At 67.7% G+C, this 57,671-nt stretch carries 46 protein-coding genes, 1 other RNA gene and 1 pseudogene (1 of these 48 running past the window's edge); 26 read left to right on the top strand and 22 right to left on the bottom strand.

Annotation, left to right across the window (positions count from 1 at the left end):
* Positions 1–173, bottom strand: partial view of a glutaredoxin 3 gene (gene grxC / locus BM249_RS13295; protein ID WP_091972541.1) — the 5' portion only. It extends 88 nt beyond the left edge of the window; the window shows 173 of its 261 coding nt (coding positions 1–173); its start codon is at positions 171–173; its stop codon lies beyond the left edge, outside the window.
* A 96-nt stretch (positions 174–269) separates the two neighbouring features.
* Positions 270–626, bottom strand: coding sequence for a cell cycle two-component system response regulator CpdR (gene cpdR / locus BM249_RS13290; RefSeq protein ID WP_003603128.1), 357 nt, complete (start codon positions 624–626; stop codon positions 270–272).
* Between the two features lie 221 nt (positions 627–847).
* Here cpdR and BM249_RS13285 point away from each other — a divergent pair, with 221 nt between their 5' ends.
* From BM249_RS13285 to BM249_RS13275, 3 genes are all read left to right on the top strand, one after another.
* A complete protein-coding gene (locus tag BM249_RS13285) occupies positions 848–1,756 on the top strand; it encodes an N-formylglutamate amidohydrolase (protein ID WP_091972539.1) in 909 nt (302 codons plus the stop codon).
* 164 nt (positions 1,757–1,920) lie between these two features.
* Positions 1,921–4,083 carry a methylmalonyl-CoA mutase gene (scpA, locus tag BM249_RS13280; protein WP_091972538.1) on the top strand — a complete coding sequence of 721 codons (2,163 nt, stop codon included), beginning with the start codon at positions 1,921–1,923 and terminating at the stop codon, positions 4,081–4,083.
* A 56-nt stretch (positions 4,084–4,139) separates the two neighbouring features.
* The gene (locus BM249_RS13275; RefSeq protein ID WP_091972537.1) at positions 4,140–5,573 is read left to right on the top strand and encodes a mannose-1-phosphate guanylyltransferase/mannose-6-phosphate isomerase; all 1,434 of its coding nucleotides are present in this window, start codon (positions 4,140–4,142) and stop codon (positions 5,571–5,573) included.
* On the opposite strand, the gene BM249_RS13270 is transcribed toward BM249_RS13275, so the two are convergent.
* Entirely contained in the window at positions 5,542–6,525 is a 984-nt protein-coding gene (locus BM249_RS13270; RefSeq protein ID WP_143103760.1) for an acyl-CoA desaturase, read from the bottom strand. The genes BM249_RS13275 and BM249_RS13270 overlap by 32 nt on opposite strands.
* A gap of 86 nt (positions 6,526–6,611) precedes the next feature.
* Here BM249_RS13270 and BM249_RS13265 point away from each other — a divergent pair, with 86 nt between their 5' ends.
* Positions 6,612–6,929 (top strand): metalloregulator ArsR/SmtB family transcription factor, encoded by a 318-nt coding sequence (locus BM249_RS13265; RefSeq protein WP_091972536.1) that lies wholly within the window; start codon positions 6,612–6,614, stop codon positions 6,927–6,929.
* A gap of 13 nt (positions 6,930–6,942) precedes the next feature.
* Here the strand turns inward: BM249_RS13265 and BM249_RS13260 are convergent, their stop codons facing one another.
* Complete coding sequence (locus BM249_RS13260) at positions 6,943–8,478, bottom strand: YifB family Mg chelatase-like AAA ATPase (RefSeq protein ID WP_091972535.1); 1,536 nt, start codon at positions 8,476–8,478, stop codon at positions 6,943–6,945.
* A 152-nt stretch (positions 8,479–8,630) separates the two neighbouring features.
* Between BM249_RS13260 and BM249_RS13255 the strand changes: the two genes are divergently transcribed.
* Positions 8,631–8,894: a PepSY domain-containing protein gene (locus tag BM249_RS13255; RefSeq protein WP_091972534.1), complete on the top strand. Its 264-nt coding sequence runs from the start codon at positions 8,631–8,633 to the stop codon at positions 8,892–8,894.
* A gap of 16 nt (positions 8,895–8,910) precedes the next feature.
* Here BM249_RS13255 and BM249_RS13250 read toward each other — a convergent pair whose 3' ends face one another.
* Complete coding sequence (locus BM249_RS13250; RefSeq protein WP_091972533.1) at positions 8,911–9,369, bottom strand: DUF5991 domain-containing protein; 459 nt, start codon at positions 9,367–9,369, stop codon at positions 8,911–8,913.
* 72 nt (positions 9,370–9,441) lie between these two features.
* Between BM249_RS13250 and ffs the strand changes: the two genes are divergently transcribed.
* The 3 genes from ffs to BM249_RS13235 all read left to right on the top strand — a co-directional run bounded on the left by ffs (position 9,442) and on the right by BM249_RS13235 (position 11,869).
* An RNA gene (gene ffs, locus BM249_RS13245) (signal recognition particle sRNA small type) lies at positions 9,442–9,538 on the top strand.
* A 72-nt stretch (positions 9,539–9,610) separates the two neighbouring features.
* Entirely contained in the window at positions 9,611–11,488 is a 1,878-nt protein-coding gene (locus BM249_RS13240) for a DNA polymerase III subunit gamma/tau (protein WP_091972528.1), read from the top strand.
* A 60-nt stretch (positions 11,489–11,548) separates the two neighbouring features.
* A complete protein-coding gene (locus tag BM249_RS13235) occupies positions 11,549–11,869 on the top strand; it encodes a YbaB/EbfC family nucleoid-associated protein (protein ID WP_091972527.1) in 321 nt (106 codons plus the stop codon).
* Positions 11,870–11,908: 39 nt separating this feature from the next.
* Here BM249_RS13235 and BM249_RS13230 read toward each other — a convergent pair whose 3' ends face one another.
* Positions 11,909–13,528, bottom strand: a complete 1,620-nt coding sequence (locus BM249_RS13230) for a phosphoenolpyruvate carboxykinase (protein WP_091972526.1) — start codon at positions 13,526–13,528, stop codon at positions 11,909–11,911.
* 328 nt (positions 13,529–13,856) lie between these two features.
* Here BM249_RS13230 and recR point away from each other — a divergent pair, with 328 nt between their 5' ends.
* The 5 genes from recR to BM249_RS13205 all read left to right on the top strand — a co-directional run bounded on the left by recR (position 13,857) and on the right by BM249_RS13205 (position 18,383).
* Positions 13,857–14,462 carry a recombination mediator RecR gene (recR, locus tag BM249_RS13225; protein WP_091972525.1) on the top strand — a complete coding sequence of 202 codons (606 nt, stop codon included), beginning with the start codon at positions 13,857–13,859 and terminating at the stop codon, positions 14,460–14,462.
* Between the two features lie 110 nt (positions 14,463–14,572).
* Positions 14,573–15,088 carry a peptide deformylase gene (gene def / locus BM249_RS13220; protein WP_091972524.1) on the top strand — a complete coding sequence of 172 codons (516 nt, stop codon included), beginning with the start codon at positions 14,573–14,575 and terminating at the stop codon, positions 15,086–15,088.
* Positions 15,089–15,110: 22 nt separating this feature from the next.
* The gene (gene fmt / locus BM249_RS13215) at positions 15,111–16,043 is read left to right on the top strand and encodes a methionyl-tRNA formyltransferase (RefSeq protein WP_091972523.1); all 933 of its coding nucleotides are present in this window, start codon (positions 15,111–15,113) and stop codon (positions 16,041–16,043) included.
* On the top strand, positions 16,043–16,819 hold the full coding sequence (gene truA, locus BM249_RS13210; RefSeq protein ID WP_091972522.1) for a tRNA pseudouridine(38-40) synthase TruA: 777 nt from the start codon (positions 16,043–16,045) through the stop codon (positions 16,817–16,819). The genes fmt and truA overlap by 1 nt, the downstream gene beginning before the upstream one ends.
* 79 nt (positions 16,820–16,898) lie before the next feature.
* A complete protein-coding gene (locus BM249_RS13205) occupies positions 16,899–18,383 on the top strand; it encodes a hypothetical protein (RefSeq protein ID WP_091972521.1) in 1,485 nt (494 codons plus the stop codon).
* Here BM249_RS13205 and dapE read toward each other — a convergent pair.
* Positions 18,344–19,540, bottom strand: coding sequence for a succinyl-diaminopimelate desuccinylase (dapE, locus tag BM249_RS13200; protein ID WP_091972520.1), 1,197 nt, complete (start codon positions 19,538–19,540; stop codon positions 18,344–18,346). The two genes, BM249_RS13205 and dapE, sit on opposite strands and share 40 nt — an antisense overlap.
* 116 nt (positions 19,541–19,656) lie before the next feature.
* Between dapE and BM249_RS13195 the strand changes: the two genes are divergently transcribed.
* The 6 genes from BM249_RS13195 to BM249_RS13170 all read left to right on the top strand — a co-directional run bounded on the left by BM249_RS13195 (position 19,657) and on the right by BM249_RS13170 (position 27,881).
* On the top strand, positions 19,657–20,457 hold the full coding sequence (locus BM249_RS13195) for a HesA/MoeB/ThiF family protein (RefSeq protein WP_091972519.1): 801 nt from the start codon (positions 19,657–19,659) through the stop codon (positions 20,455–20,457).
* Positions 20,458–20,807: 350 nt separating this feature from the next.
* On the top strand, positions 20,808–22,124 hold the full coding sequence (locus BM249_RS13190; protein WP_091972518.1) for a quaternary amine ABC transporter ATP-binding protein: 1,317 nt from the start codon (positions 20,808–20,810) through the stop codon (positions 22,122–22,124).
* Positions 22,040–22,885, top strand: a complete 846-nt coding sequence (locus tag BM249_RS13185; RefSeq protein WP_091972517.1) for an ABC transporter permease — start codon at positions 22,040–22,042, stop codon at positions 22,883–22,885. Before BM249_RS13190 ends, BM249_RS13185 begins: the two co-directional genes overlap by 85 nt.
* 159 nt (positions 22,886–23,044) lie before the next feature.
* Entirely contained in the window at positions 23,045–23,881 is an 837-nt protein-coding gene (locus BM249_RS13180) for a glycine betaine ABC transporter substrate-binding protein (protein ID WP_091972516.1), read from the top strand.
* Between the two features lie 277 nt (positions 23,882–24,158).
* Positions 24,159–25,478, top strand: a complete 1,320-nt coding sequence (locus tag BM249_RS13175; RefSeq protein ID WP_091972515.1) for a hypothetical protein — start codon at positions 24,159–24,161, stop codon at positions 25,476–25,478.
* Positions 25,479–25,838: 360 nt separating this feature from the next.
* The gene (locus BM249_RS13170; protein WP_091972514.1) at positions 25,839–27,881 is read left to right on the top strand and encodes a methyl-accepting chemotaxis protein; all 2,043 of its coding nucleotides are present in this window, start codon (positions 25,839–25,841) and stop codon (positions 27,879–27,881) included.
* A 13-nt stretch (positions 27,882–27,894) separates the two neighbouring features.
* Here the strand turns inward: BM249_RS13170 and BM249_RS13165 are convergent, their stop codons facing one another.
* Positions 27,895–28,968: a GlxA family transcriptional regulator gene (locus BM249_RS13165; RefSeq protein ID WP_425284830.1), complete on the bottom strand. Its 1,074-nt coding sequence runs from the start codon at positions 28,966–28,968 to the stop codon at positions 27,895–27,897.
* A gap of 240 nt (positions 28,969–29,208) precedes the next feature.
* On the opposite strand from BM249_RS13165, the gene BM249_RS13155 reads away from it, so the two are divergent.
* The 6 genes from BM249_RS13155 (at position 29,209) to BM249_RS21720 (ending at position 36,772) form a co-directional block, all read left to right on the top strand.
* Entirely contained in the window at positions 29,209–30,462 is a 1,254-nt protein-coding gene (locus tag BM249_RS13155; RefSeq protein WP_091972512.1) for a sarcosine oxidase subunit beta family protein, read from the top strand.
* Between the two features lie 110 nt (positions 30,463–30,572).
* Positions 30,573–30,905, top strand: coding sequence for a sarcosine oxidase subunit delta (locus BM249_RS13150; protein WP_091972511.1), 333 nt, complete (start codon positions 30,573–30,575; stop codon positions 30,903–30,905).
* Complete coding sequence (locus BM249_RS13145) at positions 30,905–33,892, top strand: sarcosine oxidase subunit alpha family protein (RefSeq protein WP_091972510.1); 2,988 nt, start codon at positions 30,905–30,907, stop codon at positions 33,890–33,892. Before BM249_RS13150 ends, BM249_RS13145 begins: the two co-directional genes overlap by 1 nt.
* Positions 33,885–34,472 (top strand): sarcosine oxidase subunit gamma, encoded by a 588-nt coding sequence (locus tag BM249_RS13140; RefSeq protein ID WP_091972509.1) that lies wholly within the window; start codon positions 33,885–33,887, stop codon positions 34,470–34,472. Before BM249_RS13145 ends, BM249_RS13140 begins: the two co-directional genes overlap by 8 nt.
* The gene (locus tag BM249_RS13135) at positions 34,472–35,824 is read left to right on the top strand and encodes an L-serine ammonia-lyase (RefSeq protein WP_091972508.1); all 1,353 of its coding nucleotides are present in this window, start codon (positions 34,472–34,474) and stop codon (positions 35,822–35,824) included. The genes BM249_RS13140 and BM249_RS13135 overlap by 1 nt, the downstream gene beginning before the upstream one ends.
* 723 nt (positions 35,825–36,547) lie before the next feature.
* Positions 36,548–36,772, top strand: coding sequence for a YjiS-like domain-containing protein (locus BM249_RS21720; protein WP_177232410.1), 225 nt, complete (start codon positions 36,548–36,550; stop codon positions 36,770–36,772).
* 99 nt (positions 36,773–36,871) lie between these two features.
* Here BM249_RS21720 and BM249_RS13125 read toward each other — a convergent pair whose 3' ends face one another.
* The 7 genes from BM249_RS13125 to BM249_RS13095 all read right to left on the bottom strand — a co-directional run bounded on the left by BM249_RS13125 (position 36,872) and on the right by BM249_RS13095 (position 45,885).
* Entirely contained in the window at positions 36,872–37,381 is a 510-nt protein-coding gene (locus tag BM249_RS13125) for a prolyl-tRNA synthetase associated domain-containing protein (RefSeq protein ID WP_091972506.1), read from the bottom strand.
* A gap of 9 nt (positions 37,382–37,390) precedes the next feature.
* Positions 37,391–38,182: an adenine nucleotide alpha hydrolase family protein gene (locus BM249_RS13120; RefSeq protein ID WP_091972505.1), complete on the bottom strand. Its 792-nt coding sequence runs from the start codon at positions 38,180–38,182 to the stop codon at positions 37,391–37,393.
* Positions 38,179–39,411, bottom strand: a complete 1,233-nt coding sequence (locus BM249_RS13115) for an electron transfer flavoprotein subunit alpha/FixB family protein (protein ID WP_091972504.1) — start codon at positions 39,409–39,411, stop codon at positions 38,179–38,181. The genes BM249_RS13120 and BM249_RS13115 overlap by 4 nt, the downstream gene beginning before the upstream one ends.
* Positions 39,408–41,309 carry a DUF3483 domain-containing protein gene (locus tag BM249_RS13110; protein WP_091972503.1) on the bottom strand — a complete coding sequence of 634 codons (1,902 nt, stop codon included), beginning with the start codon at positions 41,307–41,309 and terminating at the stop codon, positions 39,408–39,410. Before BM249_RS13110 ends, BM249_RS13115 begins: the two co-directional genes overlap by 4 nt.
* Positions 41,310–41,369: 60 nt before the next feature.
* Entirely contained in the window at positions 41,370–43,412 is a 2,043-nt protein-coding gene (locus BM249_RS13105; protein WP_091972502.1) for an NADH:flavin oxidoreductase, read from the bottom strand.
* Between the two features lie 77 nt (positions 43,413–43,489).
* Positions 43,490–44,629, bottom strand: coding sequence for an FAD-binding oxidoreductase (locus BM249_RS13100; RefSeq protein WP_091972500.1), 1,140 nt, complete (start codon positions 44,627–44,629; stop codon positions 43,490–43,492).
* On the bottom strand, positions 44,626–45,885 hold the full coding sequence (locus BM249_RS13095) for an aromatic ring-hydroxylating oxygenase subunit alpha (RefSeq protein WP_091972499.1): 1,260 nt from the start codon (positions 45,883–45,885) through the stop codon (positions 44,626–44,628). The genes BM249_RS13100 and BM249_RS13095 overlap by 4 nt, the downstream gene beginning before the upstream one ends.
* A gap of 527 nt (positions 45,886–46,412) precedes the next feature.
* Here BM249_RS13095 and BM249_RS13090 point away from each other — a divergent pair.
* Complete coding sequence (locus BM249_RS13090; RefSeq protein ID WP_244528745.1) at positions 46,413–49,343, top strand: PAS domain S-box protein; 2,931 nt, start codon at positions 46,413–46,415, stop codon at positions 49,341–49,343.
* Between the two features lie 253 nt (positions 49,344–49,596).
* Here BM249_RS13090 and BM249_RS13085 read toward each other — a convergent pair whose 3' ends face one another.
* From BM249_RS13085 to BM249_RS13055, 7 genes and pseudogenes are all read right to left on the bottom strand, one after another.
* The gene (locus tag BM249_RS13085) at positions 49,597–49,896 is read right to left on the bottom strand and encodes a GCG_CRPN prefix-to-repeats domain-containing protein (protein WP_091972497.1); all 300 of its coding nucleotides are present in this window, start codon (positions 49,894–49,896) and stop codon (positions 49,597–49,599) included.
* A gap of 137 nt (positions 49,897–50,033) precedes the next feature.
* Positions 50,034–51,137 carry a protein-glutamate methylesterase/protein-glutamine glutaminase gene (locus BM249_RS13080; RefSeq protein WP_091972496.1) on the bottom strand — a complete coding sequence of 368 codons (1,104 nt, stop codon included), beginning with the start codon at positions 51,135–51,137 and terminating at the stop codon, positions 50,034–50,036.
* Positions 51,138–51,150: 13 nt separating this feature from the next.
* Positions 51,151–51,990 carry a CheR family methyltransferase gene (locus BM249_RS13075; protein WP_091972494.1) on the bottom strand — a complete coding sequence of 280 codons (840 nt, stop codon included), beginning with the start codon at positions 51,988–51,990 and terminating at the stop codon, positions 51,151–51,153.
* Positions 51,991–51,996: 6 nt separating this feature from the next.
* Positions 51,997–52,470: a chemotaxis protein CheW gene (locus BM249_RS13070; RefSeq protein WP_091972490.1), complete on the bottom strand. Its 474-nt coding sequence runs from the start codon at positions 52,468–52,470 to the stop codon at positions 51,997–51,999.
* 237 nt (positions 52,471–52,707) lie between these two features.
* Positions 52,708–54,492 (bottom strand): methyl-accepting chemotaxis protein, encoded by a 1,785-nt coding sequence (locus BM249_RS13065; protein WP_244528738.1) that lies wholly within the window; start codon positions 54,490–54,492, stop codon positions 52,708–52,710.
* A 477-nt stretch (positions 54,493–54,969) separates the two neighbouring features.
* A complete protein-coding gene (locus BM249_RS13060) occupies positions 54,970–57,159 on the bottom strand; it encodes a HAMP domain-containing methyl-accepting chemotaxis protein (protein WP_091972487.1) in 2,190 nt (729 codons plus the stop codon).
* 119 nt (positions 57,160–57,278) lie between these two features.
* A pseudogene (locus BM249_RS13055) lies at positions 57,279–57,671 on the bottom strand (methyl-accepting chemotaxis protein); the annotation flags it as partial.

Below are 57,671 nucleotides of genomic sequence, written 5' to 3'. Positions count from 1 at the left end.
AAGATCTGCGGCACGCTGGTTCGCCCCCCGGCCCGCTGCACCATGGCGGCGCGCGACCCGGCCGTCCTCTCCACGTCGATTTCCGTGAAGGCGATGCCCTTCTCGCGAAGCAGGCTCTTGGCCGCCGAGCAATAAGGGCACCAGGCTGTGGTGTAGATCGTGACCGGCTTCATGTCGCAGGGTCCCAAGGCGTGTCACACCGCTTATAGGCGAGCCGCGTGGCTCTTCCTACTGCGGCGTTCCGCGGAGGGCGCGCCGGCCGCCGGCCCTCAGGCGGCGAGGAGTTTCTCGACCTCGTTGACGAGATCGCGCAGGTGGAACGGCTTCGACAGGACCTTGGCGTCCTTCGGGGCCTTCGAATCCGGGTTGAGGGCCACGGCGGCGAAACCCGTGATGAACATCACCTTGATGTCCGGATCGAGTTCCGTGGCGCGGCGCGCCAGTTCGATGCCGTCCATCTCGGGCATCACGATATCGGTGAGCAGGAGCTCGAACGGCTCCTCGCGCAGACGGTTATAGGCCGAGAGCCCGTTGTCGAACGAGAGCACGTCGTAGCCGGCATTCTGCAACGCCTTGGCCAGGAACCGGCGCATGTCGTTGTCGTCTTCCGCGAGGAGGATCTTCATCGAACGTTAGCCTTGTGCCCTTGAGTCGCTTCGTTTTTTCCACAAAGCATCAGCTTGGTAAACAGACCGTTGCCGAGGCCTTGGCCGCGCGGAGACACTGACCGTGCGCGACGGCACCCTTACGCCCTCCGGAGGGCGCGTGTCACGGTAGACAGAGGCCCCATCGCCACGCACAGTGAACGGATGCGTTTTCCCGCCCGGACCGAGGCGCCCGCGCCGCGATGACAGACTCCTCCGCTTCTCCGGGCTCCCCGGAACAGCCGTGGTTCGATCCGCCCTTCCGCGTGGACGAACCCGACGATCACATCCTCCCGTTCGTATTCAACGCACCGCATTCGGGAGCGGTGTATCCGCGCGCCTTCGTCGAAGCCTCGCGCCTCGACGCCCTGGCCTTGCGCCGCTCGGAAGACGCCCATGTCGACCGCCTGTTCGCGCCGGTGGTGGATCTCGGCGCGCCCCTGATGTGCGCGCACTTCCCCCGCGCCTATCTCGACGTGAACCGCGAGCCCTACGAACTCGATCCGCGCATGTTCGACGGGCGCCTGCCGGCCTTCGCCAACACCCGGTCCATGCGTGTGGCTGGAGGGCTCGGCACCGTGCCGCGCATCGTCGCCGACGGGCAGGAAATCTATCGCGGGCGGTTGCCCGTGGAAGAAGCGGTGCTGCGCATCGAAACCCTGTACAAACCGTATCACCGCACCCTGCGCGGCCTCATCCAGCGCACGGCCCGCGATTTCGGGCAGGCCATCCTCATCGATTGTCACTCGATGCCGTCCTCCAGCCTCGGACGCGACGAGGCTGCACGGGCCGACTTCGTCCTCGGCGACCGCTTCGGCACCGCCTGCGCCCCCGAACTCATCGCCGGATTCGAGGAACACCTGAAAGCGCGCGGCTTTCGCGTCCACCGCAACAAGCCGTATGCGGGCGGCTTCATCACCGAGCATTACGGCGAACCCAATCTCGGCCGCCACGCCCTTCAGATCGAGATCAACCGCGCCCTCTACATGAACGAGGCGACCCTCGCCCTCGGCGCGGGATTCTCGGAGCTGGTCTGGCACCTGCGCACGGTGGTGGCCCACGTCGCGGCCGAGGTCGAAGCCTGGGCACCACGCCGGATGGCGGCGGAATGACGGGGTCGGACGCCGCTTGAAGGGGTCAAAAAAATTTTTTGAGGGCGAGGCGCGATCGGACAGTTTTTCGTGAGGTGGAGCCACCCCGCTGGTGGTTAGGAGTAGCCCGCCCCGTCCGCATACCTATAATGCGCCCCAACAGGCCGTCGCACGAGCACGCATCCATGCCCTCCCGCATTCCCGATTTCACCACCGTCGCCTACGCCCCGGTCGCCGCCGCTCCGGTGCCGCCGCAGGGCGAGCCCTGGATGACGCCCGAGGGCATTCCGGTGAAGGGCGTCTACGGCCCCGAGGATCGCGACGGGATCGAGTTTCTCAACACCTATCCGGGGGTGGCGCCGTTCCTGCGCGGACCGTACCCGACCATGTACGTCACCCAGCCCTGGACCATCCGGCAATACGCGGGCTTCTCCACGGCCGAGGATTCGAACGCCTTCTACCGGCGAAACCTCGCCGCCGGCCAGAAGGGCCTCTCCGTGGCCTTCGACCTCGCGACCCACCGGGGCTACGATTCGGACCATCCCCGCGTCTCGGGCGATGTCGGCATGGCCGGGGTCGCCATCGATTCCATCTACGACATGCGGACGCTGTTCTCAGGCATTCCGCTGGACGAGATGACCGTGTCGATGACCATGAACGGCGCCGTGCTGCCGATCCTGGCCCTCTACATCGTGGCGGCCGAGGAGCAAGGCGTGCCGCCGGAAAAGCTCGCCGGCACGATCCAGAACGACATCCTCAAGGAGTTCATGGTCCGCAACACCTACATCTATCCGCCGAGCGGATCGATGCGGATCATCGGCGACATCTTCGCCTATACCTCCAAGAACATGCCGAAGTTCAACTCGATCTCGATTTCCGGCTACCACATGCAGGAAGCCGGGGCGACGAACGACCTCGAACTCGCCTACACGCTGGCCGACGGCGTCGAGTACATCAAGGCCGGTCTGGCGGCGGGGCTGACCATCGATCAGTTCGCCCCGCGCCTGTCGTTCTTCTGGGCGATCTCGACGAACTTCTTCATGGAGATCGCCAAGATGCGGGCCGCGCGCCTGATCTGGGCCAAGCTCGTCAAGGAGTTCGAGCCCAAAAGCGACAAGTCCCTGCCCCTGCGCACCCACAGCCAGACCTCCGGCTGGTCGCTGACGGCGCAGGACGTGTTCAACAACGTCACCCGCACCTGCATCGAGGCCATGGCGGCGACGCAGGGCGGCACCCAGTCGCTACACACCAACGCCCTCGACGAGGCCCTGGCACTCCCAACCGACTTCTCGGCCCGCATCGCCCGCAACACCCAGCTGTTCCTGCAGCAGGAGAGCGGCACCACCCGCACCGTCGATCCGTGGGGCGGCTCCTACTACGTCGAGAAGCTGACGCAGGACATGGTCGACCGCGCCTGGGAGCACCTGCGAGAAGTGGAAGAGCTCGGCGGCATGGCGAAAGCCATCGAGGCCGGCATCCCGAAATTGCGCATCGAGGAAGCGGCGGCCCGCGCCCAGGCGCGGATCGATTCCGGCCGTCAGACCATCGTGGGCGTCAACAAGTTCAAGCCCGAGGACGACCGCGCCATCGAGCTCATGCGGGTGGACAACGGCAACGTCCGCACCCTGCAGATCGACAAGCTCAAGCGCCTGCGCGCCGAGCGCAATCAGGCCGATGTCGATGCGGCCCTGGCGGCTCTCACGGCGGCGGCGCAGGGGACCGGCAACCTCCTCGAACTCGCCGTGAACGCGGCACGGGCCAAGGCGACGGTGGGCGAGATTTCCGATGCCCTGGAGAAGGCGTGGGGCCGGCACCGGGCCGAGATCCGCTCGATTTCGGGCGTCTACAAGCGAGAGGTGGGTGGCATGTCGCCGGCAGTCGAGACGGTTCGTCAGCTCGTGGACACGTTCGAGGAGAACGACGGGCGGCGCCCGCGCATCCTCGTCGCCAAGATGGGGCAGGACGGTCACGATCGCGGCCAGAAGGTCATCGCCTCGGCCTTCGCGGATCTCGGCTTCGACGTGGATATCGGACCGCTCTTCGCCACCCCCGACGAGGCCGCCCGGCAGGCGGTTGAGAACGACGTTCACATCGTCGGCGTCTCGTCGCTCGCCGCCGGCCACCTCACCCTGGTACCCGAACTCAAGGCGGCACTCACGGCGCAGGGCCGCGAGGACGTGATGATCGTCATCGGCGGCGTCATTCCGCCGGGCGACTATCCCGCCCTCTACGCGGCGGGCGCCTCGGCGATCTTCCCGCCCGGCACGGTGATCGCCGAAGCCGCCGTCAAACTCATTCACGAGTTGAACGAACGTCTGGGCTACGCTGCGCGCCAGGCAGCCGAATAGTCGGAGCGGTCCCGTCCTTGCAGGGCGAGGGGCGTTTCGCACGTGAGTGAACGATCATGGCACAGGCACATCCCGAGCTGATCCACCCCGTGATCCTGTGCGGCGGTTCGGGGACGCGCCTGTGGCCGGCCTCGCGCGAGAGCATGCCGAAGCAGTTCACCCCCCTGGTGAACGCCGATGCTTCGACGTTCCAGGAGACGGCCCGGCGGGTGGTCGATCCGACCGTGTTCGGCCGACCCACGATCATCAGCAACGGCGATGCCCGTTTCATCGTGGCCGAGCAGCTGCTTCAGGCCCGGATCGCGGCCGACATCGTCCTCGAACCGTCGCGCCGGGATTCGGCCGCCGCCGTCGCGGTGGCCACCCTGCACGCGGCCCGGCGCGATCCCCAGGCCGTGGTGCTGATCCTCGCGGCCGACCACGTCATCGGCGACACGGCCGCCTTCGTGACGGCCGCGAAAGCCGCCGCCGTCGGCGCCCGCGCCGGCCGGATCATGACCCTCGGCATCGAACCGACGGGGCCGGCGACGGCCTACGGCTACATCCGACGGGGATCGTCTCTGGATGGCGTGCCGGGCGCCTTCGCCGTCGAGCGGTTCGTGGAGAAGCCGGATCGGGACGGCGCCGAGCGACTCATCGCCGAGGGCGCCTTGTGGAATTCGGGCTACTTCCTGTTCCGGGCCGACGTGATGCTGGCCGAACTCGAGGCCCAGGTGCCCGAGATCCTGTCGGCGACCCGGGCCGCCCTCGACGCCGCCAAAACCGACCTCGATTTCCTCCGCCTCGACGACGCCGCCTTTGCGCGGGCGCCGAAAACCTCCATCGATTACGCCGTGATGGAGCGGACCACCCGCGCCGGCGTGCTCCCCGTCTCGTTTCCGTGGTCGGATGTCGGCACCTGGGACGCCGTATGGGAGGTCCTGCCCCGCGACGCGGCCGGCAACGCCGTGCGCGGCCGGGTCGAGACCATCGACACCACGGGAAGCCTGATCCACAGCGAGGGCGAACTCCTCACCACCGTGGTCGGCCTCGACGACGTGGTGGTTGTGGCGACCCCGGACGCCGTGCTGGTGACCTCGAAGGCCCGCTCGGGCCAGGTGAAGGACCTCGTCACGCAGCTGCGCGAGAAGGCCCATCCGGAGGCCGACGCCCATCGCCGGATGTATCGCCCCTGGGGCTGGTATCAGCGCATCGACATCGGCGAGCGCTTTCAGGTGAAGCGCATCATGGTGACGCCGGGCGGCCGCCTCTCCCTGCAGAAGCACTACCACCGGGCCGAGCACTGGGTGGTGGTCAAGGGCACGGCCGAGGTCACCGTCGACGACAAGGTGGTGCTCGTCCACGAGAACGAGGCGGTCTATCTGCCCATCGGCTCGATGCACCGCCTCACCAATCCGGGCAAGATCGCCCTGGAACTCATCGAGGTTCAGGTCGGCAGCTACACGGGCGAGGACGACATCATTCGCGTCGAGGACATCTACGGGCGCTGAGAGCAGCGCCGCAAACGACGGCCTCGACTCCCGGCACGATGCCCTGAGACCGTCGGTCCAACCGGCGAACGCCCGGTCGCGGCGCAAGATCGGCCGGCTGATTCAGATCCCAGACCCAACCCAGCCGGGCGAGGCCGCAGAGCAATCGCCATCCCAGATCGGCCTGCCCCGGCTCCGTGCCGAGGCGGGCCGATTGCGGCCAGGCGTGATGGGTCGCGTGCCAAGCCTCACCGAAGGTAAGCCATGCGAAGGCCGGACGGTCGTGGCCCTGCACGGCTTCGCCGTCGACCACCCATCCCTGGGGACCATCCCGATGGGTGAGATGCACGACCAGCCAATGCCCCGTGAGTGATACCGCGATGCGGACCGGGATCCCCCAGACGAGCCACGGCAGCCCACCGACAAGGAGGAACAGGATCGCCCACGGGACCTGCTGCGCCATCCAGGTAGCTTCGAGGAAGCGATAGAAGCGGTTCCGGGCCAAGGCGGCTTCGGGCACGAAACGCGGCGGATGCGCCAGGACGAGCCGGTTGTGCATCTGCATCCAAGCGTCCCGAAGCATCGGCAAACGATTGGCATGGAGGTCGTGGCACTGGTCCTGCCTTTGGGCCCAATCCCGGATATCGTGCAGACGGACCATCCCGATTGGCCCCGCCATACCCACGAGGGTCCCGAGATAGACCAGAAGGTATTCGAGCCAGGGCTTAGCCGAGAAACTACGATGCACGAGGAGCCGGTGCATTCCGACGGAGTGTCCGGCGCATAAGGTCACCGCCGTTGTCAAGCAGAACAGGGCGACGGCGCCGGGCGTGACGAAGATCGGCGCCAGGGCGAGGCTCGACAGCCCCATCGTCCCGACCCAAAGCGATTTGGCGGGGTCCCATTCGACGACACCCTCGACACCCGACGTTTCCGCATCGGCCTTCATCCGCTCCGTCGATGTCCAGACCATCGCCCTCACTCAATTCGTTGATTAGGAAATTTCATAAATAACATGCTGTCATTGTCAAGCCTTAGGAAATTTCCTAAATCCCTTCAATGCAGCGTGTCTTCGAAGCCCTGGCCTCCGCCCCGAGGCGCAAAATTCTCGCGCTTCTGGCCCATGGCGAACTGAGCGCGGGCGACATCGCCGCCCGTTTCGAGATGACGAAACCGTCGATCTCGCAGCATCTTTCCGTACTGGAAGCCGCCGGATTGGTGACGGGTGAGAAGCGTGGGCAGTTCGTGTTCTATCGGCAGGTTCGCGACAACCTGATCAACACCCTCAACGGGTTCGTACAGGAAGCCTGTCCCGTCACTCGTCCCCTCAAGCGGGAAAGTGCGGAGCGGCAGCACGCCAGTGACGAGACCGCCTGAGGCCGTTCGACTTCTACGCCGCCACCGGCCGTTCGGCCCGCCCGCGATAGGACAGGGCCTCGGCGAGGTGGACGCGCCGCACCGTCGCCTCGCCGTCGAGGTCGGCCAGCGTCCGGGCCACCCGGAGGGTGCGGTGGAAGCCACGGGCAGACAGGCGCATGGATTCGGCCGCATGGCGGATCAGGGCGGCGCCGTCGGCATCGGGAGCCGCCACGGCCTCGATCACCGTCGCCGGGCAGGTGGCGTTGGTGGTGCCGGGGCGTAGATCGTGGGCGGCGTAGCGGGCCGTCTGCAAGGCGCGGGCGGCCGCGACCCGCGCCGCCATCTCGGCCGAGCCCTCCACGGGCGGCGGCAGAATGAGATCGGCGGCCGTCACCGCGCCGACCTCGATGCGCAGATCGATCCGGTCGAGGAGCGGGCCGGAAATGCGGGCGCCGTACTGGGCGATGCAGCGTTCGTTCGGCCCCTTGCGGCAGGCATAGCCCGGCTCCAGGGCCTGCCCGCAGCGGCAGGGGTTCATGGCCGCCACGAGCTGGAACCGGGCCGGATACGTCACCCGGTGATTCGCGCGGGCGATCATGATCTCCCCGGTCTCCATGGGCTGGCGCAGGGAATCGAGCACCTGGGGGGTGAATTCGGGGAGTTCGTCCAGGAACAGCACGCCACCATGGGCGAGGGACGCCTCCCCCGGTCGGGCGTTGAGGCCACCGCCGACCAGGGCCGCCATGGAGGCGGAATGGTGCGGCTGGCGGAAGGGACGGCGGTTCGACAGCGCCCCATCCTTCAACACGCCGGCGACCGACTGGATCATCGAGACTTCGAGGAGTTCGCGCGGCGAAAGTGGCGGCAGGATCGAGGGCAGGCGCGCGGCCAGCATCGACTTGCCGGCGCCGGGCGGCCCGTTGAAGACGACGTTGTGGGCGCCCGCCGCCGCGATTTCGAGGGCGCGCTTGGCCCCCTCCTGTCCCTTGATGTCGCGCAAGTCCGGCAGGGGGCCGCCGGAAGCCGCGATGGCGGGATCGGGTCGCGCCATCACCTGCGTGCCCTTGAAGTGGTTGGCAAGTTGGATCAGGGATCGGGGCGCCAGCACGTCCATGTCACCCGCCGCCCAGGCTGCCTCCGGGCCCGTGGCCGCCGGGCAGATGAGGCCGAGGCCCCGGGCGTTGGCCGCCATGGCGGCGGGCAGCACGCCGGACACCGCCGTGATCGTGCCGTCGAGGGCGAGTTCCCCGAGGACGCAATAGCCCGCCAGGGCGTCGGCCGGGAGTGCCCCGATGGCCGCCATCACGGCCAGCGCGATGGGCAGGTCGTAATGCGACCCCTCCTTGGGCAGGTCGGCCGGCGCGAGGTTCACGGTGATGCGCTTGGCCGGCAGGGCCAACCCCGAGGCGATGAGGGCCGAGCGCACCCGCTCGCGCGATTCCGCCACGGCCTTGTCGGCGAGACCCACCACCGTGAAGGCGACGAGGCCGGGCGCGATCTGCACCTGCACGTCGACGGCCCGCGCCTCGATCCCCTCGAAGGCAACGGTGGCGACGCGGGTGACCATGGTTCACTGCCCTGCGGGATCGATCGGGTGGCGCAAGCCTAGGCGGCAGCACGCGCGGAAACAACCGACGCGCGCGCGTTCACAGGGACCGGGAACAGAATCGGGCGATCCGTCGTTCGGTCCGCGTCTCAACATTCACACAAGGACACCGCATGTCGTTCAAGACCGCCGGCCTCGCCGCCCTCGCCCTCGGGATCGCCTTCACCGGCTCGGCCTATGCCGACCGCGCCCCCACCCCCGCCGAACTCACCAAGATCGAGGGTGTGCTGAAGGAAGCGGGCTTCACCAAGTGGAAGAAGATCGAGGTCGAGGACGACGAGATCGAGGTGGACGACGCCATCGACGCCAACGGCAAGCAGTTCGACCTCGAACTCGATCCGAAGACCTTCGCCATCGTCAAGCGCAAGGCCGAATAAGTCCTCTTCGGCGGCGTCACCGCCGCCGCTCGAACGCGGGCACCTGCGTATCCGTGCTCACGCCCTCGGGCGTGAGCGCCTTCCAACGCGTCATGAGGGAGGCAGCGGACCGGCCCAGGCCGAACAGTGGCGCCCCGACATCGTAGACCCGGGTTCCGTAGACGTTGACGGTCCGTCCGTCCCCGTAGGTGTGGAAGCTGACCGTGATCGCGGCCGCGTCGCCGTCGATCTTGCACACGATGGTCTCGTTGGTCTGGAAGCCCTCGATTCGGAGCAGGCAATCGCGGTTTCCCCGTCCCGGCGCGACGGTGAGGCGATAGGCGACGACGATGCCCGAGCCGCCCACCGTCCGACCGGCGCTGTGTTCGTAGGTATAGGTTCCGGCCCAGGATCGCGCGCGATCCGGAACCGCGAGGGCGTTCGAGGCCGCAAGGATCAGAACGATACCGATTTGTCCCGCACGCCACGACATCATGGAACGCTCCCTCACGCCTTTGCTCCGATTCGTCCGCTTGCATCCGCCGCCGACCCCGGCCATATAGCGCACGGGAGGTTGGCGAGGGACGTTTCACTCGCCAACCGGGTCAGGTCCGGAAGGAAGCAGCCCTAACGAGACCGAGCGGGTCTTCGTCCAGCCTCCCACCTTTCGTTTCTCGTCAAGTAGCCCGCGTGGCGGCACCCTCCGACCAGGGCGGTGCCAAACCACGCAAGGCGGCATGGACGCGACCTCCGGCGATTTGAGCGACGCCCCCGGCCTGCCGGGCTTCCCCGAGCCGGCGCCCGCCGCGACGCCCTACCGGGTGCTCGCCCGCAAGTATCGCCCCCAGAATTTCGACGATCTCATCGGACAGGGCGCCATGGTGCGGACCTTGGCCAACGCCTTCGCGGCCAACCGCATCCCTCAGGCGTGGATGCTGACCGGCGTGCGCGGCGTCGGCAAGACCACCACGGCCCGGATCCTGGCGCGTGGCCTGAACTACGTCCGCGACGGTCATCCCGATACAGGCCCCACCATCGCCATGCCGGAACTCGGCCGGCATTGCCGGGCGATCATGGAATCCCGGCACATGGACGTGCTGGAGATGGATGCCGCCTCGCACACCGGCATCGACGATGTCCGCGGGATCATCGACGGCATCCGGTATTCACCCACGGAGGCCCGCTACAAGGTTTACATCGTCGACGAGGTCCACATGCTCTCCGAGAAGGCGTTCAACGCCTTCCTGAAGACCCTGGAGGAGCCGCCGCCCCACGCGAAATTCGTGTTCGCCACCACGGAGATCCGCAAGGTCCCGGTGACGATCCTGTCGCGGTGCCAGCGCTTCGACCTGCGCCGCGTCGAGGCCGACACCCTCGTGGCCCATCTCGCGAAAATCTGCGCCGCCGAATCCGTCGAGGCCGATTCAGAGGCGCTCGCGGCCATCACCCGGGCGGCCGAAGGCTCCGTGCGCGACGCCCTCTCGCTCCTCGATCAGGCCATCGCGCACGGCGCCGGCCTCGTCACCGCGCAGGGCGTGCGCGACATGCTCGGCCTCGCCGACCGGGGCCGCATCGTCGACCTGTTCGAGGCGGTGATGCGGGGCGACATTCCGACGAGCTTCGCCGAAGTGCGTGGGCAATACGAGGCCGGAGCCGATCCGGCCGTGATCCTCTCCGATCTCGCGAGCTTCACCCACCTCGTCACCCGCCTGAAGCTCGTGCCGGAGGAGGCGGCCGCCGACCCGACCCTGAGCGAGGCCGAGCGCGCGCGGGGTGGAGATTTCGCCCGCAAGCTGTCCGTCCGGGTGCTGTCGCGGGCTTGGCAGATCCTGCTGAAGGCGATTCCCGAGGTACAGACGGCGACGCGTCCCCTCGCCGCCGCCGAGATGGCCCTGGTGCGCCTCGCCTACGCCGCCGACCTGCCGACCCCGGACGAAGCCCTGCGACAGGCTCGGGGCGAGGCCCTGGCCGCCCCGAGCCGATCCGCGTCGGACCCCGCCTCGGGCGGCGCTCCGATCATGGCCCAGGGCCGCCCGCCCCTGCCGCCGATTCCGACCTTCTCCTCCGAAGCACCGCCGCGCGCGCCCGTCGCCATGGCGGCGGGCGGCGGCCGCCCGGCCCTCACCATGGTGGCCCCCTCTCCGACGCCATCCATCGCCCCGGTGGCGGCGCCGGAACCCGAGGGGCCGCGCCTCACCCGGTTCACCGACGTGGTGGCGCTCGCCGACACCAAACGCGACATCGGCCTGAAGATGGCCCTGGAGCGTGAAGTCCATCTCGTGCGCTTCGAGGAAGGCCGCATCGAGTTTCGTCTCACCGAGGGTGGACGCCAGACGCTCGCCAACGACCTCGCCCGGGCCCTCGACCTGTGGACGGGCCGGCGCTGGATCGTCGCCCTGTCGAAGGAAGCGGGCGAACCGACCCTCGACGCCACGGCGCGGGCCGCCACGGAGACCCGGCACCAGAACGCCGCCGCCCATCCCCTGGTGCGGGCCGTGATGGCTGGTTTTCCGGGCGCCCAGATCGTCGATGTCCGCGACCGTGCCCCCGACATCGCGGCCGAAGCCCCGCCAACGGGCGAGGCGGAGACCGAGGAACCGGACGGCGAGGCATAGCGCCGGCCACGCGCCGTCCCCACCTCCATCACGACCCCAAGATTCGAAGGACCTCCGACGATGCGCGACCTCATGGGCATGATGAAGCAGGCTCAGGCCATGCAGGAGAAGATGGCCGCCCTCCAGGGCGAACTCGACACCGTCGAGGTGCAAGGCGTCTCCGGCGGCGGCGCCGTGCGGGTGACCATGACGGCCAAGGGGCAGGTGAAGGGCGTGCAGCTCGATCCGGCGCTGATGAACCCCGACGAGCGCGAGATCCTGGAAGATCTCATCGTCGCCGCCATGAACGATGCCCGGGTCAAGGCCGAGGGCGTCGCCGCCGAGCGGATGAGCGAACTCACCAAGGGCCTGCCCCTCCCCCCCGGCCTGAAGCTGTTTTAGGATAAACCGGAGGTGGCCCAAGGCCGCCCCCCTTTCGGCTCAGGCGGCGATGGCCTGGGCCGACGGTTCCGCCGCTCGCACGTCGGCATCGACGTGGTCGGCGAAGCGCTTGAAGTTCTCCTGAAACATGGCGACGAGGCGCGTCGCCGTCTCGGTGAAGGCCGCCTTGTTGGTCCAGGTCTCCACGGGCGAGAGCACCAGATCCTCGACGCCCGCCACCGCGACCGGCACCTCGAAGCCGAAATACGGATCGCGCCGGAACTCGCCCTGCGACAGGGAGCCGTCGAGGGCCGCCGCGAGCAGGCGACGGGTGACGCGGATCGGCATGCGCCGGCCGGTGCCGACGCCGCCCCCGGTCCAGCCGGTGTTGACGAGCCAGCAATCGACCTCGTGCTTGGCGATGAGATCGCGCAGGAGGTTGCCGTAGACGCTCGGATGGCGCGGCATGAACGGTGCCCCGAAGCAGGTCGAGAACGTCGCCTCGGGCGCGGTCAGGCCGCGCTCGGTGCCGGCCACCTTGGCGGTGTAGCCGGATAGGAAGTGGTACATCGCCTCCGCGCCCGTGAGCCGGGCGATGGGCGGCATCACCCCGAACGCGTCGCAGGTGAGCATGACGATGTTCTTCGGGTGCGCGGCCCGCCCGGTGGCGCTGGCATTGGCGATGAAATCGAGGGGATAGGCGCAGCGGGTGTTCTCCGTGCGGGAGGCATCGTCGAAATCCGGCGCCCGCGTCACGGGATCGATGACCACGTTCTCCATCACCGTGCCGAACCGCTCGGTGGTGGCGTAGATCTCCGGCTCGGCGTTGCGCGACAGGCGGATGGTCTTGGCGTAGCAGCCGCCCTCGAAGTTGAAGATTCCGTCCGGGCTCCAGCCGTGCTCGTCGTCGCCGAGCAGCATCCGCGAGGACTCGTTGGAGAGGGTGGTCTTGCCGGTGCCCGACAGGCCGAAGAACAGGGCCGAGTCGCCGGCCTCGTCGAGGGCGGCATTGGCCGAGCAATGCATCGGCATCACCCCGACCTTGGGCAGGCGGTAGTTCAGATAGGTGAAGACCGACTTCTTCATCTCGCCCGCATAGGCGGTGCCGCCGATGAGCACGAGGCGGCGCGAGAAATCGATGGCGATCACCGTCTTCGACCGGCAGCCGTGGCGATGCGGCTGCGCCTCGAAGCTCGGCAGATCGATGATCGTGAGTTCGGGCACGAAGGTATCGAGGGTTTCACGCTCGGGGCGGATGAGCAGGTTGCGGATGAACAGGGAGTGCCAAGCGAATTCCGTGAATACCCGGACGGTGACCCGGTGACACGGATCGGCGCCGCCGTAGAGATCCTGGGCGAACAGGTCCCGGCCTTCGGCATGGGCGAGAAAATCCTGGTACAGGGTCTCGAACTGCTCCGGCGTGATCGCGCCGTTGTTCTCCCACCACACCTGATCTTCCGTGTCGGCATCGCGGACCACGAACTTGTCCTTGGGCGAGCGCCCGGTATGGGCGCCCGTTGTGGCGACGAGCGCCCCACCGCGCGCGAGTTCGGCCTCGTCACGGCGCAGGGCCTCTTCGTAGAGCCGGGGCGCTTCGAGGTTCCAGTGCACGGCTTTCAGGCGGCGCAGACCGATGGCCTCGGCGCCGTGGCCCGCATTGAATGATCCGACATTGGTCATGGGCATGTCTCCTCGGGCCCCTGATCGCTCCACCGGGCCGGACTCGTTCGATGGAGCGTCCGCGCGGTCGTTCAGGTCCGCCGCGCGCAGGTTCGCCGCCCCACGAGTCACCGTTTTTGCCCAGGTGCTCAAGTCTTGCCGAGAAATCACACTTGCGACAACGCAAAAATAATTTGCGGTCGCGGGCTTTCGGCCGCGCTTCGCCCATGGGGGCGAAACCGCGGAGACATCGGCCTATATGTGTCTTGCCCCGTTGCGGGCGCCCCGCCCTCCCCCGCGAACCCCGCCGTGGCCTCGGCCCGGCCACGCGAGCCCCAACGGACCGTTCATGCCCAAAGCCGTCGCCGGTCCCGAGATCGAGCGCCTGATCCAGCTTCTCGCGCGGATGCCCGGCCTCGGCCCCCGCTCGGCCCGGCGCGCGGCGCTCCAGCTCATCAAGAAGCGCGAGACCATGCTGGCGCCCCTGGCCGAGGCCATGCGGGTGGCGTGCGAGCGCATCATGGTCTGCAGCACCTGTGGCAACGTCGACACCACCGAACCCTGTACCATCTGCCGCGATCCGACCCGCGATCCCTCGACCCTGGTGGTGGTTGAGGACGTCTCGGATCTCTGGGCCCTCGAACGCTCGGGCGCCGTGACCGCGCGCTATCACGTGCTGGGCGGCGTGCTCTCGGCCCTGGACGGCGTGCGGCCCGAGGATCTCAACCTCGACAGCCTCGTGTCCCGCGCCGCCGATCCCGCCATGCGGGAAATCATCCTGGCGCTCAACGCCACCGTCGATGGACAGACCACGGCGCATTACGTGACCGAATCGCTGAAAGGGCACGGCCTGAAGGTGACCCGCCTCGCCCACGGCGTCCCCGTGGGCGGCGAACTCGATTACCTCGACGAGGGCACGCTGACGGCCGCGATCCGCAGCCGTACGCCGTTCTGATCGCGCGGCGCCGGGCCGGGCATTTGACCCCACATCGGCGCGACCGTATCTGCTGAGGACCGGGGCGCCGCTGCCTCCCCATGCCAAGCCCCAGTCCGAAGCTCGAAGCCATGACCATCCGTCCCCTCGTCATCCTGCCCGATCCGATCCTGCGCAAGGTCTCGGAGCCCGTCGGCCCCGTGACGGACGAGATCCGGACCCTCGTCGCCGACATGTTCGAGACGATGTACGACGCCCCCGGCGTCGGCCTCGCGGCGATCCAGATCGGGGTGGCCAAGCGCGTCGTCACCATCGACACCTCGAAGGACGAGGATGCCCGCCGGCCCCAGATCTTCCTCGATCCCGAGATCGTCTGGGGCTCGGAAGAGAAGCGCTGCTACGACGAGGGGTGTCTGTCGATCCCCGAATATTACGGCGAGGTCGAGCGACCCGACCGGGTTCGGGTGCGGTTTCGCGATCTCGACGGGGCGACGCAGGAAATCGAGGCCGATGGCCTCCTGTCCACCTGTATCCAGCATGAGATCGACCACCTCAACGGCGTGCTGTTCATCGATCACCTGTCGAAGCTGAAGCGCGACCGGGTGATGAAGAAGTTCACCAAGGCGGCCAAGCGCGACGCCGCCTGACGCTCAGCCTGAGGATCGACCGATGCGCGTCGTGTTCATGGGCACGCCGGATTTCGCCGTACCGACGCTGGCGCGTCTCCACGCCGACGGCCACACCATCGCGGCCGTCTACACCCGCGCGCCGGCCAAGGCCGGGCGCGGTATGGCCCTGAAGCCCTCCCCCGTGCAGGTGATGGCCGAGGGACTCGGGGCTCCGGTGCTGACGCCCGCGACCCTGAAGACACCGGAGGCCGTCGAGACCTTCCGGAAGCACGCGGCCGATGTCGCCGTGGTGGTCGCCTACGGAATGCTGCTGCCCCAGGCCATCCTCGACCTGCCGCACCACGGCTGCCTCAACCTCCATGGCTCGCTGCTGCCGCGCTGGCGTGGCGCCGCCCCGATCCAGCGCGCCGTGATGGCGGGCGACGCCGAGAGCGGCGTCGGAGTCATGCGGATGGAGGCGGGGCTCGATACCGGGCCGGTGGCCCTCGAGGCCCGCCTGCCCATCACCCCCGGCATGAGCGCCGGTGCCCTGCACGATGCCCTGATGCCCCTCGGCGCCGACCTCATGGCTCGCGCCCTCGCGTGCCTGGAGGGCGACGGCCTCACCTTCGTGCCGCAGCCGCCCGAGGGCGTCGTCTACGCCCACAAGATCACCAACGACGAGGCGCGCATCGACTGGTCGCGCCCGGCGGCGGCGGTCGCCAACCACATCAACGGGTTGAGCCCGTTCCCGGGCGCCTTCGTGGAGGCCGATCTCGGCAAGGGCAATGAGCGCGTGAAGGTTCTGGGCGCCGTCGTGGCCGACGGTGAGGGCACACCCGGCACGATCCTGGACGAAGCCTGCACGCTCGCCTGCGGCACTGGCGCCGTCCGCCTCACGGGTTTGCGCCGGGCCGGCAAGGGCGGGGCGGCCACGGGATCCGACTTCCTCCGCGGGGCGCGCCTCGCCCCCGGCGCGCGCCTCGGCGCCTGATGCCGCGCTACAAGCTCGTCATCGAGTACGACGGAACGCCGTTCTACGGCTGGCAGCGCCAAGCGACGCACGCCTCCGTGCAGGGCGCCATCGAGGCGGCGGTGACGCGGTTCTCGGGCGAGACCGCCGGCCTCACCTGCGCCGGCCGCACCGATACGGGCGTGCACGCCACGCATCAGGTTGCGCATCTCGACCTCGACAAGACGTGGCGGACGGATGTGGTGCGCGACGCCCTCAACGCCCATCTGCGCCCGCAGCCGGTCTCCATCCTGTCGGCCGAGATCGTCGATTCCTCGTTCAACGCCCGTCATTCGGCGATCCGCCGGCATTACCGGTACCGCATCCTCAACCGGCGCAGTCCGGCGGCCCTCGACCGGGGCCGGGTCTGGCACGTTCCCTGGCCCCTCGACCTCGCCCTGATGCAGGCCGCCGCTCTGCCCCTCCTCGGCCGCCACGATTTCAGCGCCTTCCGGGCCGCCGAATGCCAAGCGAAAAGCCCCATCCGGACGCTGGAGCAACTCGACGTCGCCCGCCTGCCCATGGGGTTCACGGAGGAAATCGTGGTGGCGGCCTCGGCCCGCTCGTTCCTGCATCATCAGGTCCGGGGCCTCGTCGGAACCCTGGTCCTCGCCGGCTCCGGGCGGCTCACGCCGGGGGATGTCGCCGACATCCTGGCGAGCCGCGACCGCAGCCGCTGCGGGCCGCTGGCACCGTCCAGTGGGTTGACGCTGGTGGGGGTGGATTACCCGGACGCGGATTCCACCCTATCAAGTTAATATCAGGTTGATTTTCTCCAATTCATCGCCGCAATCTGCAACCTAGACGAAATTGTCTCGGACTGCCGGAGCGGCCACGATGGAAACACCCTTTCGAATCGTCATTCTCGTCGCCACATCGTTCGCCGCCCTGTCACCGTTCATTTTCATCGCCATCCGGGAGGCGATCAAACGACAGCGGCAGGAGACCATCAAGGATCTGGCCCTCGTCTTCGAGATCGCCGACGCATCGGGTCCGCTGCTGATCCCCTCTTTCGAATTCGTGAAATACAAGTATTTCATCGGCCCGAAGCGTCGTTCCGTCGCGTTGGCGAGCCCCGTCACCGCCAACACCAAGCTGCCGGACAATTCCCGTTGGAAGGAGGATTACGCGACCCTGTCGTGGATTCTCGGAAGCATCCCGTTCAGCGTCCTGTCCGGGTTCGCCGTCTTCTATATTCTGTCGCTTCTGCTGTCTCTGCTGGCGCCTGCGGCGGTCGATCCCGCCCCCTTCCGCTGGCCGGGGGTGAGCTACCCGACCCTGGAACACCCCGGTATCGTCTGGCTGCTCGGCCTATGCGCGGCGATTGCCGGCAGCTATCTCATGGCGCTTCGGAGTTTCTATCGGGCGGTCAAGAATTTCGACTTCAGTCCCAGCACCCTCGTGGGTGAAACGATCCGGATGCTCCTGAGCGCGGTCCTGGCCCCGATCCTCGCCGTGGGATTGCTCTGGATCGGGACCGGAGCGGCGAATGCCCTCCTCAGCACCGACGTCCCGATCACGGCACCGCTCGTCATCGCCGCCGTGGTGGCCGCCAGTTTCTTCGCGGGCGTCATGCCGGAAGTCGTTCTCCGCGGCATCGTTCAAGGAGACAAGCTTCGGAAGTTCAAGCGTGAAGAGGGAGATGTCTTCAACGCGTTCAAGATCACGCCGGTGGAGATCATCGATGGAATCGACAGCGACATTCGTGTGCGCCTCGAAGACCACCATATCCACTCGACGCAAAATCTCGCCGCCGCCAATCCGTTGATGCTGTTCGTCGAAACACCCTACGGGGTCTACCAGATCATGGACTGGGTCGCCCAGGCCCAGCTCTGCAGCTCCGTCGGGCGCGACAAGATCATCAATCTCTGGCCCCTCGGGATTCGAACCCTGTTCGATCTCGAGCGCTTGGCCGCCTGCCACGATTCCGCCCACGAAGCGCTCCTCCTCGAAGTCGGGCGCGTCATCCTCGGAGAAAGTCTGGTTCCCAAGATCCTCCCGGATCCGACGGCCACGGCAGCCCTGGTGCGGGCCAGCATCGAGTTGCGCCTCGACGATCCACACGTGCAGCGCCTGCGTCAGATCTACATGGCCGTGGGCGAGCGCCTCGGCCAGAACAGCCGCCGCTTTCGATCGAACCGCGCCCATCTCCACGCCTGTCCGGGGCGCCGTTGGTTCTGCCGCACCTGGACGAAAAAGCGCCGACCGACCCCCAATGCGGCGGCGTCGAACACACATCAGGGGTCATCGACCGGCACCATGTCGGGAGCCGCGCCGGGCCATCAACCGCCCGGTGCGGACCGCGCCGAAGCCGCGAAGTAAGCCGCGATCACCCGCGTGTAGATTGCCGTGAGCCGGTTCAGATCGGCAACGGCGACGCATTCGTCGGTCTGGTGCATGGTCTCGCCCACGAGGCCGAACTCGATGACCGGGCAGGCGTCCTTGATGAAGCGGGCATCCGAGGTGCCGCCCGTGGTCGAGAGCTGCGGCACCTGGCCCGTCTCGGTCTCGATGGCCGCCATCACCAGGTCGGTGAAGGCGTCCGGCTCCGTGAGGAAGGCGGGGGAGTTCGAGGGCAGGAGATCGAGGCCGTAGCGCACGGTGTCGCCGGCGGCACGATCGAGGCGCGCCCGGATCTCCGCCCCCAGGGTCTCGGCGGTCCAGAGGTCATTGAAGCGGATGTTGAACGTCGCCCGCGCCTCCGCCGGGATGACGTTGGTGGCGGGATTGCCGACGTCGAGGGTGGTGAATTCGAGGTTCGAGGCGTCGAAATGCGAGGTGCCGCCGTCGAGGGGCTCGGCCAGCAGCGCCCCCGCGAGGCGCAGCATCCCAGGGATCGGATTCTCGGCCCTGTGCGGATAGGCGACGTGCCCCTGGCGGCCCTGCACGGTGAGCTTGCCCGTGAGGGAGCCGCGCCGGCCGATCTTGATCATGTCGCCGAGGCGTTCGGGGTTCGTCGGCTCCCCGAGCAGGCAATGGTCGAAGCGCTCGCCCCGCGCCTGCGCCCATTCGAGGAGCTTGACGGTGCCGTTGACGGCCGGCCCCTCCTCGTCCCCGGTGATGAGGAAGCCGAGGGAGCCGGTGAAGGCGGGTCCGGCGGCCTCGAGATAGTCGAGGGCGGCGGCGAGCATGCAGGCGATGCCGCCCTTCATGTCGACGGCGCCGCGTCCGTACAGCACCCCGTCCGCCACCGTGCCGGCGAACGGCGCGTGGCGCCAGGCGGCGACGTCTCCCGTCGGCACCACGTCGGTATGGCCGGCGAACAGCAGGTAGGGCGCCCCGGTGCCGATGCGGGCGTAGAGGTTGTCGATATCGGGCGTGCCGGCCTCAGAGAAGCGCGGGCGATGCACCGTGAAGCCGGCCGTCTCCAGCACGCCGCCGAGCCAGGCGAGGGCGCCGCCCTCCTCCGGCGTGACGGACGGGCAGCGGATCAGGGCCTGGGCGAGGCCGAGCGGCGAACGATCGAAGGATGCTGGCACGTCCAGGGTCTCGGCGGATCAGGGTCTCGGCAGATCTTGCACACGGCCATAGGCGCCGCCTCCGGCGCATGCAATCGGGGCTTTCGGTGGCCCGGCCGCGAGGTTATCTCCCGGTCATGGCCCTGTCCTCCGAAGAAATCGAACGCTACGCCCGCCACATCGTCCTGCGCGAGGTCGGGGGACCGGGGCAGGCCCGCCTCAAGGCGGCGCGGGTCCTCGTGGTCGGGGCCGGCGGCCTCGGCGCGCCCCTGATCCAGTACCTCGCGGCGGCCGGGATCGGCACCCTCGGGGTCGCGGACGACGACACCGTGTCCCTGTCGAACCTTCAGCGGCAGGTGATCCACGGCACGCCGGATCTCGGCCGCCCGAAGGTCGAGAGCGCGGCCGATGCCGTCGCCCGGCTCAACCCGCACGTGACCTTCGTGGCCCATCCCTTCCGTCTGACGCCGGACAACGCGGCGGACCTGATCGCGGAATACGACCTCGTCGCCGACGGCTCGGACAACTTCGCCACCCGCTATGCCGTCTCGGATGCCTGCTTTCACGCACGGCGCCCCCTGGTGACGGCGGCTCTGGGCCAGTTCGACGGCTCCCTCACCACCATCCGGGCGCACGAAACCGGGGCGGACGGGCGACCCAACCCGACCTATCGCTGCCTGTTCCCGAACCCGCCGCCCCCCGGTTCCGTGCCGGCCTGCGCCGAGGCCGGAGTTCTCGGGGCGCTGGCCGGTCTCATGGGCTCGCTCATGGCCCTGGAGGTGATCCGCGCGGTGACGGGCTTCGGCGAGCCCCTGGTGGGGCGCCTGCTCATGGTCGATGCCCGCTCCCTGCGCTTCGAAACCCTGCGTTATAGCTGGGACGATGCGAATCCCTTGAACGGAGAGACATCAGGAGACGACACCAGCACGGGCGGATAGTCGAGGGGATTGGAGAACCCCAAGGGCTACACTTCGAGCGCATCGCAGCATCCGGCTCCGACGGCAAGATGGTAGCTTGCGTTGAAAATCGTATTTTGTGCTCAAGGGATAGTCATGACCTGCACAATACGCCCTCAATCCGATGGAAATTAAGGGCGATCTTGCAGTGCAGCAAGAGATTCTGACGGTAAACTTCCACCCGTGTCGCCCTTCCGCCAAAAAGCGTCGCCATTCGACAAGCCCACCCCTCTTGCCTCGCTAGATTTTCATCAGTCTCGATACAGCTGAACACCGCCAAGGGTGTCATCGACGATTGTCATCTGGCGATATCGCGTAGAGGTTATAAGCACATGGGCCGTATAACCCTGGAGGGAGTCAGCAAGATCTTCGGTGCAAAGCATGCCGAGGCCGTCGCGTTGATATCTCAGGGCAAGCGAAAGGCCGAGATCGCCGAAGCTTGCGGTGCCGTCGTCGGATTGCGCGATATCTCGTTCGAGGTTCACGAAGGTGAGATCCTCATCTTGATGGGCCTCTCGGGTTCGGGAAAATCAACGCTTCTGCGGTGTATGAATAGGCTCGTGGAGCCGACCTGCGGACGAATTCTGGTCGATGACGTCGACGTGACCAAGCTCGGCCGCAAGGAGCTTCTCGCGTTTCGCCAGAAGACCTTCGGCATGGTGTTCCAGCATTTCGCCCTGCTTCCCAATCGGACGATCCTGGGGAATGTCGGCTTCGGCCTCGAAATCAAGAAGGTGCCCCTCGCGCAGCGCACCGAGCGTGCCATGCAGGCGATCGAGCTCGTCGGGCTGAAAGGCTGGGACGCCAAGTACCCCCACGAGCTCTCGGGCGGCATGCAGCAGCGCGCCGGCCTCGCCCGGGCCTTGGCCGCCGACGCCGATATCCTGCTCATGGACGAGGCGTTCAGCGCCCTCGATCCGCTGATCCGCCGCGATATGCAGGCGGAACTGCGCGAGCTGCAGCAGAAGCTCAAGAAGACCATCGTGTTCGTCTCCCACGATCTCGACGAGGCCGTCGCCCTCGGGGGCCGCATCGTGCTCATGAAGGACGGCGAAGTCGTCCAGATCGGACAGCCCGAGGAGATCGTCGCCCGGCCCGCAACCGACTATGTCGAGCGGTTCGTCGAGCATATCGATCTCGTTTCGGTCATGCGGGTGGAACAGGTCGTGGACCGGGCTTCGCCCGTTCTGGCGCCGACGCAGACCGTGGCGGAGGCCCGCGCGCGGATCGGGGACGCCGGGGGCGACGCCTGGCTCGCCGCCGATGGCGATGGCCGCTTCGTCGGGCGTGTGCGGGCCACCCGGCTCGCGGCCGCCGCGCCGATGGAAACCGTTGCCGGCCTCCTCGACCTCGATCCGAAGGTCGTACCCGCCGGCACCCGCCTCGATGCGATCCTCGAACAGGTCGCGGCCGAAGGGGTCCTGGCCGTCGTGCATCCGGACGGGCGCCTGATCGGCGGCCTCACCAGCCGCGACGTGGTGCGGGCTCTGGCGACCCGCCCCGGCGGGCATGGCCAGACTTCCAGCGAACTCTCGACACTCTCCAAGCCGACAGGAGCGGAGCGATGGACTGGACCGTCCCCAAATTTCCCCTCGACACGCTCAGCGACGAAGGCCTCGACTGGCTCACCGACCATGGCGCATGGCTGACCCGCGCCGTCAGTCGCACCGTTTCGGACTGGATCGAAACGGTGACCACGGCCCTGGTTTCGATTCCGCCCTGGGCCCTCATCGCCGTGCTGGCGCTCGGCACCTATAAGATCGGCGGACGCAGGGTTGGGCTGCTGACGCTGTTCGGGTTGCTGTTCCTGTGGAATCTGCGCCTGTGGCAGGCGACGGTCGAGACCCTCGTGCTCGTCATCCTGGCCACATGCGTCGCCCTGCTGATCGGCATTCCCCTCGGCATCTGGTTCGCCCTCAGCCGGCGGGCTTGGCGGACATTCTCGCCGGTGCTCGACATGATGCAGACGCTGCCGAGCTTCGTCTATCTCATCCCGGCCCTGCCCTTCTTCGGACTCGGCGCGGTCTCGGCCTGCTTTGCCACCGTGGTGTTCTCGGTGCCGCCGGTGATTCGCCTGACGGCCCTCGGCATCCGCAACGTGCCCACCGAGCTCGTCGAGGCTTCCGACGCCTTCGGCAGCTCGGCGACCCAGAAGCTGTTCAAGGTGCAGTTGCCCCTCGCGCTCCCGACCATCATGGCCGGCGTGAACCAGACCATGATGCTCGCCCTCTCCATGGTGGTCATCGCGGCGATGATCGGGGCCGGCGGCCTCGGCCGCGCGGTCTGGCAATCGATCCAGCGCCTCGAAGCCGGCGCCGGGTTCGAGGCCGGCATCGGCATCGTGATCCTGGCGGTCATCCTCGACCGGGCGACCCAGGCGCTGGCCGCCAGAGCCCGCCCGCACGCCTGAGGCGCGGGGCCGGGATCTCGATCCCAATCCCCCCGCCGCGGTCACCGTGGCGGAGGGACCTCCCAGCCTGAGCAAGGCTCGCGCGACGCCCGGACGGTTCGGGCGTCCCTCTCCCACCGTGTCCGCTTCACGCTCTCGTTCCGAAGTAAGGATCAACCGATGCTCGCACGAACCCTCGGTATCGCCCTGTGCGTTGCCCTCGCCCAGACTCCGGCGGAAGCCGCCGGCAAGCAGGTGCGTCTCGCCTATGTCGAGTGGGCCGACGCCGTCGTGGCGACCAACATCCTCAAGCAGGTGTTGGAGGAGAAGGGGTTCCAGGTGAAGACGATCCCCCTCGCCGCCGCGGCCATGTGGCAGGCGGTGGCGACGGGCGACGCCGATGCGAGCGTCGCGGCCTGGCTGCCGGTGACGCAGGGCGCCTATTACGAGAAGCTCAAAGATCGCCTCGAAGTGGTCGGCCCCAACGTCACGGGCGCCCGCATCGGCTGGGCCGTGCCCACCTATTCGCCCCTGAACTCCATCGAAGACCTGAAGACCAAGTCCGCCGCGGTCGGTGGCCAGGTGATCGGCATCGATCCCGGCGCCGGCGTGATGAAGAGCTCGGAGGCCGCGATCAAGGCCTACGGTCTCCCGGTCAAGCTCGTCGACGGTAGCGACGCCACGATGACGAGCGCCCTCAAGGACGCCGTGCGGCAGAAGAAGGACATCGTCGTCACCGCCTGGACGCCGCACTGGATGTTCGCCCGCTACGACCTCAAGTATCTCGCCGACCCGAAGAAGAGCTTCGGCAACGACGAGACGGTCAATACGCTCGCGCGCAAGGGTCTCAAGGAGGATATGCCCGAGGCTTACGCGATCCTCAAAAAGTTCAAGCTGACCACCAAGGACGAAGAAGCCGTGATGGCCCAGAACGAGGAGAGGGGTGCCAAGCCATCCGAGACGGCCGCAAAATGGATCGCGAACAATCGCGCGACCGTGGATGGCTGGCTGAAATAAGATTTCCAACCGTTATCTTCATAGACTACGATGGATCGAAAGATCGGGCCATCAGAAGCCTGCGATCCATCGTAAAATGCCTCCCAAACTCGGCGCAACGGTCGTTTCCATCGACAAGCGACGCGGAGCAGACGTTTGGCGAGGCATTTTTAGCGATACATTAAGCATAACACTGTTCATGCGAAACGCATGTCCGTGCAGGGTTGGTCGCGCCGAGCAGGGTCCGGGTTCACACCGTGTGGACCTGGAGGAATCGAAATCAAAGCGGGGGCTTTTCATGACAATCAAAGGATTTGGCGCCACCCTTGTACTCGGTACGACCGGCATGATGCTGTACGCATCGGCGGTCGCTGCGCAGACGCAGCGGACTCAGGAACTCGATGCGGAACCGAGCCGGGTGAACCGCGAGCAACCCATCGCGGTGCCGGATCCGACACCACAGCCCCAGGCCGCGCCGGGATCACCCGGCAAGTTCACCTTCGGCGGCGCCATCCGTGCCCGTTACGACTGGCGCTTCAACGACGTCGGCCTCGGCGGCCAGCCCAAGGCTTCGGAGCATTTCGATTTCGACACCCTGTCGCTGAAGGCGGCCTACGATTCCGACACCATCTTCGGCGCGGCGCAATACCGCTTCTACGGCGGCAGCTCCATCTACGGACCCCGGAACGGCTATCGCGGCTTCCCCGGTGAGGTCAGCTTCCCGATGTGGGCGTATCTCGGCTACAAGTTGACCCCCGAGGACAGCATCACCGTTGGCCTCAACCAAACCCCGTTCGGTCTGACGCCATATTTCGGCACCAGCTTCATCGAGACCCTCGGATTCACGATGGGGATCGAGGAAGTCTACAACCTCGGCGTCAAGTACTCTCACGTGGAGCCGGACCTGAACTATCAGGTCGGCTTCTATCCGGGCGCCAACCCGAACGCCATCGGCCTCAGCCTCGACAGCGCCCGCTACTCGACGAACATCGTCAAGGCCGATTCCTACGTGCCGTTCGCCACCCGCAACGCCGAACAGAACATGTTCATCGGCCGGGCCGAATACTTCGTCGTCAAGAACGATCTCGCATCCTTGGCCTTCGGCGCCTCGATCTGGCACTCGGACCTCTACAATTCCGATACCCGCCAGACCGGCACCAAGCAGCTCGAAGGCGTGCACATGCTCGCCACTTACGGCGCCTGGGGCTTCAAGGGCATTTATGTCCGTCAGGACATCGACCCGCGCAACCCGGTCCGGAACGATCTCATCGGCATCGGCGGCTTCGACTTCTCGTACAACATGGCGACGCGCGGCAACTTCGTCTCGGCGGAAGTCACCTACAAGATCGCCGATCCCATCGGACCGTTCACGGCCGTGCCGTATGCGGGTTACAGCGCCTTCTACAAGGACAAGGCCTCGTTCCAGACAAGCGAGCGCTTCATCCTCGGTGCCGCCTGGACCTTCACCGCCGATCCGAACCTCGTGATCTACACGGAAGGCGTGTTCGGCCGGAACGATCCCTATGTCGGCGCCGGACAATTCGTCAACGGCCTCGCCCAAGGCGGCGACAACCGCTGGAAGACCCGCTTCATCATGAACATCGGCTACTACTTCTAGCGTGATCCTTCTCGATGGGCCGGAGCCTCGACAGCTCCGCTCCATCGGCATGACCCGTTCGGCCTCGGGAGGATGTCGATCGAAGGCCCCGTCCTCTCGGGGAAGGCGGGGCCTTCGCTCCTCTTCCACAATCACAAATCAGGTCCTGGCGGCGTTTCGAAAAGCAATGCCGTGGTCGAGAAATTTATTCGTTAGCCGACTCAGCCCTCGACACGTCTTGTACCAACCGATTCACCCGCAAGGGGTGACCAAGCATACGTTCGTCACAACGTATTCTCTCGAAAAGACAGAGATTTAGACCTTCCTTAACCAGTTTACACTCAGTCTTCCCGGACAGAAAACCGGTGACGGCAGAGCGTAATGACGATCAGGAACGGGCTGTCCAACAAGCTGATGTTCGCCACCGGAGCGGCCGTCACGGCGGCCCTGATCGGGTTTCTCGGCGTGACGGGCTGGAGAACCGCCGATCGGGTGCGGGCCGATGTCACGCAGTTGGCGATCAAGGAGGCGCAGGTCGCCGCGAACCAGGTCGGCATCCAACTGACGGAAGCGGTCTCGGCCGGCACCGCCATGACGGCGGCCGTGACCGGGCTCCTCGAAGCCGGCTCGGCGCGCCGGACCGATCTGGTGAGCGTCGCCCGGGCGACAGCCCTGCGCTATCCCAACCTCTACGGCGCCTGGATGGCCGACACGGTGGATCGCACCGTGGGGACGATGCTGCCCGGGACGGAAGCCGTCAACCCGAAGGGCGTGTTCACGCCGTATTGGACGAAGAACGCATCGGGCGGCCTCGATTTCTCGACCTTCGCGTTCGACGGCAGCGAGCAATGGTACAGGGGACCGATCGCCTCGGGCCAGAGCCTCGTCACCGAACCCTATCTCACGAAGCGCGGCGACCTCGTGACGTCGATCACTGCCCCCGTGACCCTAGGGGGCCGCATCGTCGCCATCGGCGGCGTCGACATCAAGCTCGACATGTTGCCGACGATGCTGGGGGCGCTCCACCCGTTCGGAAGTGGCCGGGTGATGCTGCTGTCCCAGGGCGGCAAGTGGCTCTCTCCGCCCACGAAGGGCCTGGAGATGAAGCCCTATGACGGGATCGGCGCCAGCGAGGTCACGCAGGCCCTGGCGGACGGTCGTTGGCGCGCCCTCCCCGGCGGCCCGGACGGCGCCCTCCGGCTGATCTATCCGTTCTCCGCCCCCGGCATGAACACCACCTGGGCCATGGTGATGGACGTGCCGGCCCAGGTCATCGCGCAGCCGATCTACGCGCAGCTCGCCGAGACGGCGACGGGCGGCCTCGTCGTTCTCATCGTCGTCCTCGTGACGATCTACGGGACGACGAAGCTGCTCATCGACCGGCCCCTCACCCGTTCGGTGCGGACGATCGAGGCCCTGGTCGACCGGCGCTACGACACCGTCATCGCTGACCGGGACCGGACGGACGAGATCGGCGCCATCGCCAAGGCCCTCGAGATCTTCCGGGACAAATCCCGTCAAGCCGAACTCCTCGCCGAAGCCCAGGAGGCGCAGCAACGCAACCAGTTGGCGCGCGCCGAGACGATCCGGAGCCATTCCCAGGCTTTCGATGGCAAGGTTTCGACTCTGACCGAGGCCGTGCTGAAGCTCGTGGGCGATCTCGATACGGCGTCCACCACCCTCAAGGGCGGCGCCGACGCGACGACCCTGCGCAGCACGTCCGTGGCGGCGGCCTCCGAACAGGCCTCGGCGAATGTCGGCGCCGTCGCATCGGCGGCCGAGCAACTCCTGGCCTCCGTGCAGGAAATTGGACGCCAGATCACCCTCTCGACGGAGGTCGCCGCCAGCGCCGTGGTTCAGGCCCAGGACGCGAAGGGGAAGGTCGATGCCCTCGCGGGAGTGGCCGGACGCATCAGCGAGGTGATCAAGCTCATCAACTCCATCGCGGCGCAGACCAATCTCCTCGCGCTGAACGCGACCATCGAGGCCGCGCGGGCCGGGCCGGCGGGGAAGGGCTTCGCCGTGGTCGCCGCCGAGGTGAAGGAGCTGGCCAACCAGACTTCGCGGGCGACGGACGAAATCGCGGTTCAGATCGCCGCGGTGCAATCCGGCACCGGGGATGCCGTGCAGATCATCCAGGACATCTTCGGCACTATCGAGCGCATGAGCGCGATCTCGCTTTCCATCCGCGAGGCGACGGACCAGCAGGGCTTGGCCATGCACGAGGTCGCCCGCAACATCCAGGAAGCGTCCATGGGCACCCTCGAAGTTTCGGAGAACATCTCGGCCGTGTCGCGCTCTGCCAGCCAGACCGGCGAGACGGCGGGTGTGGTCAGTTCCGCCGCGATGGTGCTTCAGGGCAAATCGAACGAACTGCGCGGGGAGGTTCTGTCGTTCCTGTCGAATATCCGCCTCGCCAGCTGAACCGGGACCGGCGTCAGCGCCGGTCCGCCAGTTCGAGGGTCCGTCCCGTCTTGGCCGCCATGGGACGCACGGAATGCGGCTTGCCCTCGCATTTGGGCTGCTTGCGCTCGGAACTCGGCGGGTGACCGAAATGGTCGACATAGGCCTTCGAGAAATGCGAGGCCGAGGCGAAGCCGCATTCGATGGCGATGGTAAGGAGCGGCATCGCCGTCTGTCGGATCAGATGGCGAGCGTGTTCCAGGCGGATGCACAGGTAGTGCCGGGCCGGTGAGCGCCCGAGATACTTGAGGAACAATCGCTCGAGCTGACGTTTCGAGAGATGGACCGCCTCGGCCAGATCCTGGCTCGCGAGGGGCTCGGCGAACGTCTTCTCCATGAGATCGACGACGTGCAGCAATTTCGGGTGCGCGATGCCGAGGCGCATGCGCAGGTCCATCCGCTGCCCCTCGCCCGATTCGCGAATGCGGTGGTGGATGAGCTGTTCGGCGACGGCGGCGGCGAGGTCCGTGCCGTGGTCGCGCGTGATCAGGGACAGCATCATGTCGGCCGCCGCCGTTCCGCCGGCGCAGGTGAAGCGGTTTCGGTCGATCTCGAACAGATCCGAGCCGACCTCCAGTTGATCGTATTCCGACGACAGGCTGGCGACATTCTCCCAGTGGATCGTCGCCCGGTAGCCGTCGAGAAGCCCGGCCTTGGCCAGCACGTAGGTTCCCGTGCACACGGCGCCGATGGCCGAGCCGCGCGTACAGCTTCTGCGCAGGGTCGTCTGCAGGGACCGGTGATCGTACCGCTGAATATCGACCCCGCCGCAGACGATGAGCATGTCGAGGGTCTCGGTCTCGCCGAAGGTGCCGCCGACCTGGACTTCGACACCGTTGGACGCCTGACAGGACTTTCCGTTCTCCGACCACAGCGAATAGCGGTAGAGATCGCGTTGCGCCGCCCGGTTGGCGAGGCGCAGGGCCTCGATCGCCGACGAGAAGGCGATCATCGAGAATTGCTCGACGAGCATGAAGCCGACGGTCGTCACGTCGCCGCCTGCCCGACTCCCTCGATGCGGGAGCACGCCACCGGTCCCTATCGTCATCAAACGCCCCGTCGCGGCTCAGCCCTCCGGCCCCACGTCCTGAGAATTGCTCAAATGTAAGCGCGGCACCAGTCGGAAAGACGGGCAGCTGTGCATCGCGACCGTGCAGCCGCCAAACCCCTCAGCCGGGTCCTGCATCGGTGAGGAAACGAAGTCGCGAATCGCCAACTCACGGTCGCCGTCGCGCAAGCTGTCCGAGTCGCGCCGACCCATGATCCAGCATCACAGCGAGGCCGATCCATGCGTCGATTTTCCCTCTCGTCGCTGCTCTCCGAGTCCCTGAACGGGCACAAGGGCTGGGGCCGCCAATGGCGGGATCCGCAGCCGAAACCCGCCTATGACGTCGTCATCGTGGGCGGCGGCGGCCACGGTCTGGCGACGGCCTACTACCTCGCCACCGTGCACGGCATCACCAACGTGGCGGTCCTCGAGAAGGGCTGGATCGGCGGCGGCAACACCGGCCGCAACACCACGATCATCCGCTCGAACTACCTCTACGACGAGAGCGCGGCCCTCTACGAGCACGCCCTCAAGCTCTGGGAGGGCTTGAGCCAGGAGCTGAACTACAACGTCATGTTCTCCCAGCGCGGCGTGCTCATGCTGGCCCACAACCTGCACGACGTGCAGAGCTTCAAGCGCCACGTCTACGCCAACCGCCTGAACGGCATCGACAACGAGTGGCTGTCGAAGGAGGAGTGCAAGGAGTTCTGTCCGCCGATCGATATCTCGGGCTCCCTGCGCTACCCGGTCCTCGGCGGCGCCCTGCAGCGCCGGGCCGGCACCGCCCGCCACGATGCCGTGGCCTGGGGCTATGCCCGCGGCGCCGATGCGCGCGGCGTCGACATCATTCAGAACTGCGAAGTGAAGGGCATCCGGCGTGATGCGTCCGGCGCCGCCATCGGCGTCGAGACCACTCGCGGCTTCATCGGCGCGAACCGCATCGGCGTGGTCGCCGCCGGCCACACCTCCACGGTGATGGCCATGGCCGACGTGCGGATGCCGCTGGAGAGCTACCCGCTCCAGGCGCTCGTCTCGGAGCCGGTCAAGCCGGTCTTCCCCTGCGTGGTGATGTCGAACGCCGTCCATGCCTACATCTCGCAATCCGACAAGGGCGAGCTTGTCATCGGCGCCGGCACGGACCAGTACACCTCCTACAGCCAGCAGGGCGGCCTCCACATCACCACCCATACCCTGGATGCGATCTGCGAGGTGTTCCCGCAATTCACCCGCATGCGGATGCTGCGGTCCTGGGGCGGCATCGTCGACGTGACGCCGGATCGCTCGCCGATCATCGGCAAGACCCCGGTCAAGAACCTGTTCGTGAATTGCGGCTGGGGCACCGGCGGCTTCAAGGCGACGCCCGGCTCGGGCCACGTCTTCGCCCACACCCTCGCGACGGGCGCCCCCCACGCCATCAACGCGCCCTTCACCCTGGACCGCTTCCGCACCGGCCGCCTCATCGACGAGGCCGCCGCCGCCGCCGTGGCGCACTGATCCCGCGCATCGTCCGAGAGGCGGCCTCCGGCCTTCGGAACCGGACGATGCGCACACGACGATCCGGGGCTGAAGCCCCCTCCCCTCCACACGCCGCGACGAGACGCCCGATGCTGCTGATCGATTGCCCCTATTGCGGAAAACGCCCCGAGACGGAGTTCCGGTGCGGCGGCCAGGCCCATATCGCGCGGCCCACCGATCCGTCCGCCCTCAGCGACGCCGACTGGAGCGAACACCTCTTCGTCCGCGCCAACCCGCGCGGGGTCCATGCCGAGCGTTGGAACCACATCCATGGCTGCGGCCGCTGGTTCAACGCCCTGCGCGACACGGTGAGCGACCGCTTCATCGAAACCTATCCGGTCGGAAGCGAGCCCACGACGGGCTCTCACCCGAGCCAGGGCACCGAGCCCACCCGTTCCACCCAGACCGAGACGAGGGCGTGATGGCACAACCGTTCAGATTGCCCCGTGGCGGCCGCGTCGACCGCACCCGCCCCATCAGCTTCACCTTCAACGGCCGGACGATCGAGGGCTTCCAGGGCGATAGCGTCGCCTCCGCCCTCCTCGCCAACGGCGTCCACCTCGTCGGGCGTTCGTTCAAGTATCACCGCCCGCGCGGCATCCTGAGCCACGGCTCCGACGAGCCGAGCGCCCTGCTCTCCGTCGATCGCGGCCGGGGCCGGATCGACCCGAACAACCGCGCCTCCGTGGTCGAAGCGAGAGCCGGCCTCAAGACCCAGTCCCAGAATCACTGGCCGTCCCTCGAGTTCGACGTCGGCGCGGTCAACGACCTGCTGTCGCCGGTCTTCGTGGCGGGGTTCTACTACAAGACCTTCATGTGGCCCCGGAAGTTCTGGGACAAGGTCTACGAGCCGATCATCCGGGGCGCCGCCGGCCTCGGCAAGGCGCCCGTGGAGGCCGATCCCGACCGCTACGCCAACCGCCACGCCCATTGCGACGTCCTCGTGGTCGGCGCCGGTCCGACGGGCCTCGCCGCCGCCCTGGCCGCCGCCAAGACCGGCGCGCGGGTGATCCTCGCCGACGAGGGTCCGGAGCCCGGCGGCTCCCTCCTACACGACGTCACCTCGGAGATCGACGGCCGCCCGGCGGCCGCGTGGCTCGCCGCCACCCTCGCCGACCTCGACGCCCGCGAGAACGTGATCCTGCTTCCTCGCACCACGGTGTTCGGCTACTACAACCACAACCACGTCGCCCTCACGGAGCGGGTCACCGACCACCTGCCCGGCGCGACCGGTACCGCACCGCGCGAGCGGCTCTGGCAGGTGCGCGCGGAGCAAGTGGTGTTGGCCGGCGGCTCGCACGAGCGGCCCCTCGTCTTCGCCGACAACGACCGTCCCGGCATTCTCCTCGCCGAGAGCGTGCGCGTCTTCATCAACCGCTATGGCGTCGCGCCGGGCCGCCGCATCGTCTTCGCGACGAACGGTGCCTCCGCCTATACCTGCGCCCACGACGCGAAGGCGGCGGGCCTCGACGTCACCCTTGTCGATTTCAGAACCGAATCCGAATGCGGCCCCGAACTGGGGCGCCTGCGCGCCGCAGGCGTCGAGGTGCTGACCGGCCACACCGTGGTCGGTTCCAAGGGCCGCAAGCGCGTCACGGGCCTTCTCGTGGCGCCTGTCGGGAGCGACGGCCGGTGCGGCGGCCGTCGCCTTCTGCCCTGCGACTGCGTCGGCATGTCGGGCGGCTGGACGCCCGCCGTGCACTTGTTCTCGCAATCGCGCGGCAAGCTCGCGTACGACGCCGCCCGCGATGCCTTCCTGCCTTCGGTCTCGGCCCAGGCCGAGCGCTCTGCGGGGGCGGCGAATGGCGCCTACGATCTCGCGGCCTGCCTCGCGGAAGGTTATGCGGCGGGCGCGGCGGCGGCGGCCTCCGAGGACCGGCGCAGCTTCACGGCGACGCCGACCGCCACCGGCTTCAAGCCCGTCCGCATCATGCCGACGGATGCCGACCCGACGAAGCAGCGCGCCTTCGTGGATTTCCAGAACGACGTCACCGCCAAGGACATCAAACTCGCCGTGCGCGAGGGCTTCCAGTCCATCGAGCATGTCAAGCGTTACACCACCACCGGCATGGCGACGGACCAGGGCAAGACCTCGAACATGAACGCGCTGGGCATCGTCGCCGGGCAGCTCGACAAGTCCCTGCCGGGCGTCGGCACAACGACGTTCCGTCCGCCCTACACGCCCGTGACCTTCGGCGCCCTCGTGGGCCCCGCGCGCCACGCCCTGTTCGATCCCATCCGCACCACGCCGATCCACGAATGGGCCGAGCGCCAGGGCGCGAAGTTCGAGAACGTCGCCCTCTGGCGCCGGGCCTGGTACTTCCCGCGCGGCAGCGAAGACCTGCACGCGGCCGTCGCCCGCGAATGCAAGGCCGTGCGCGAGGGCGTTGGCATCTTCGATGCGTCGACGCTGGGCAAGATCGAAGTGGTCGGTCCGGACGCGGCCGAGTTCATGAACCGCCTCTACGTCAATCCCTGGCTGAAGCTCGAACCCGGGCGCTGCCGCTACGGCCTGATGCTGAAGGAGGACGGCTACATCCTCGACGACGGCGTCGTGGCCCGCGTGTCGCAGGATTGCTTCCACGTCACCACCACCACGGGCGGCGCCGCCCGCGTGCTGGGCCACATGGAAGACTACCTGCAGACGGAATGGCCCGAGCTCGAGGTGTTCCTGACCTCGACCACGGAGCAATGGTCGGTGATCGCCCTCCAGGGACCGAAGGCGCGCGCGGTGATCGCCCCCCTCGTCGACGGTATCGACCTGTCGCCGGAAGCCTTCCCCCACATGGCCATGCGGACGGGCACGATCTGCGGCGTGCCGACCCGGCTGTTCCGCGTCTCGTTCACGGGTGAACTCGGCTTCGAGATCAACGTGCCGTCCGATCAAGCGGCCGCCGTCTGGGAGGCGATCTTCGCGGAAGGCCAGCCCCACGGGATCACGCCCTACGGCACCGAGACGATGCACGTCCTACGCGCCGAGAAGGGCTACATCATCGTCGGCCAGGAGACGGACGGCACGGTGACGCCGGACGATGTCGGGCTTGCCGGCATGATCGCCAAGGCGAAGAAGGACTTCGTCGGCAAGCGCTCGCTCGCCCGGCCGGACGTCGTCGCCACCGGCCGCAAGCAGCTCGTCGGCCTCGTCACGGCGGACCCGAAACTGGTCCTCGACGAGGGCGCCCAGATCGTCTCCGACACGAACCAGCCGATCCCCATGCGGATGCTCGGCCACGTCACGTCGAGCTACTGGAGCCCCAATTGCGGTCGCTCCATCGCCATGGCCCTCGTGGCGGATGGGCGGCTCCTCATGGGCAACACCCTCCACGTCACGACGCCGGAGGGCTTCACCACCGTCACCGTGGTAGACCCCGTCTTCTTCGATCCCAAGGGAGAGCGCATCAATGCTTGAGGTTCGCTATCGCACCGCCCGCACGCGCCCCCTCGCCCGGGCGACGCTCCCCGCCGCCCTCGATCCCGGCCTGACGATCCGACCCGCCGAGGCCGGGGCGCGCTTCTCCCTGCGCGTCCGCAAGGCCACCGGAACGGTGGCGGGGCTCCCCCTCGACGGCCCCATCAACAGCCTGGCGGGTGACGACGCCCGCTGGATCGCCCGCCTCGGCCCCGACGAGTGGTTGATCGGCACGAGCGAGACCGAAGCGGATGCCCTCGCGGCCGCCGTCGCGTCGGATCTCGCCGGCACGGCCCACGCCCTCGTGGATGTCTCGCACCGGAATGTCGGCATCGACGTCAGCGGCGCGAAATCCGCGATCCTGCTCAACGCCGGATGCCCCCTCGACCTCGGCGACACGGCCTTCCCGAGCGGCAGTGCCACACGCACGCTCCTGGGCAAGGCCGAGATCGTGCTGATCCGGTGGCCGGGCGCCACCCCACGCTACCGGGTCGAGTGCTGGCGCTCGTTTGCCACCTACGTGCACGGCTTCCTGGTCGAGGCCGGACTCGGGACCACCGCACCGTCCAAAGCCGCGTGATGATCAGCGCCTTCGATCTCTTCAAGATCGGGATCGGTCCGTCGAGTTCGCACACCATCGGCCCCATGGTCGCCGCGCGTCGCTTCCGCGAGCGCGTCGCCCCTCTCGACGGCGTGGCGCGGGTGAAAGCCGAGATCTTCGGCTCCCTCGCCTGGACGGGGCGCGGACACGGCACCGACGTGGCGATCTTCCTCGGCCTCCTCGGGCACGATCCGGCCACCGTCGATCCGGACCGGGTGGCGGATTATACGCGGGACCTCGCCGAGAGCGGCGCCCTCGGCCTCCCCGGTATCGCGTTCGATTCCGAGCGCGATCTGATCTTCAACTTCACCGAAGTGCTGCCGCGCCACACCAACGGGATGCGGTTCCGCGCCCTCGACGGCGACGGCGCGGTCCGGGACGAGATGGTCTGCTACTCCATCGGCGGCGGATTCGTGGAAACCGAGGGCGACGCCCGCGCGGCCGGTCCCGAGGCCGTCGCGATGCCGTTCCCGTTCGACAGCGGCGCCGATCTCCTTCGGGTCTGCGACGAGAGCGGCCTCGGCATCGCCCAGGTTCAAATGGCCAACGAATTGGCCCTGCGCTCGGAAGCGGACATCAACGCCGGACTCGATGCCATCCGGGACGCGATGCTTTCCTGTATCGCGCGGGGCTTGCGCAAGGACGGCGAGTTGCCGGGCAGCCTGAAGGTGCGTCGCCGCGCCAAGAGGCTGCACGAGACCCTGGAGGCGTCGCGCCTGAGCAACAGCCGGCCGGCCCATCAGATCATGGACTGGATCAGCCTGTTCGCCCTGGCGGTGAACGAGGAAAATGCCTCCGGTGGGCGCATCGTCACGGCCCCGACCAACGGCGCCGCCGGCATCGTTCCGGCGGTCCTGCGCTACATCGTCGATTTCTGTCCCGAATGGTCGGATCAGCGCGGCCGCGACTACCTCCTGGTCGCCACCGCCATCGGCGGCCTGATCAAGCGCCGGGCCTCGATTTCCGGCGCCGAGGTGGGATGCCAGGGCGAGGTCGGCTCGGCCGCCGCCATGGCCGCCGCCGGCCTCGCGGCGGTGCTCGGCGGCGATGCCCGCCAGATCGAGAACGCCGCCGAGATCGCCATGGAGCATCATCTCGGCATGACCTGCGATCCCATCGGCGGCCTCGTCCAGATCCCGTGCATCGAGCGCAATGCGTTCGGGGCCAACAAGGCGGTCGCCGCCGCCTCCCTGGCCTTGCACGGAGACGGCCTGCATTTCGTCACCTTCGATCAGGTGATCGAAACCATGCGCCAGACGGGCGCCGACATGCAAGAAAAGTACAAGGAGACCTCGCTCGGCGGTCTCGCGGTCAACGTCACGGCCTGCTGACCCGTCCCCGTGGAACCGGATACCCGGCATCGTCGTATGCCGGGTCGAGACCGCCCCCGCTCGAAGCAGATCCAGCCCACCGCTGCGCCCGTGGAGCCGACGACGCGGCCGCTGCCGGCCGTCCCAGCCCTTCTCTCGATCCCGCCGCCATCGCTCGTGTCGCGCCAGGAAACCGTTTCCGGCCGATGGCTTCGGATTGCCTTAGCGGGACAGGCTCCCTGCTTTGGAAGGCTGGGCCAGGGGTGAGGTGTCGTTCGTATCCGAAGCGATCCCCTGCCCGGCCCCGGAGGGCCGCGCCGGAAGCGTGCAAGCCAGAGCCGCCACGGCATAAACGCGACACGCCTGCGTTCCTGAGCCTTGAGGTCCGCTGCGGCCCCCGGAATGACCGGGTGCTCGATCGCGTCCGACGGTCTCAAATCACCCCTGCGATCATCCTGCCCCGAGGGAGGCGGCGACGCGCGCCGCACGAAACCGACATCACGGCGTTCCTTCGGACCGGCGAAGGTGGCCCCGCCCGCGTCCGTGCGCCCCACCATCCGACCCGGACGAGTGCACCGCAAAAAGGCAGCTTGCCCGCATTGGTTACAAATTGCTCCATCCATGTGCGCGATGCGGACCAGCCCCTCGAAAGCGGCGAATCTCCCGCACCGCAACAAATGGCATACCTTTCCCCACAGCACAGTCGTCCTCCAGATGAGCGACGGCGGGTCCGAGGTTAACAAGATGTTCACTCAGTTCATTGCGCGTATCGACATGTATTTCCGCGCCCGGGCGACCGAGCAGGCGCTGCGGAGCCTCACGGACGAAGCCCTCTCCGATATCGGCCTCCTCCGGGCCGATATCGCCAAGATGAGCGCTCAGGCCACGCCGGTCCGCACCAAGACGGCGGCGGCCTTCCCCCTGTTCTCCGAAGCCATGTTCCCGGTATCCGGCCTGCGGACGGCTTGATCCGGCCCGTCCACGCGACCGGGACGGACAAAGAAACGAAAAAGGCTTGCGGGGTCGTCAGGACCGCGCAAGCCTTTTTCACGTCCGGAAAGGGTTGGTTCAGGCGGCGGGGGCGGCCGGCAGGGTAAAGGTCTGCGGTGCGTGTCCCTCGGCGCGCAGGGCCTCCATGAGGTCGCCCGGGACGAGATTGAGGGTGCGGGTGCTCACGAGGGGATGCACGTTGATCCGCGTCTCCGCGAGCAAGCTATCCTGAAGGAAGATCTTCACGCTCTCGGGCGCGGCATTGACGGCGGCGAGGGGCGAAACCGCACCGCTCTCGACGCCGAGCACCTCCCCCAACGCCTCTGCGCTGGCGAAGGACAGACCACCGCGCGCGCCGAGAACGGCCCGGAATGCCTTGAGATCGACCTGGGCGTCGTGCTGGAGCGTGACGAGGAAGTAGGTCTTCTTCCCATCGCGCAGGAACAGGTTCTTCGTGTGCGCCCCCGCGATATCGCCGCACACGGCCATCATCGCCTCGACGGTCAGGACCTGCGGATGCTCATAGAGCTTGTAGGCGATGCCGCGCTCGCGCAGTCGGGTCAGGAGGTCGTCGGAATTCAGGGCCATGGGGCTCCCTCAAGGGATGGATGGACGGGTGGGCGGTGCGAGGACGCCGATCTGACGCAGGTGCGCCAGGATCTCGCGGGCCGCCTCGTCGGGATCGGGATCGACGAGGAGCCGGCCGCTCGCCGCCGTGCCGGCCTCCCCCGTCGCCGCCTTCAGGCGTTCGGCGGCCGAACCGCCCGTGGGCGCACCCTTCACGAGTTTCGGACGGCGGCGATAAGGGCGCTCCTCGACCGTGGGGCCGGTGCCCTCCACCGTACCGGGAGCGGCGTCCAGGGGCACGATGGTGCCGCGCCGGGCCTGGCCGTAGGCATACGCGAACGGCGCCGGCGCATCGGGATGGATCGTCACCACGAGGGGGCCGCGCACGAGGACCCGGCGCAAGGCGCCGCGTCCGAGGCTTTGATCGAGGCGCAGGGTTCCGGCCTCGTCGTCGGACGCCATCGCGACCACGTCGGGGATCAGGGGCAGATCCAGGGTCTCGGCCAGGGCGTAGGGCACGAGGCCCGTCTCGTCGCCGCCCTGCCCGCGCCGTCCGGCGAGGATGAGGTCGGGCTTCGTCGCGGCGAGGCGGGCGGCGAGGGCCGGCACCGGGTCGACCCCGTCCGGCACGACGATGTGCTCCCCTCGAACAAGCCCCTGGCCCAGGGCTTCGCGCAGGACCGCCTGCTCGGGGCCGGCATGGAGCCCGAGGGGTTCACCGAGGCCGGCGGCGAGGCGGATCGCCTGCGCCTCAAGGCGCGACAGGACGGTGGCTCCCGAGACCGGATGCCGGCCCGTCGAGACGAGAACCGCGATCTTCATGCGACCTGTTCCCCTGCATCCGCCTCCACCGCGAGCCGCCGCAGCAGGGCCTCCATCACGGTTTGGGCATCCTGCACGATGGCGAGCCCCGCCCGTTCGATCATCGCGGCGTGGAGATCGGTGTTGACCGCCACCACGTGCTCGCAACCTGCGACCCCCTGGAGATGCTGCGGTGCACCTGAGATTCCGAGGGCGAAATAGCAGGTCGCGGCCAGCACCGTACCCGACGCGCCGACCTGGGTCTGGCGCGGCATCAGCCCGGCATCGCACAGGACGCGGCTGGCGCCCGGTGTCGCCCGCAGGGCGGGGACGAGGCGCCGGAAGGTGTCGAGATCGCGGATGCCGTTGCCGGCGGCCGTGACGAAATCCGCGAGCGTCAGGGGGACCGTGGCCGGGTCGGCGGGGATCCGCGTCGCCGCCAGGATCGGTCCCGTCCGCCCGGCCATGGAGGCGGCCTCGACATCGAGGAGCCGCGCCTCGCGCGGTGGCCCGCCATACTCCGCGACGGCATCGGGCGCCACCGTGGTGAGGAGACCGGGCATGGCCCGCTGTTCGACGCGTCGCCCCCGGGCCGGCCGGATCACGCCGGTGGCGGCCACGACCTCGGCGTTGCCGAACAGCGGCGCGCCCATCCGCGCCGCGACCCTGCGGGCGAGGTCGCCGCCGTCGAGGGATTCGGGAAACAGGACATGACGCGGCGCCAGGGCCCCGAGCGTGGCCGCCAGGCGGGCGGCCCGGGCGGCGGGATCGTACGCCGCCGCGTCATCACCGAAACGGACCCAACGATCGGCCCCGGCGGAGCCGATGCCCTCGCAGGCGTCCGGAGCGAGGATGACCACGCCACCGTCGCGCCCGGCGAGCGTCCGGGCGGCACCCAGAACCTGTCGGTCATGGGCCGAGAGACGGCCCCCGGCGGCGTCCGGAACCACGGCGATGAGGAAAGCGGGGGCTTCCAGGATCAGGATTTTCGGCGCGACCGCCTCGGGCGCCGCCTGCGGACGCGGAGCGAGGACCGGTCCCTCCCCGCGCGACACCTGTCCGATCTCGTAGCGCGGGCGCACGCCCCCGGCGACGCGCTGGCCCGCGCGCTCGGCGCGGGGATCGCGGCGCGGACGTCCGCCGGTCGCGCGCTGGGTCCGGTCGTAGCGGGGGCGGGGCGAGGCGCCATCCGAACGGGCGATCTGCTGGGCTGCCCGCTCGGCGCGCGGGTCGCGACGTAGGCGGCTCATCGTCCGGCCTCCACGGACTGGAGGAGCAATTCGGCGATGTCGCGAATCTCGGCCTTCCGGTCGGGCACGCCCTCCAGCATCGCCGTGCAGGAGGGGCAGGCGACGGCGACGATGCCGGCGCCGGTCTCCGCCGCTTGGGCCATGCGCAGGTCGGGGATGCGCCGCTCGCCCGGCACGTCGCTCACGGGCGCGCCGCCGCCGCCGCCGCAGCACATGGCCCGGCGGCCCGAGCGGCCCATCTCCCGCCGCGACACCCCGATGGCGTCGAGGACGGCGCGGGGTGCCTCGGTCTCCCCGTTGTAGCGGGCGAGGTAGCAGGGATCGTGATACGTCACCGACACGTCTTCGAGGCGGTTGGGGACGAGTTTCCCGGCGCGGATGAGTTCGAGCAGGAAGGCGGTGTGGTGCATCACCGTGTAATGGCCGCCGAAGGCCGGGTATTCGTTGCGCAGGGCATGGAGCGCATGGGGATCGGCGGTGACGATCCGCCCGAAACGATGGCGGGCGAGAGTGGCGATGTTCGCCCTCGCCAGGGATTGGAACGTCGCCTCGTCGCCGAGCCGCCGGGCGAGGTCACCGGTGTCGCGCTCCTCCGCCCCGAGCACGGCGAAATCGACGTTCGCCTGACGCAGGAGCCGCACCAGGGCCCGCAGGGTGCGGCCGTAGCGCAGGTCGTAGGCGCCTTCGCCAAGCCAGAGCAGCACGTCGACGCCGTCCCGCCCGTCGAGCACGGGCAGATCGAGGCCGGCGGCGAAATCCGTCCGGGCGGCGAGGGAGCGTCCGCCGGGCTCGCCGGCCTGGCGCAGATCGGTCACGGGGCCGACGGCCTTCTCGGGCAGCGCGCCGCGTTCGAGGGTCTGGTGGCGGCGCAACGACACCACGGCATCGACATGCTCGATCATCATCGGGCATTCCTCGACGCAGGCCCGGCAGGTGGTGCAGGACCACAGGGTGTCGGGATGGATGCGCGCATCCGGTCCGATCAGCCGGGCGAGAGGTCCGCGCTCCCCCTCGGCCTCTCGGCCGCCCGGATAGGGATTGCCGGCATAGGCGGGCTCGGCCGGAGACAGGCCCGCCACGAGGTCCTGGATCAGCCGCTTCGGGTTGAGGGGCTGGCCGGCGGCGAAGGCCGGACAGGCGATCTCGCAACGGCCGCAGCTCACGCAGGCATCGTACGAGAGCAGGCGATTCCAGGTGAAATCGGCCGGCATCTCCGAGCCGAGGCGCGGGGCGTCGAGGTCGAGGGGCTGAAGCGCCGTATCGGGGCGGCCCTCGAAGCGGCCGGGCCGGGGATGAGCCACGAGGTGCAGGGCGCCGGCGGCGGCGTGCCGCATGGGGCCGTGCCGCACCTCGAAGGCGAGGCCGAGTCCACCCGCCGCCGCGAGCAGGAGAGCGAGGGGCGCGAGGACGCCGCCGCCGCCACCGAGGGCGAGGAGCAGGGCCGTAAGGGTGCCGCCGGCCGCGTAGGCGACGAGCAGAAACGGCAGGATCTGGAAGCGCCCGGCGGACAGGCGCTTCTGCTTTTCCGGATACCGCCGAGCACCGACGAGGAAGGAGCCGACCGCCGTCACCGCGAAGGCGAGGGCCACGAGGACCCAGTAGATCCGCGAGCCGGCGAGCGGCGGCAGGATCGCGAGGGCGGTGAGGACAGAGGCCGCGAGCAGGCCGCCGGCCACCACCGCATGCATCCGCGACGCGTAGGCATCGCGCGCCACCACATGGTGGACATCGACGAGGTAGCGGCGCGGCAGCTTGGCCAGACCATCGAGCCACGCCACGGGGGCGGCGGCACCGGCCCGCCACAGGGCCGCGCGACGCCACACCTGAACGAGGGCCAAGGCCGCCATGGCCCAGACGAGACCGGGAAAGAGCGTAGTCAGGAGAACAGGACCGGTCATGACGAATCGTCCAGGCTGAGGCGTTACGGCCGGTGCTGTGCGCGATGGGTGGATGCCGGATCAGATGTCCTTGCACAGGCGCAGGGCGTCGTAGATCGCCGCATGGATGTTGCGGCCCGCCACGGCATCACCGATGCGGTACAGGGCATAGCCCGACGACAGGTCGTAGGGCTGCGGCTCGCCGCGGATGAGCGCGTCGGGATCGATCTGGCCCCGGTTGACCGAAGCGTCCTTCAGTCCGCGATACAGACCGTCGACGGGCAGGGTGCCATGATCGACCACGATGCGGTCGACGAGGCGTTCCTCCTCGGCATCCGTCATGGTGTTGCGCAGGGCCGCCACGAAGCGGTTGCCCTCGGGATAGATCTCGATGAGCTCCATGTTCGGCGTCATCACCACGCCGAGCTTGTAGAGTTCGCGCAGGTGGATCGGCTGATTGGTGGTGCCGACCTCCTCCGCCACCATGCGGTCGTGGGTGGCGATCTCGACGAGGCAGCCGCGCTTGGCGAGTTGCTCGGCCACCGAAGACGCGTTGTGCTGGCCCATCTCGTCATAGAGCAGTACCGAGCCCGTGGGCTCCACGGCGCCCGTGAGCACGTCGGTGGTGGTCACGGCGAATTGCTCGGCGCCCTTGGCATGGCCACGGAACGGCGTGCCGCCCGTGGCCACGATGACCACGTCGGGTTTCTCGGCAAGCACCGCCGCTTCGGTGGCCTCGGTGTTGAAGCGCAGGTCAACCCCGAGCTTTGTCACCTGGGACACGAGCCAACGGGTGATGCCCGACATCGCCTCGCGCCAGCCGGCCTTGGCCGCGATGGAGATCTGGCCGCCGGCCTGGGGCCCCTTCTCGAACAGCACCACGGCATGGCCGCGCTCGGCGCAGACGCGAGCCGCCTCGAGGCCGCCCGGACCGGCGCCGATGACCACGATCCGGCGGCGGACATCCGCCTTGCGGATGTCGTGCGGCATGGTGGCCTCGCGGCCCGTGGCGGCGTTCTGGATGCAGAGGGCGTCGCCGCCGACATAGATCCGGTCGATGCAGTAGCCGGCGCCCACACATTGCCGGATGTCGTCGGCCCGGCCCTCCGAGAGCTTCTTCACGAGGTGCGGATCGGCGATGTGGGCGCGGGTCATCGCCACCATGTCGACATGCCCCTCCGCGACGGCGCGGGCGGCGGTGGCGAGATCCGTGACGCGCTGGGCGTGGAACACCGGCACGTCGACCTCGCGCTTGATGGCGCTCGGCAGGAACAGGAACGGCGCCACCGGGAACGACATGTTCGGCAGCGAGATCGCGTGGGCGATGTGATCGCGCGCTTGGCCGCCGAGCACGTTGAGGAAGTCGACGAGGCCGCGCTTGGCGTATTCGGCCGCGATGGCGACGCAATCCTCCTGGGACAGGCCGTCCGCAATCATCTCGTCACCCGACATGCGAATGCCGATGACGTAATCGTCGCCGACCTCCGCCCGCATCGCCTCCAACACCTCGATGCCGAAGCGCATCCGGTTCTCCAGGCTGCCGCCGTACTTGTCGGTGCGCTGGTTGACGGAGGGCGACCAGAACTGATCGATGAGATGGCCGTGGGCGGCGGAGACCTCGCAGCCGTCGAGTCCGCCTTCCTTGCAGCGGCGCGCGGCCTGGGCGAAGCTCTTCACGATCCGGGCGATATCCTCCTCCTCGATCTCCTTCGGGATCGTGCGAGAGGCGGGCTCGCGCCGGGGCGAGGGCGAGACCGTGGGGAGCCAGTGCTCCGTGTCCCACTTGGTGCGCCGGCCCATATGGGTGAGCTGGATCATCAGCTTGCCGCCGTAGCCGTGCACCCGGTCGGAGAATTGCCGGAAGAACGGGATCACCGCATCGTCGGCGACGGAAATCTGGTTCCAGGGTGCGGCCGGGCTATCGGGGGCGACGGAGGAGGAGCCGCCGAACATGGTCAGCCCGATGCCGCCCTTCGCCTTCTCGGCGTGATAGAGCTGGTAGCGCTCCTGGGGCTTGCCGTCGCGGCCATAGCCGGGCGCGTGGCTCGTGGACATCACCCGATTGCGGATGGTGAGGCCCTTGATGGTGAGGGGTTTCAGAAGCGCGTCGGCATTGGCGATCAAGGGACGACTCCCGAAGGCAGGACGATGATCTGGAGAGAGGGAGCGGTCGGCGGGCCGGGCCTGCCCGGCCGGCGCCGTCAGCGCTCGATGACGAGGTCGCTCGTCGGCTTCGAGCAGCACAGCAGGGCCATGCCGGCATCGATCTCGCGCTGGCGGATGCCACCGGCATGGGCCATGGTCACGGTCCCGGTGGTGATCTTCGACTTGCAGGTGCCGCACAGGCCCTTCGCGCAGGACGAGGGCAGGCGGATGCCGGCCTTGCGGGCGGCATCCAGCACCGTCGAGTCCTCGGGGCATTCGAGCACCCGGCGGGTCTTGGCGAACTCCACCCGGAAGGTGCGCATGGCGGGCGCGGCACCGGCCTCGGCATCGAGTTGCTCGGCCGCCTCCGATGCGGCCTCCTGCTCGGCTTGTGGCAACGCGCCGAAATCGAAGCTCTCTTCGTGGTGCCGGGCCATGTCGAATCCGGCCCCGGCCAGCATCGCTCGGACGGCATCCATGTAGGGCTTGGGGCCGCAGACGAAGACCTCGCGTTCGCGGAAGTCCGGCACGGCCTCGCTCAGGATGTCGAGGGACAGGCGTCCCTTGAATCCGGCCCAGGCCTCGGCCGGCGAGTCGGTCTCGCAGACCGCGTGGACGCGGAAGGCCGGATCGAGGCGCGCCATGGTGTCGAGTTCCCCCCGGAACACGATGTCGGCGGGGCTGCGGGCCGAGTGCACGAACGCCACGTCACGGCCACCGCCGAGGTCGTGGAAGGTACGGGCCATGGACATCATCGGGGTGATGCCGCTGCCGCCCGACAGCAGCAGGTACTTGCCCGCCGGGTGGTTGAAACAGGAGAACTCCCCCATGGGGCCGAGCGCCCGCACGGTGTCGCCGACCTTCAGGGTGTCGTGCAACCAGTTCGAGACCGGGCCGCCCGGCACGCGCTTGACCGTGAACGACACCGTGTGCGGCCGCGTCGGCGCCGAAGAAACTGTGTAACAGCGGTGGATGGTCTCGCTGCCGATCTCGAACGAGAAGGTCAGGAACTGGCCCGGAGCGTAGGCGAACAGCCGGGGCTCCCGGGGGGCGAGCACGAAGGTCTTCACGTCGTGCGTTTCGTCGCGCACGGCGACGCACAGGAGGGCATCGTCGGCTTCCGCATCCCAGGGCGCGGAAGCCACGAGGCGCGCGGCGGCCGGCTCGGCCGAGACAGGAGCCGACGACACGCTCAGCGACCCAGATGCGCGGCCATGCGGCCGACATACCAGTTGCAGAACTTCTCCACGAGCATCTCGGTGTTGGGCGAGTAGGGGCCGGGCTCATAGGCGGGGCTCTGGATGCCCTGATGACAGATGCCGACGAGCTCGCTGTCCTGATCGTTGGTGGCCTCCCAGACGGCCGTCAGGTTGGCGAGGTCGTAATCGACTCCCTCGACGGCCTCCTTGTGCACGAGCCACTTCGTCCGCAGCAGCGAACGCTCGGCATCGAGCGGCAGCACCGAGAAGGTGACGATGTGGTCGCCGAGGAAGTGGTGCCAGGAATTCGGCTGGGTCCAGACCGAGAGGCCGCCGAGCTTGGCGCTGGTGAAGTCGCCGAGCAGCTTCTTGCACGCAGCCTTGGTGTCGATGGTGTGGGACTCGCCCTCACCGTCCAGGGGCAGGCGCTCCGTACGGAAGCCCGTGATCATGGTGTCGAGCTCGTCGATCTCCCGTGACGGCAAACCTTCGGCCTCCCACTCGGTGTGGCGGGTCTTCAGCAGGCAGCCGTACCGCTCGGCATTGGCGCGATCGTGCTCGTCCATCTCCTCCGGCGCGAAGCCGAAGCCGTAGGCGAACAGCGGCACGGTGAGTTCCGGATGGTTCGCCCCGCAATGATAGCACTCGCGGTTGTTCTCCATCGTGAGCTTCCAGTTGCCCGGCTCGATGATGTCCTTCTGGAAGGCCACCTTTGTGTTCCGAACGTTGTGCGGCTCGATGTAGGGCGCGAGACGCTCGGCCATCTCGTCGAAATCGGCCGGCGGCACGTCGGCGAGGCAAACGAAAAGCAAGCCCGCGAGCGAACGGATATGCACCGGCTTGAGACCGTTGCAGCCCTTTTTGAAGTCCGGGCCCATATGCTCGGCGTGGATGAGATTGCCGGTGAGGTCGTAGGTCCAGGAATGGTAGCGGCACACGAGGTTGCCGACCGTGGACTTCTCTTCGTGCACGAGGCGGGCGCCGCGATGCCGGCAGACATTGTGGAAGGCCCGGATTTCGTTGTCGTCGTCACGCACGATGGCGACGGACGTCTTGCCGATATCCACGACCATGACGTCGCCGGCCTCCGGCACGTCGGGTTCGACACCGACATAGATCCAGTGCTGGCCGAAAATGACCTGCATATCAGCCTCGAAGATTTCGGGACTGAGATAGAAGGGCGCGGGCAGCGTGTAACCGCGCCGGCGCTCACGAAGGAGGTGCTGCAGAGGGGTCGGCGTGACGTCGAGCATAGGGCCTCCGAGCCGTCTTGAACGGTTCGACTATCGCCGCCCGCCCGCCTGCCCGCTGCCACCGCAGCGACACTCGCTTGGCCCACCGCGACGTGCGGCCGGTCCGGATTCCGGCGGCCTCCGCAAAGTCCAAGTATCCCTGGATTCTCCCCATCGTACCCGCCACGGACCTCGTTCACCGACGACATGACCCAATCGAGGAATCTTGGATCGGCCATCCATCGCGGTCCCTTGATTGGAGAGATCGGATGCCCGGGCGGCCCGAACCGCGCCGGAGGTGAGACGGGCGGGGCGACGACCGGTGCGGGTGGGCTGAGCCGAAAGGCGATTGAGAATTCGCCTCCATGTCGGCTAGAGATTTCCGACGGGATTCATATGGTTTCCGCTCGATCGAAACCGAAACCGCGTCACAGGAGCCCGCACGGCGCTCGAGGACAATCGAACTCCGCTCGTTCGGAGGGATGAAACGGAGCTCGCATGACACGGATGATGCGCCAATTGACTCCATCCGACGATTGAAAATCTTGATGGTCGATGAGCGGGTGCGCGCCGAGGCGCATGATTATCATACGAAATCCTTCTTGGACCTGGGCGAGGCGCAGATCACCGATGCCCTGGCAACGCGTCCCGCCCGCGCGCCCGATTACGAAGCCGAAGTCCGGATCCTATCGGAATTGGCCGCCGCTCTGGCCGTCAGCCCGGAAACGGTCCTGCAGCGCCTCGTCGATCTCCTCGTGACGATGGACGATCGGGCCGGATCGGCCGGGATCAGCCTGTTCGAACCAGACGGGGGCGAGGGCCACTTTCGCTGGCACGCCATCGCGGGAGCCTGGGCCGCGTATCTCGGTGGAACCATGCCATTCGGCAGGAGCCCGTGCGGGGTCGTGGTGACCCGCGATGCCCCGCTGCTGCTCGCGCAGCCGGCGCGATGCTTCCCCGAAGCCTCATTCGAACCGCCGGTCCATGAACTGTTGCTCGTTCCGTTCCATGCGGGCGATAAGCCCGTGGGGACCCTCTGGGTCTGCGCCCACGAAGCGGGAACCGCCTTCGACGGCGAGGATCTGCGGTTGCTCACGCGCCTGACGCGCTTCGCCTCCGCCGCCTTCGTCATGGTGGGCGCCCTCCGGGACGCGCAAGCGGCGCGCGACGGCGTGGAGCGCCGGGTGGTCGAGCGCACCAACGCCCTCACGGAGGCCCACGACGCGCTGCGCGCCATCGAGGCGCGCCATCGTGTCGAACTCGAACGGCTCGTGCGCGATCGGACGACGGAACTACAGGCGAGCCGCGACCTGCTTCAGGCGACACTGGACAGTTCCACGGACATAATCCAGGTGTTCGAGGCCGTCCGCGACGCGTCGGGCACCATCGTCGATTTCCGCTGGCGCTTGAACAACCACACCTCGGAGCGCCTCTACGGCGAGGTGCGCGGACAAAGCCTGCTCGAACGCAATCCCGGGGTTTTGAAGGAAGGCATCTTCGAGACCTTCAAGCAGGTGGTGGAGACGGGCCGCCCCTCCAGCGACGAACGCCATTACACCCACGAACAGGTCGATGGCTGGTTCTTCCAGTCCGTCGTGAAGCTCGACGACGGTGTCGCGACCACCTCGAAGGACATCACGGCCTGGAAGGCGGCGCAGGACGAGATCCTGCGCTTGCGGGACGCGGTGGCGCAGGCCAAGGTCGTCGCCAACGAAGCGAAGTACAGAAACCTGTTCGATTCCATCGACGAAGGCTTCTGCATCGTCGAGATGCTCTTCGACGAATGGCAACGGCCGATCGATTACCGCTTCCTCTCCGTGAATCGGGCGTTCGAGAAACAGACCGGGCTCAGCAACGCGACGGGCATGACCGTGAGCGGGCTGATCGCCGGGAACGAACCGCATTGGTTCGAGACCTACGGGCGGATCGCCCTAACCGGGCAGCCAGAACGCTTCGAGGCCCGGGCCGATCCCCTGGGACGTTGGTACGAGGTCTTCGCCTTCCGCATCGGTTTGCCGGAACAGCGGCAGGTCGCGATCCTGTTCAAGGACATTCTGCCACGCAAAAAGGCCGAAGCGGCGCTTCGGGAGAGCGAGGAGCGGTTCCGCGCCTTCGTCACCGCGAGCTCCGACCGGGTCTACCGGATGAATCCGGACTGGACCGAAATCCGCCGCTTGGAGGACGGCGCGTTCTTCGGCGACGGCAATGGGCTATGCGGCCTCTGGCTGGACGACCCCCTGCACCCCGACGATCGGGAGAGGGTTGACGCCGCCATCGCGGCGGCCATCGCGGCCCGCTCCCTGTTCGAACTCGAGTATCGCCTGATTCACCCCGACGGCTCCGTGGTATGGATCCTGTTCCGGGCGGTGCCGATCCTCACCGAGACGGGGGACGTCCGGGAATGGCTGGGGACCGCCAGCGATGTGACGGCACGCAAGACGGCCGAGACGGCCCTGCGCGCCAGCGAAGAGCGCCTCACCCAATTCGGCGAAGCCTCCTCGGACGTGCTGTGGATTCGCGACGCCGCGACGTTCCAGTGGATGTATCTGACGCCGGCCTTCGAGACGATCTACGGCGTCGACCGGGCGACGGCCCTCTCCGGTGACAACATGCTCGGATGGATCGAGATGATCGTCCCCGAGGACCGCGAGCACGCCATGGCGAGCCTGCAGCGTGTCCGCCTCGGCGAGCGCGTCACCTTCGAGTATCGCGTCAGCCAGCCCCGCGACGGTGCCATCCGCTGGCTGCGCAACACCGATTTCCCCATGCGCGATGCCAAGGGCGCCGTGTGTTGGATCGGTGGCGTCGGCCGCGACATCACCGAGGAACGGGAAACGGCCGCGCGCATGAGTATCCTCGTGGCCGAACTCCACCACCGCACCCGCAACCTTCTCAGCGTCGTGCGGGCCATGGCCGACAAGACCCTGCGGCGCAGCACCGATCTCCCGGACTTCACCGTGCGTTTCGGGACACGTCTCGCCGCCCTCGCCCGTGTTCAGGGTCTCCTGTCCCGCCTCGGCGAGGGGGAGCGCGTCACCCTCGACGACCTGATCCGCAGCGAGGTGGCCGCCCTCAACGGCGACAGCGGCCGGGTCACGCTCCTCGGGCCATCCGGCGTGGCCCTGCGCTCTTCGACCCTCCAGACCTTCGCCCTGGCGCTGCACGAACTGGCGACGAACGCCGTCAAGCACGGCGCTTTCGCGCAGCCGCAGGCCTCCCTCGAAATCCGATGGTCCGTGGACTGCGTCGAGCCCGAGACCGGCCCCTGGCTGCACATGGATTGGCGCGAGCGCGGCGTCGTCATGCCGGCGGATCGCGGCGCGCGCGAGAGCGGGTCGGGACGCGAACTCATCGAACGCGCCCTGCCCTACCAGCTCGGTGCCCGAACGACCTACGTTCTAAGGCCGGACGGGGTCCACTGCACCATCGCCCTGCCTGTCTCCGACCGTACAGCCAAGGGAAGGGTGACCGCCTCCTGACCGCGCCGAGGTGTGACGGTGCGCAAGGCGGATCAGCCCGCTGGCGCGATCACGACGCGCTTGCCTTCGAACCGCGTTTTTGATTGCTCGTGGTGGTGCAGGCGTTGGCTTCCGTACCCGCGTTCAGAGTTCGTATCTTTAGGACGCCCTGCCCGTTCGCCTGGATGAAAGAACCCTTCTCGCTCGCCGCGGGGGGGCGGCCCGAGGCCCACGAAAAAAGGCGCCCCCACATGCGGGGACGCCCTTTGCCGAATCAATAATAGAAGCGGCGTGGCCGTCCGTAATAACCGTAGACCGGAGGCGGCGGCGGAAAAGGACGATACCCGTAAGGACCGCGGCCCCAATAGGGCGGCGGTCGCCGGTTGGGGCGGCATTCGCCCCAGGGATTGGGATGCCAGCCGGGGCCACAGCCGCCGGCGACCCGCTCGACGGTCGCGTCGCCCTCGATCATTCCAAGGGGGCCGGCCGTGAAGGGGGCGGCCTGCGCCGCGGTTGCGAGACCAAGGCTGCCGGCGAGCACCGCAGCCATTCCAAGCACCTTCGCGTGCTTCATGACGGGATTCTCCAAGGTCGCTCCACCCGACCCATCGGGTGGACAGGGCGAGATTGGTCCCCACCGGGTGAATGGACCCTGACCGGATTGCGGCGAGGAGGCGGCAATGCCCGCGCACGGAAAGTACGGCCGGCGCCTCAGATCGCGCGTGAGGCCTTCACATGGGCATTGGCGCCGAAACGACCGATCTCCAGGTGGATATGATGGAGCGGCACCACCCGGGCGGCGGCGCCGCGCTCGATGGCTTCCTTCGGCATACCGAACACCACGCAGCTCTCCTCGTCCTGCGCGACGGTGTGGGCACCGGCCCGGCGCATCTCCAACAGGCCCGTGGCGCCGTCGTCCCCCATGCCGGTCATGATGATGCCCAGGGCGTTGCCTCCGGCGCATTGCGCGGCGGAGCGGAACAGCACATCGACGGACGGCCGATGGCGGGAGACCAGGGGACCGTCCTTCACCGCCACGGTGTAGCGTCCGCCGTTGCGCTGAAGCAGCATGTGGCGGCCCCCCGGCGCGATGAGGGCGCGGCCGGCCCGTACGCTGTCGCCGTCCTCAGCCTCCTTCACCTCGATGGCGCAGAGCCCGTTCAGCCGCCGCGCGAAGGCCGCCGTGAAATGCTCGGGCATATGCTGCACGATGACGAGACCGGGTGTCTCCACCGGCAGCACTTCGAGGACGTCGCGCAGCGATTCCGTCCCCCCCGTGGAAGCACCGACGCAGATCACGGGTTCGGTCGTCGCCACCGGGCGCCCCGCGAGGGGGGGCGGGATCATCGCATCGGCCGACAGCTTCGCCTCGATGGTGCGCGCCGGCGGGCGCTGGCCCCGGAGCCGGGCGCGGGCAGCCCCACGGACGGCGTCGCAGACCCGCACGGACGATTCCATGAGGAACTGGCGGGTATCGACCCGGGGTTTCGGCAGCACGTCGATGGCACCCGCTTCCAGCACCTCGAACAGCATCCGCGATCCCTCCTCCGTCAGGGTGGAGCAGATGATCACCGGAATCGGCTTCTGGGCCATGATCTTGCGCAGGAAGGTCAGGCCGTCCATGCGCGGCATCTCGAGATCGAGGATGATCACGTCGGGCACGTCGTCCTGAATGCGCCGCGCCGCCACGAAGGGATCGGCGGCACTGCCCAACACCTCGATGTCGGGGGCGGCGGTGAGGATCGACGTCAGCGTCTGCCGCACGGAGGCAGAATCGTCGACGATCAGGACACGAATCGGTCTCGTGGCTGGCATGATGACGCTGCTTTCACTTCCGGAAGACGGTCGAGGAGATCTGTGTCATGTGGGTCAGGCCACTACCGGCCATCGATTCCGAATGGCCGACGACGATGTACCCCCCTGGACGGACATGGTCGGAAATCTGCTGCAGCACGGCCCGTTGGGTCGGTTTGTCGAAGTAGATCAGCACGTTGCGACAGAACACGACATCCATGTCGCGATCGACGTTGTAGCGGTCCGCCATGAGGTTCAGGTGTTGGAAGCGCACGCGAGCCCGCAGTTCGGGAACGATGCGGGCTTCCTGGCGACCGGGGTCGCGCGCCGTCATCACGTAGCGGCGACGGACCTCGGGCGGAACCGTCGCGAGCATCTCGGTGGTGTAGATCGCCGTGCGGCCAATCTTCAGCACCTCCGTCGAGACATCCGTGCCGAGGATGCTGTAATCGAGGTCCTGCCCGGCCGCGACCATGTCCTGAAGGACCATAGCCAGGGTGTAGGCTTCGGCTCCGATGGAGGCGGCCGCGCTCCAGAGCTTCAGACGCGTGGTGCCGGCGCGGCGGGTCGCCAAGCTCGGGACCAGTTGTTTGCGAAGCAGATCGAAATGCGCCGGCTCGCGGAAGAAGTCGGTCTTGTTCGTCGTGACGCAATCGACGAGATGAACGTATTCCTCGTCGAGATGGCCATCTTCGAAGAGATGCCGCCCGTAGGCGTCCAATCCGTCGAGGTCGAGGGCGCGGACGCGCTTGCGCAGGCGTCCTTCCAGCATCGTGCGTTTGGCCGCGGGCAACTGAATGCCGACCTCGGTCTCAATGAGGCTGACGATCGAGCGAAAGTGGCGTTCGCTCAGGCCTTGGTTCAAGCTCGACATGGGACTTCAGGCGGCGCGGGCAGGCGCGAGCAGGGCGCTGCTTTCACTCGACATCAATTCGGGAAGATCGAACACCACCACGAAGGCGTCGCCCTTGCGGCCGATGCCGGCGATGTAGTTGGAGCGCCAGCGGCCGCCGACCTCGGGGGCACGCTCCAACTCGCTGCCGTCGAGTTCGGTGACCTCGAACACACGGTCGGCCACGAAGCCGACCCGCATGGGGCGGCCCTCCATGGGAATGTTCAGGAGGATGATGCGCGTGGCGGGCGTCGGCGGAACCCGCGGCAGCCCGAGCTTCGTCCGCAGATCGATCACAGGATAGCTCTGGCCCCGCACGTCGATCATGCCGATCAGGAACTCGGGCGCCTGGGGCAGCGCCGAGACCTCGCGATAATCGAGAATCTCATGAACGTACTCGATATCGATTCCGAAGGTCTCGCGATCGAGACCGAGGGTGAGGTACTGCCAGACGCTCGACATGGGATCTCCAATTCATCATCCCGGGCGCCGAAAGGCTAGCCGGTAAAGGGTTGATCAAGTGTGCCGCTCCCAAGCCTGGGCGCTGGCCGGCATGGGACACGGCGCGAAGCCCCGTGTCCTCAAGCCCGGTCTCCGCCGACCTCCGGTCGGTTCCTTCGGAATGGCGGAGTCGGGTCGTCCTCGGGCACCGCGCGGGCTTTACGGCCCGGCGAGCGCTCCAATCGGGTGGATGCCGGATCAGACGCTGCGCCTGAACTCGGCGTCGTGCTCGTCCTCGCCGCCCATGTCGAAGGCGAACCCGCCCGACTTGGACCCTGCCGTCCGGCGCGGAGTCGCCGCCACCTTGGGCGAACGCACCACCGCCGAGGGCGCCCGCATCCGGCTCGCCGTCTCACGCAGCTGCGTCGCCGCCACATCGACGCTGTGCAGGCTCGCCCCCGGAGCATTGGTCCGGAAGTAGGCGACCGTCGCCTGAAGCCGGTCCGCCTGCGCCGCCAGTTCCTCCGACGTCGCCGACACCTGCTCGGAGGCGCTGGCGTTCTGCTGCGTCACCTTGTCGAGTTGCTGGATCGCCTGGTTAATCTGGCCCGACCCGACATCCTGCTCCCGGCACGCCGCCGTGATCTCCTCGACCAGAGACGCCGTACGCTTGATGTCGGGAACGAGACGCCCGAGCATGTCGCCCGCTTCCTGGGCCGCCTTCACAGTATCGGCCGAAAGGGTGCCGATCTCGGCCGCCGCCGTTTGTGATCGCTCGGCGAGCTTGCGCACCTCGGACGCCACCACGGCGAAGCCGCGTCCATGCTCGCCCGCCCGCGCCGCTTCCACCGCCGCGTTCAGGGCCAGGAGATCGGTCTGACGGGCGATCTCCTGCACGATGGTGATCTTCTGGGCGATGGTCTGCATCGCATCCACGGCCCGACCCACGGCGATCCCGCTCGCCTCGGCGTCCTTGGCGGATTGACGGGCGATGCTCTCGGTCTGGCTGGCGTTCTCGGCATTCTGCTTCACGTTGGCGGCCATTTCCTCCATGGAGGCCGAGGCTTCCTCCGTGGACGACGCCTGCTCCGACGAGCCCTGCGACAGTTGCTCGGCCGAAGCCGACAGTTCCTGACTGCCGCTGGCCACATTGTTGGCGGCCGCCGCGATCGTGACAGCAAATTTCGTCAGACTATCGACCAGCGTGTTGACGGCATCCTTCATCCGCTGATGGTCGCCTTCGCATTCGATCTCGACCCGTTGCGTCAGATCACCCTTGCTGACGAGTCCCAGGACGCGGTTCCCCTCGGAAATCGGCAGGATGATCGCGTCCAGCATTCTGTTGATGCCCGAGACGAGTTCCGCAAAGTCACCGACGTATCGATTGGCTTCACCCCTTTCACTCAGCTGCCCGGCGGTGGAGGCGGCGATGAGCCGATTGATCTCGGTGGTGATCGCCCGGAGATTTGCCCTCAACGTTTCGACTGTTTCGTTGATGAAGGCTTTCTTGCCGGGGAACTGCTCGAGCGGCGCATCGAAATTGCCTTCGCCGAACGCCTTGATGCAGGCCATGGCCTTCTTCTTCACGGCGATGTGGCCGGCCACCATGTCGTTGATCCCCTGGGCCATCAGGGCAAAATCACCGTCGAACCGATCCACGGCCACGAACACGTCGATATCGCCTTTGTCGTGCTCGGCCGACATTCGGTTCATTTCCGCGATCAGGCGCTTGAGATTGCCCCTCAGACGCTCGATCGTGTTGTTGATGAAGGCCTTCTTACCGGGAAGTTGCTCGAGCGGCGCATCGAAATTGCCTTCGCCGAACGCCTCGACACAGGCCATGGCCTTCTTCTTCACGGCGATGTGCGCGGCCACCATGTCGTTGATGTCTTGAGCCATGACGGCGAAATCGCCGCTGAACTTAGTCGCAGGCACAACCACATCGATGTCGCCCTTGTCGTGCTCCGACGACATCCGGCCGATGCAATCGCCGAGGGCGATGGCCGGACGGGTCGCCGCTTCGAGCAGCTCGTTGACGGCCATCAGGATGTCCCTGGCGTTTCCAGTCGCCGTCCCAAGGCTCGCGCGCGCGGATAAATTGCCGCCGGCAATCGCCTGCGTGAGGTGACGCATTTCGTCCAGGGCCGTTTGAACCTTCGAGGATCTCCTTAAGTTCACGAAGAGGGACATGGGATTTCCTTCAGAATGAATGAGGCTAACTTGAAGAACTAGAACAGACGCAGACGAGATACGACGCGAACGATAATTTCGTCGATCCAGACGCCATAGCGGCGCCCGTGCGGAGTTCGTGTGAGAGCGGTTTCCGTGTTTTCCTAGATCACGGAAACCGCTCTATTTCCTTGACGAAACGCCTATCCTTTTGCCGAACCGGCAGCCGTTTCGACTGAAAATGCCCTAGTTCATCGATCCAGACGGAGGCTTCAGCCGTGTCTGGGAAACTTGATGCAAAGACAAAAGCCTCGTGCTCTGGCGCATGAACGAAGTGATTGCGTCACAGCACTAGGCGCTGCGCTTGAAGTCGGCGTCGTGCTCGTCCTCGCCGCCCATGTCGAAGGCGAACCCGCCCGATGCCGGCTGCGACCGGGCGGGCCGGCGCGGCGCCGCCACCTTGGGCGAACGCACCACCGCCGAGGGCGCCCGCATCCGGCTCGCCGTCTCACGCAGCTGCGTCACCGCCACGTCGACGTTGCCATGGCTCGAACCGGCCTCTTCGATGCGGAAGTACGAGATCGTCGCCTGCAGACGGTCCGCCTGCGCCGCCAGTTCTTCCGACGTCGCAGAGACCTGCTCGGAGGCACTGGCGTTCTGCTGCGTCACCTTGTCGAGTTGCTGGATCGCCTGGTTAATCTGGCCCGAGCCCACATCCTGCTCGCGGCACGCCGCCGTGATCTCCTCGACGAGCGACGCCGTGCGCTTGATGTCGGGAACGAGACGCCCGAGCATGTCGCCCGCTTCCCGCGCCGCCTTCACCGTGTCCGTCGACAGGGTGCCGATCTCGGCCGCCGCCGCCTGGCTCCGCTCGGCGAGCTTGCGAACCTCGGACGCCACCACGGCGAAGCCGCGCCCATGCTCGCCCGCCCGCGCCGCTTCCACCGCCGCGTTCAGGGCCAGGAGATCGGTCTGACGGGCGATCTCCTGCACGATGGTGATCTTCTGGGCGATGGTCTGCATCGCATCCACGGCCCGGCCCACGGCGATGCCGCTCGCCTCGGCGTCTTTGGCGGATTGGCGCGCGATGCTCTCGGTCTGGCTGGCGTTCTCGGCGTTCTGCTTCACGTTGGCGGCCATCTCCTCCATGGAGGCCGAGGCTTCCTCCGTGGACGACGCCTGTTCCGTCGAGCCCTGCGACAGCTGCTCGGCCGAGGCCGACAGTTCCTGCGAGCCCGACGACACGTTGCTCGCCGCCATAAGGGCTTCCGTCACCACGCCGCGCAGCTTCGTCAGCATCGTCTGCAGGGCGAGGCCCATGACATCCTTGTCCGACTGAACCGTTGCATCGACGGTGAGGTTTCCGCGTGCGATCTCGCCGGCCAGCTGGGCGGTGGCGTTCAGGTTGGCGGTCATGCGGTTCATGGCCGTCACGAGATCGCCGAGCTCGTCGCGCGAGGTCACGTCCACGGTCTTGCTCAGGTCGCCCATGGCGACGGCATCCGCGAGGGCCACCGTCCTGGCGAGGCCACGCGAGATCGAGAGGGCGAGCCAAGTGGCGATGGCGAGGCCGAGGAGGAGGGCCGCCGCCACCGTCGCGAGCAGGATGCTCTGCCCCTCGCTGGACGTGGTTCTCGCCTGGGTTACCGCCTGGATCATGCGACGGTTCTGGAACTCCGCCAGGGCATCGAACGCCCGAATGGTGGTCGTTCCCAGGGCCGCATACTCGCCCGAGGCCAGTTCGATGGCCTTGAGGGCGCTGCCCGGTTCGATGATCGCGAGAACCTTGCCGAACGCGGCCGACCACGCATCGAATTTCTGGCGCAGCCCGTCGCTGCCGATCCCGGCGGCGTTCATGGTTCCGATGAGGGTGTTCAACGCCTGGGCGACCTCGTCGCGGGTCCGCTTGCTCGCGGCGACGCGCTGATCGAGGGCCTGTGAGTTGAGGGCGCCGATGGTGGATTGCAGCTGCCCCCAACCCCGCTCGAAGCGTGCCTGGACCACGGCGGCATTCCGGATCAGGTCGGGCGAGTTGTGGAGATCGGGTCGGTTCAGAAGGGAATCGAATTCGGCGCGCAGGGCTTCGGTGGCCGGGCGTCCGCTGCGACCGATCTCTTCCCACGCCCGGGCGCCGGTGTTCACCCGGCTCATTTCCAGGACCTTGGTGGCCACCGCGCGTTGTTTCTCATACTTTTCCGACAAGTCTTCGTAGAGGCGCTTACCCTCCTCGCTGTTGATGTAGCCCTTGGCCTTGGCCAAGGCCGCGAGGGCATCCGCGCGGTTGTCCGCCACGCGCTTGGTAAACTCGGCCATCTCGGCATCGTCGGTGCTGATTACCACGGCGCGGGTGTTGGAGATGCCGCGAATGGCTTGCGCCTTTGCTTCCAGCACCAGGGCCTGAACCTCCGATCGGCTGACGACGAAGTTCATCGCCTCGTCCGATGCCCCGAGCTTCTGATAGCCGACCCCGCCCGCCGCAGCGGCGAGCATCAGCACGGCAGCGAAGCCGGCGGCGAGTTTCGTCTTGATGGTGAAACGCATGGCGGTATGTCCTGGGCGCCGTTGGTCAACGGATCGAAGTCATCGGGCTTGGGCGGAAGGCGTCGTCTGTCTGCTCGGGGCCGCTCCGGACCGGATCGGTCCGGAGCGGGTCGTCTTTGTCAGGCGCTGCGCTTGAAGTCGGCGTCCTGGTCGTCCTGGCCGCCCATGTCGAAGGCGAACCCGCCCGACTTGGACCCTGCCGTCCGGCGCGGGGCCGCCGCCACCTTGGGCGAACGCACCACCGCCGAGGGCGCCCGCATCCGGCTCGCCGTCTCACGCAGCTGCGTCACCGCCACGTCGATGTTGCCATGGCTCGAACCGGCCTCGTCGATGCGAAAGTACGAGATCGTGGCCTGCAGACGGTCGGCCTGCGCCGCCAGTTCCTCCGACGTCGCCGACACCTGCTCGGAGGCACTGGCGTTCTGCTGCGTCACCTTGTCGAGCTGCTGGATCGCCTGGTTGATCTGGCCCGAGCCCACATCCTGCTCCCGGCACGCCGCCGTGATCTCCTC

Source organism: Methylobacterium gossipiicola, assembly GCF_900113485.1.
Lineage (GTDB): Bacteria > Pseudomonadota > Alphaproteobacteria > Rhizobiales > Beijerinckiaceae > Methylobacterium > Methylobacterium gossipiicola.
Note: the sequence above shows the minus strand (reverse complement) of the source record. Positions and strands in the feature narration are given on the sequence as shown.

Coding starts and splice junctions, on each gene's coding strand:
- cpdR (WP_003603128.1), bottom strand. CDS start 626: ATGAAGATCCTCCTCGCGGAAGACGACAACGACATGCGCCGGTTCCTG.
- BM249_RS13285 (WP_091972539.1), top strand. CDS start 848: ATGACAGACTCCTCCGCTTCTCCGGGCTCCCCGGAACAGCCGTGGTTC.
- scpA (WP_091972538.1), top strand. CDS start 1,921: ATGCCCTCCCGCATTCCCGATTTCACCACCGTCGCCTACGCCCCGGTC.
- BM249_RS13275 (WP_091972537.1), top strand. CDS start 4,140: ATGGCACAGGCACATCCCGAGCTGATCCACCCCGTGATCCTGTGCGGC.
- BM249_RS13270 (WP_143103760.1), bottom strand. CDS start 6,525: ATGGTCTGGACATCGACGGAGCGGATGAAGGCCGATGCGGAAACGTCG.
- BM249_RS13265 (WP_091972536.1), top strand. CDS start 6,612: ATGCAGCGTGTCTTCGAAGCCCTGGCCTCCGCCCCGAGGCGCAAAATT.
- BM249_RS13260 (WP_091972535.1), bottom strand. CDS start 8,478: ATGGTCACCCGCGTCGCCACCGTTGCCTTCGAGGGGATCGAGGCGCGG.
- BM249_RS13255 (WP_091972534.1), top strand. CDS start 8,631: ATGTCGTTCAAGACCGCCGGCCTCGCCGCCCTCGCCCTCGGGATCGCC.
- BM249_RS13250 (WP_091972533.1), bottom strand. CDS start 9,369: ATGATGTCGTGGCGTGCGGGACAAATCGGTATCGTTCTGATCCTTGCG.
- BM249_RS13240 (WP_091972528.1), top strand. CDS start 9,611: ATGGACGCGACCTCCGGCGATTTGAGCGACGCCCCCGGCCTGCCGGGC.
- BM249_RS13235 (WP_091972527.1), top strand. CDS start 11,549: ATGCGCGACCTCATGGGCATGATGAAGCAGGCTCAGGCCATGCAGGAG.
- BM249_RS13230 (WP_091972526.1), bottom strand. CDS start 13,528: ATGACCAATGTCGGATCATTCAATGCGGGCCACGGCGCCGAGGCCATC.
- recR (WP_091972525.1), top strand. CDS start 13,857: ATGCCCAAAGCCGTCGCCGGTCCCGAGATCGAGCGCCTGATCCAGCTT.
- def (WP_091972524.1), top strand. CDS start 14,573: ATGACCATCCGTCCCCTCGTCATCCTGCCCGATCCGATCCTGCGCAAG.
- fmt (WP_091972523.1), top strand. CDS start 15,111: ATGCGCGTCGTGTTCATGGGCACGCCGGATTTCGCCGTACCGACGCTG.
- truA (WP_091972522.1), top strand. CDS start 16,043: ATGCCGCGCTACAAGCTCGTCATCGAGTACGACGGAACGCCGTTCTAC.
- BM249_RS13205 (WP_091972521.1), top strand. CDS start 16,899: ATGGAAACACCCTTTCGAATCGTCATTCTCGTCGCCACATCGTTCGCC.
- BM249_RS13195 (WP_091972519.1), top strand. CDS start 19,657: ATGGCCCTGTCCTCCGAAGAAATCGAACGCTACGCCCGCCACATCGTC.
- BM249_RS13190 (WP_091972518.1), top strand. CDS start 20,808: ATGGGCCGTATAACCCTGGAGGGAGTCAGCAAGATCTTCGGTGCAAAG.
- BM249_RS13185 (WP_091972517.1), top strand. CDS start 22,040: ATGGACTGGACCGTCCCCAAATTTCCCCTCGACACGCTCAGCGACGAA.
- BM249_RS13180 (WP_091972516.1), top strand. CDS start 23,045: ATGCTCGCACGAACCCTCGGTATCGCCCTGTGCGTTGCCCTCGCCCAG.
- BM249_RS13175 (WP_091972515.1), top strand. CDS start 24,159: ATGACAATCAAAGGATTTGGCGCCACCCTTGTACTCGGTACGACCGGC.
- BM249_RS13170 (WP_091972514.1), top strand. CDS start 25,839: ATGACGATCAGGAACGGGCTGTCCAACAAGCTGATGTTCGCCACCGGA.
- BM249_RS13165 (WP_425284830.1), bottom strand. CDS start 28,968: ATGACGATAGGGACCGGTGGCGTGCTCCCGCATCGAGGGAGTCGGGCA.
- BM249_RS13155 (WP_091972512.1), top strand. CDS start 29,209: ATGCGTCGATTTTCCCTCTCGTCGCTGCTCTCCGAGTCCCTGAACGGG.
- BM249_RS13150 (WP_091972511.1), top strand. CDS start 30,573: ATGCTGCTGATCGATTGCCCCTATTGCGGAAAACGCCCCGAGACGGAG.
- BM249_RS13145 (WP_091972510.1), top strand. CDS start 30,905: ATGGCACAACCGTTCAGATTGCCCCGTGGCGGCCGCGTCGACCGCACC.
- BM249_RS13140 (WP_091972509.1), top strand. CDS start 33,885: ATGCTTGAGGTTCGCTATCGCACCGCCCGCACGCGCCCCCTCGCCCGG.
- BM249_RS13135 (WP_091972508.1), top strand. CDS start 34,472: ATGATCAGCGCCTTCGATCTCTTCAAGATCGGGATCGGTCCGTCGAGT.
- BM249_RS21720 (WP_177232410.1), top strand. CDS start 36,548: ATGTTCACTCAGTTCATTGCGCGTATCGACATGTATTTCCGCGCCCGG.
- BM249_RS13125 (WP_091972506.1), bottom strand. CDS start 37,381: ATGGCCCTGAATTCCGACGACCTCCTGACCCGACTGCGCGAGCGCGGC.
- BM249_RS13120 (WP_091972505.1), bottom strand. CDS start 38,182: ATGAAGATCGCGGTTCTCGTCTCGACGGGCCGGCATCCGGTCTCGGGA.
- BM249_RS13115 (WP_091972504.1), bottom strand. CDS start 39,411: ATGAGCCGCCTACGTCGCGACCCGCGCGCCGAGCGGGCAGCCCAGCAG.
- BM249_RS13110 (WP_091972503.1), bottom strand. CDS start 41,309: ATGACCGGTCCTGTTCTCCTGACTACGCTCTTTCCCGGTCTCGTCTGG.
- BM249_RS13095 (WP_091972499.1), bottom strand. CDS start 45,885: ATGCTCGACGTCACGCCGACCCCTCTGCAGCACCTCCTTCGTGAGCGC.
- BM249_RS13090 (WP_244528745.1), top strand. CDS start 46,413: ATGGTCGATGAGCGGGTGCGCGCCGAGGCGCATGATTATCATACGAAA.
- BM249_RS13085 (WP_091972497.1), bottom strand. CDS start 49,896: ATGAAGCACGCGAAGGTGCTTGGAATGGCTGCGGTGCTCGCCGGCAGC.
- BM249_RS13080 (WP_091972496.1), bottom strand. CDS start 51,137: ATGCCAGCCACGAGACCGATTCGTGTCCTGATCGTCGACGATTCTGCC.
- BM249_RS13075 (WP_091972494.1), bottom strand. CDS start 51,990: ATGTCGAGCTTGAACCAAGGCCTGAGCGAACGCCACTTTCGCTCGATC.
- BM249_RS13070 (WP_091972490.1), bottom strand. CDS start 52,470: ATGTCGAGCGTCTGGCAGTACCTCACCCTCGGTCTCGATCGCGAGACC.
- BM249_RS13065 (WP_244528738.1), bottom strand. CDS start 54,492: ATGGCCGTCAACGAGCTGCTCGAAGCGGCGACCCGTCCGGCCATCGCC.
- BM249_RS13060 (WP_091972487.1), bottom strand. CDS start 57,159: ATGCGTTTCACCATCAAGACGAAACTCGCCGCCGGCTTCGCTGCCGTG.